Here is a 56,810-nt window from a genome sequence, read left to right on the forward strand (position 1 = left end):
AGATGAGTGATCAGCTCGTGCTTCGGCGAGCATCCGAAGAGCACGTTCGCGAAACTCGGCCGGGTAAGGGTTCGACATAGTTCAATCCTCCAAAAGGATCAGGCGGAACGAAACCCAGGGCGATTCAGACCTCCTGAACAAGCTGACCGGTTTCTCGTGGGATCCCCACCGTGATAGCTGGCACCTAAATTGGACCCTTTTGCGCGATTTCCTTGAAAGAGAGCATCGTTTGCCCCGGTATCGCGCTAATGATCCGTCCGAGCGAGAACTTGCCGCATGGGTTCACAAGCAGCGACACCTCTACCGCCGCGGTCAGCTACTCCCAGAGCGCCTCGCGGCGCTGCAGCAGTTGCCATTCCGGATCATCTAGCCTCCTCGCCCGCTGGAAGATGTCGTCCGAAACGGGAACTCGCGGGCCCGTCTGTTGTCTAGCGTCGAGGCATGCTGGATTTTCCATACGGGACGGCTGAACACTGTCGCTGCGCGAGACGATGCGTGAGGTGTTTGCTATCGCGACGGTCTTGCGTATCGTCCCTCGACGTGGTCGGCGTCCAAGGTGCGCTGCATGGACGTGTGTGCGAACTCGGCAAGATCGGGTACCTGCCCGGTCCAGAACATCAAGTCGGTAAGTGTCATCATCGTCTCGCCACGAAGGATCCGCTGGAACCGGTCGTAGCTGAGACCGCGGGGGAGCGGGGTCTCGGCACAGTATTTGAGCAGGTCGGTGTTCTGGTCGAGCAAGTATTCCCGGATCCGATTCGCGATCGCATGTTGCACCTCGGCCGCCTCCTGCTGTGGAGTCGCGATGTTGCCCGCGGTGAGGCGCGAAGTCGACTTGCCGAACTTCTTCCGGTTGTCGGCCAGGGAATGGGGTACGAACACGGCGCCGCCGGGTTTCGGAGATCGAGGCATTACCAGATCCTAACGAATATGCACCGCATGCAAGTCAAGATAATCCGCTCGACTAATCAAATAGACCCTCGGAGACCGTTATCCACCGTGCGGGTTCGATTCCGGCGAAAATGGGCCGCACACATGCCTGTTCGTGACCTCAACTATCCAGACCAACCCTTCCACCACTACCAAGACGCGCCGGAACCGCCCATCGCGAGCGGCTTCCGCGTCCCTGGCCGAACGGACCAACGCAACCTACGATGCTGCCGCGATGATTCTCCGCTTCGGCGAACCTGCCGAGGACCAGATGATCGCCGCCGCCCGCGCGACCCTCTACCCTCGCGTTCCGGTCGGTGAGGGCGCGCGAACCGCCATGAACGAGATTCGTGCCCGACTGGACGATGCCTCCGCGGCCAAGATGCGGGACTACGAACCCGCCTTACCGCCTGAGTACGTGAAGGTCATCCGTCCCTTCGTCGAAGATTCGGTCGCTCTCGCCCTGCCCCTGACCTCCTACTCCGTCGAGACGTTGCTGCGTCCCGTCATGCATTTCGTGTACTGGGCGGTGTTCGTAGTCGGGTGCGACCTCGACGCCCTCGTCGTCTTCGACCGCGAGCTGATCCAGAACTACGTGACCGAGGCGCTCCCGACGAACCTTGCGGCAGGAACCAAGCGGAACTACCGCGCCTGGATCACCCGCATCGCCGAGGTCGTCAACCCCGAGAAGAACCCCCGCAACCCGACGCCCCTGAACCAGAAGGACATGGAGGCCCCGTACACCGAGGACGAGATTGTGGCTCTCGACCGCTGGGCTGCCGGCCAGCCCACCGCCTACAAGCGACAGGGCGCAGCCGTCCTCATCGCGCTTGGCGCCGGAGCCGGACTGAGTGCGGTGGAGATCGCGAATCTCCGCCGCGAGTCCGTCACCGTGCACGACAACGGAACGGTAGAGATCCAGGTAGTCGTCAAAAACGAGTGGAAGCGACGAGTGATCGTCACCGCCGAATTCGAAGAGATCGTCGCCACGGCAGTCGAAGCACTATCCGGGAACCCGATGGTCTTCCTTTGGAAGCGCAACCGAACAGAGAACGATGTCGTCAGCGCCTTCGTCGGCAAGTGCTCCAATCCGAAGGGCACACCCGCGGTGCAAGGCAGACGGCTGCGAAACACCTGGTTCGTCACCCAGATGACCAATCGAGTCGACGTTCTGACGCTCATGGAGGCGGCGGGCCTTCAGTCGCTCGAATCGATCTCCCGACTCGCCAAGTTCGTCCCGCGGCCCAGCGGAGAGGACCGCGACGCACAGTTGCGGGGTGGGCTGTGAGCCGCCCAACGAACCTCAGCAAATACGTGGAAGCGGAGGCGTGGATGACTGAAACCTTCGGAGCTCGGATGAAGGATTACATCAGGGCACAGCAGGCGAATCCGCTCAGCGTCGCGGTCGTGGACGTAGATCGCGTCTTGAAGCTCTCCGGTGCACGTCAACTCCTGCTCCAGTGGCGGGCCGAGGACGCAAAGTCCACGGCCGGCCGGCCGGCAATCCACTCCGCCGACGCAGCTCTTGCCCTCATCCTTCTGCAGATCAGCCTCAATCGTCCGACACTTATCAAGCAGCTTCGCCGCACCTTTCTCGAACTCAGCCCCCGACAGCGATCCGCGATAGGCCTCAGCCACCACGACGGCCGAGACGAATGCATGTACGACCGCATCTGGGCTTCGATCCAACGCCTCATCAAACTCGTCGACGAGTTCCCGGGCCGCAAAGACAAGATCCTCACCGAAGCCGAGTTCGTGGCCAACCTGGAACAACGCAACCCGGAGAAGTGCCGGGAGAACCGCGAACGCATGTTTATTCTCGGCAATGCCCTCGTTGAGGGCTCGCGGAAGCTGCTTCCGCAGGAACTCCGCGATCGGTCGGAAGGAAACTTCGCCATCGACGCCACCTTCGTTGCGCTCGGCGGGAAGGCCGGTAACCCGTCATCAACAAACCTCGAAGGAGGCCGGTGGAGCATTAACTCAGACGGAGGCTTCTACCGACGCGACGGTGACCATGGCGCCGTGACGTACGCGGACGCGAAGGTGTTGAACAAGTCAAACCCCGGCGAGAAGGTCAAAGGCACGAAGCGGGCCAAGTCCTTTTGGGGTGTGGAGATCGAGATCGCGAGGATGACCAAGAACCACCTCGATACGGTTGCGCGTTTCCCACTCCTCACAACTGCGCTCAGCTACCACATCCCGGGCAAGATCGTGGGCGAAGGACTCCGCATGGTCGAATCACTCAACGAGCGAGGCCACAAGATCAACCTGATCATCGTCGACCGTGCCTACTCCAACGGCAAGTACAGCGAGTACGCCGTGCCTGTGCGACTCCTCGGCGGAAAGAATGTCTTCGACTACAAGCTCAACGAACTCGGCAAACAAGGATTCGACCCGAGGGGTTTCGTCCTCGTCTCCGGATCTTGGTTCCTCGACACTTTGCCCCAGGTCCTCATCGACGCCGACCGCGTCTTCGTCACCGCGCAAAACATCTGGAAAGCCATCGACTCGCCTACCAAGGCTGACATTCTGGTATTCAAACGTGCCTCGACTCTTTACCAACAACAACTCGCACGCCGCGCCAGGTCGAGGCTGCTCGCTAAGGGGCACATGGACCAGGACTGGACCCGCCGATACCTGATCCCGATCGACTCACCCGACTACGCGAAATGGAGGGCCAAGTCCGGTACCCACAAGGGGAAGACCGTCATGATGAAGCGTCCCGTCGGCAAGGAGGCCGACGAAGCAAACGCGGGCGGACTGAAGCGCGAACAGTACTTCCACTACGGCACGGACGAATGGCGCAGCGCCTACGGAATGCGCAACGTCGTCGAATCTGCCAACCGCAACCTCAAACGAACGCAGTTCGAAAACATAGCCGACCCCGACCTCCGCGCGATCCACGGCAACACATTCACCTACATCGTGGTCGCCCTCGCAGCCGTCGTCGAGAACATGCGTCAAATCCTCACCTTCTACAAAGGAGAGCTCGCCGTCTTTACAATGACCGCAAAGAACGATGACATCGCCCGCACCTTCTGGCAAAGCGACGGTCCCGCACCCCACGCTGACGAGACGACCCAACCCCCAGGCTAGGCCTCACCCGCGTCACCCAACTCCTGCATCCGTTCTACCGAAGAATTCGGCCTGCCAGAAATCATTCTGGCGGGCCGATCTTGCGTTAACCGGCTGTTCCGCCATAGGCCGATCGGGCAGAAGTGTTCCGTGAGGGCACAAAAAATGGGCCGGACAACTGTTGACCAGTTGTCGCGACCCATTTTCCAAACACATCCAGGGCAATACCCTGAAGGTGTCTCTGTGCGCGAAGGGGGACTTGAACCCCCACGCCCTAACGGGCACCAGCACCTCAAGCTGGCGCGTCTACCATTTCCGCCATCCGCGCGCTTTCGATTCCTCTTTTCAGAAGCACCGAGGTATGACACTAGCATGCGCGCGGGGCACGCTTCGAACAACGGCGCGCGGTCGCGAGACGATACCGTTGAGGCATGCTGACTGAGACTTCCGACGACCAGCTCGACGCAACCGCCCGCATCGCCCGCGACCTGATCCGATTCGATACGACCAACTACGGCGGCGGCAAATCCAACGGCGAGACGGATGCCGCGGAGTACGTTTCGGCCTACCTCACCGGTCTCGGGCTCACCCCCGAGATGTTCGAGTCCGAACCCGGGCGGGTGAGCGTGGTCGCCCGCGTCGAGGGATCCGACAGCTCGAAACCGGCCCTCGTGGTGCACGGCCACACGGATGTCGTGCCGGCCCAGCCGGATAACTGGTCGGTGGACCCCTTCGGCGGCGTCATCAAAGACGGCATGCTCTGGGGCCGCGGCGCCGTCGACATGAAGAACATGGACGCGATGATGCTCACCGCACTCGAGGACATCCTCGGCGCAGGCAAGCAGCCCTCGCGCGACCTCGTGATCGCGTTCTTCGCCGATGAGGAGGCCGGGGGAGTGCTCGGTTCCGGCTACCTGGTGAAGAACCATCCGGAGCTCTTCGCGGGCGCTACCGAGGCGATCAGCGAGGTCGGCGGTTACTCGGTGACCCTCAACGGCACCCGCGCCTACCTGTTGCAGACCGGGGAGAAGGCCCTGGTCTGGGTCAAACTCATTGCGCGCGGCACCGCCTCGCACGGATCGCACGTGATGCGCGACAATGCCGTGACGAAGCTCGCTGAGGCCGTCGCCACCGTCGGCCGTCGCGAATGGCCGGTGCGTCTCACCGAGACGACGACCGAACTGCTCGGAGAACTCGCCCGCATCCTCGAGGTCGACCCGCAGAAGGTGGGGCCGGATGAGATCGCCCTGGCCACCGGCACGACGAGTCGATTCATCCAGGCCTCGCTTCGCACCACGACCAACCCGACCGCCCTGACCGCCGGCTACAAGCACAACGTCATCCCGGACACCGCCGAAGCGCTGATCGACATCCGAACACTGCCGGGCGAAGAGGATGCCGTGCTCGCCGAACTCGCGGAGCTGGTCGGCCCCGACATCGAGATCGTCGTGCTCCACCGCGACATCGGGCTGGAGACCGCCTTCTCCGGGCCGCTCGTCGAGGCGATGACCTCGGCGCTCGGCACCCACGACCCGGGCGCTCCGGTGCTGCCGTATATGCTCTCTGGCGGCACGGACAACAAGGCACTCTCGCTGCTCGGCATCAAGGGCTACGGCTTCGCGCCACTCAAGCTCCCCCCTGAGCTCGACTTTCCCGCCATGTTCCACGGCGTTGACGAGCGTGTGCCGCTCGACGCGTTAGTGTTTGGCAGGCGCGTCCTCGGGGACCTGCTTCTCGACTACTGATTGGACCCGCCCGTGGGCTTGCTCAACGCCATCATCCTCGGCATCGTCCAGGGCCTCACCGAGTTCCTGCCGATCTCCTCGAACGCCCATTTGCGACTCGTCGGCCTGCTGCTCGGCACGGGAGCCGACCCGGGCGCGGCCTTCACCGCGATCATCCAGCTCGGCACCGAGCTCGCAGTCGTCGTGTATTTCGGCGCGGATCTCTGGCGCATCATCTCGCGCTGGTTCCTCGCGCTGTTCGGTCGCATCCCGCGCAATGACCCGGACGCCAAGATGGGCTGGTTCATCATCCTCGGATCGGTGCCGATCGTGGTGCTCGGCCTGATCTTCCAGAAGACCATCGAGACCACCCTTCGCTCGCTGTGGATCATCGCCGTCACCCTCATCGTGTTCGGCATCCTGCTCGGCGTCGCGGATTATGTCGGGGCGAAGAAGCGCCGGTTACGAGACCTCACCGTGCCGCACGCCGTGATCTACGGGGGAGCTCAGTCGCTCGCTCTCATCCCCGGCGTCTCGCGCTCGGGCGGCACCATCACCGCTGGGCTCTTCCTGGGGTATGAACGCGCGGCGGCCGCCCGGTATTCGTTCCTCCTCGCCATCCCCGCCGTCTTCGGAAGCGGCCTGTTCGAGCTCTACAAGACGATCAAGTCACCGGGATCCGAGGTGTTCACGGCAGGGGAGACCGCCGCGGCGACTGTTGTCGCCTTCGTCGTCGGCCTGGTCGTGATCGCATTCTTCATGAGCTACATCTCGAAGCGCTCGTTCCTGCCGTTCGTGATCTACCGCATCCTGCTCGGCGGCACGCTCGTGGTGCTTCTGACCACCGGTGTCGTTAAGCCGGTGTGATTCGGGTCCCCGGCCCCTCCTGCGGAGTACAGTGATCGCATGATGGCCGACACCCGAGAAGGCCGACTCGTCGACACTTTCGTCACCCTGGCCGACACGCTTGTGGTCGGCTACGACGTCGTCGACCTGCTTCATACCCTCGTGGATGCCTGCGCCAACCTGCTTTCGGCCTCAGCCGCCGGCATCATGCTCGCGGATGCCACCGGGCAACTCGCGCTCGTCGCCTCCACCAGTGAGAAAAGCCGCCTCGTCGAGCTGATGCAACTCAGCGCCGGAAATGGGCCGTGCGTCGAATGCTTCTCGACCGGGCTCGTCTACGTGCTCCCGGACATCGAGTCGGTGAAGGGTGCCTGGCCGGAGTTCTACGAGGAGGCGGTCGCCCAGGGCTTTCATGCCGTGCATGCGGTGCCGCTTCGCCTTCGTGGAGAAGTGCTCGGAACTCTCAACCTCTTCCTCGACCGCACCGGCTCGCTGACCGCGGACGATGCCTCGGTGGCCCAGGGGCTGGCGGATGTCGCAACGATCGGAATCCTTCAGGAACGAGCCGCCCGCGAGAGCGAGCTCACCCAGCGCCAGCTGCAGTCTGCCCTGAACAGCCGCGTCGTGATCGAGCAAGCGAAAGGGGTGATCGCGCAGCTCCACGGCGTCGATATGGACACTGCCTTCGCTACCCTCCGCCAGTACGCCCGCGGCAACAACCTCAGCCTGCGTGACGTCGCCGCCGGAGTGGTCGGCAAGTCCCTCTCACTCTGATCGAAGCGGGCCTAGCAATCCGCCAGAGACCGGTCTACCGTGAGATCCGTTGCTCCAGACCCCCAGACCTCGGCCCAGTGACCTGACCCGGTGATCCGTCCTGCGCACAAGCGCAGGGTCGCCTCGCCATCGGAGGTAGACCATGCTCGGGCATTTCGACGAGAGCCCCGGTTCCAGTCCGGCGGCGGTCACCGACATCACCACGGCCGAGCCGATGGTCGCGCACGCGCCAGCGGACCGTGGTGAGAGCACGGGATCGCGATCCGGCGCGGTCCCCACGTCGCATGCCCGCGCATTCACCTCAGAGGACCTTCTGGACTACGAAGAATGGACGACCTCCGGAGGGTTCAGCTAAAGACCTCGGTAACTGCCGTTCACCGGCTCGCTTAGGCTGGATTCGTGCAATCCTGGACCCGACCGGCCGTGCCCGCTCTGCCCGGAGCCGGGATCGTTCCCCGCATCTTCGATGCAGCATCGCAGGCACTCGTCGAGGCGCATCCGCACCAATCCACTCCCACGCTCGCGAGCATCTACGTCTGCGGGATCACGCCGTACGACGCCACCCACCTGGGCCATGCCGCCACCTACCTGGCCTTCGACACACTCATCCGGGTGTGGATGGATGCCGGTTTCGAGGTGCGCTACGTGCAGAACACCACGGACATCGACGATCCGCTGCTCGAGCGGGCCGCACGCGACGGCGTGGACTGGCGAGACCTCGCGGCCTCCCAGATCGAACTGTTCCGCGGCGACATGGAGAAGCTCGGCATCATCCCTCCCGACGAGTACGTCGCGGTCACCGAGGTGATCGCGGATGTCGCGGACGCCGTGAAGATCCTCGTGCAGAACGGCTCCGCCTACAGCGTGACGAGCCCGGATGCCGCCGATGACCTCTACTTCGACAGCAGTTTCGCCGTCCCCGCCTGGCACCTCGGTCAGGAGAGCGCACTCGACCGACCGAGGATGCTCGAGCTCAGTGCGGAACGCGGGGGAGACCCGCAGCGCCCCGGTAAACGCGACCCGCTCGATCCGCTGCTCTGGCGTTCGGAGAGGGCCGGCGAACCGGCCTGGGACTCGTCCCTCGGGCGCGGGCGCCCCGGATGGCACATCGAGTGTTCCGTGATCGCGCTGGAGCACCTTCCGACCCCGCTCACCGTCAACGGGGGAGGCCGGGACCTCGTCTTCCCCCATCACGAATTCAGCGCCGGACATGCCGCCGCCCTCACCGGGCATCCGCTCGCCGGGATCTACGCCCACGCCGGCATGGTCGCGTACCAGGGCGAGAAGATGAGCAAATCCCTGGGCAACCTCGTGCTCGTCTCCCGCCTCGTCGCCGGCGGCGCCGACCCGCGGTCGATCCGGCTCGCCCTGCTCTCCGAACGGTACCGCAGCGACTGGGAATGGACGGATGCCCATCTGCGCATCGCCGACGATCGGCTCGCGTCGTGGACAGCCTGGGCAGCATCACCGACCGAGGACGCCGACGACGAGTTCCTCACGGAGCTTCGGGAGCGCCTCGCCGACGATCTCGATACCGCCGGGGCGATCGCCGCGATCGATGCCCGCATCTGTGGCGGGACTGCAGCCTCGAAGACGGCGGTCAGCGCCATCGACGCACTCCTCGGCATCCGCCTCTGACTTCACGCGGTCGTCGCGCGACGGCCCGCGGGGCGTCGTGTCTCTCCGGAGTGGGCCTTCCGCCGACACCGATCGGGGCCGCGGGCGACTGTGGGTGCTACTCGCGCGGTCCGCGATCGTCCGGGGGCAACGGCGGTCCGGCCGGACCGCCGGAACCACGCCCATCCGCCTTGCCGTCGCGGCGCCGCAGGTACTTCTCGAACTCCTGCGCGATCGCCTCCCCACTCGCTTCGGGGGAGTCGACGGTGTCCCTCGCCTGCTCGAGCTGAGCGATGTACGTCGCCATCTCGTCGTCCTCGCTGGCGAGCACGTCGATCCCGTTCTCCCAGGCCGCGGATTCGTCTACAAGCTCACCTCGCGGAATCACCACATCGATCATCTCCTCGAGCTTGTCGATGATCGCGAGGGTTGCTTTCGGCGAGGGCGCGTTGTGCACGTAGTGCGGCACGGAGGCCCAGATCGACACCGTGGGGATACCCGCCTTCTCGGCGGCTTCGCCGAGCACCGAGAGAATGCCGACCGGGCCCTCGTACGAACTCTTCTCCACGGCGAGCTCGGTGCGCAGTTGCGCATTCTCACTGCTCACGAAGACCGAGATCGGCCGGGTGTGCGGCACGTCCGCGAGCATCGCTCCGAGGAAGACGACACCGGTGATCCGGTTCTCCGCGATGGTCGCCATGATCTCCGCGGTGAAGCTCTTCCAGTTGCGCGAGGGTTCCGTGCCGAGCAGCAGGTAGATGTTGGAGGCGTTGTCGCCTATCGCCCCGGGGACCTCCGCCGACCCCGGCGAGCGCTGCGCGCGCACGCCGGTGGGACCGTAGGTGACCACGGAGGGCCACACGAGGAGGCGATTGCCGTCGTCGTCCTGGGCGACCGTCGGGCGATTGAACTGGTAGTCGAAGTAGCGCTCCGCGTCGATCTCCGCGATCGGATACAGGTCGAGAAGATCCTTGAGCATCGAGACGGCACCGCTCGCGGCTTCCCCCGCATCGTTCCAGCCCTCGAAGGCGACGACCAACAGTCGCCCACTCAACATTCCCACGTTTGGCACTCGCTACCCTCTGGAGTCACGTTTCGGCGGACGGCCGACTGTGGCCTACGTGACTTCCCTCCGTCAAGGATAGAACCCCCTTCCCTCTAAACTTGAGTCCCGTGACTGATCTCCTCCCCGCCGCCGTCCTCTGGGACATGGATGGCACCCTCGTAGACACCGAGCCCTACTGGCTCGCCGCCGAGGCGGAGCTCGTCGCATCCTTCGGCGGCACCTGGACCCAGGAGGACGGCCTCACGCTCGTCGGCTCCGGCCTCTGGCACACGGCGGCCGTGTTGCAGCACCGTGGCGTCGAGCTCACCGAAGACCAGATCGTCGACCGTCTCACCGACCGCGTGATGGAGCAGATCGAGTCAGAGGTGCCCTGGCGGCCGGGGGCTCTCGAGCTTCTCGCCGAGCTGCGGGATGCCCGGATCCCCACCGCCCTCGTGACGATGTCCATTCGGCGCATGGCCGAGCATGTCTCGTCGTTCCTGCCCTTCATCGCCTTCGACCACATCGTGGCCGGGGATTCGGTCACCCACAGCAAGCCGCATCCGGAGCCCTACCTGCGCGGCGCCGAGTTGCTCGGAGTCGACGCGGTCGGATGCATCGCCATCGAGGACTCGACCACCGGACTCGCCTCCGCGGTGGCCGCCGGGGCTGTCGCGATCGGTGTGCCGCTGCATTCCCCGCTCGAGCATGGCCGCGGCTACACGATCTGGCCCACACTGACCGGCCGGGGTGTCACCGACCTCTCGGAACTTCTCCACTCGACAAGAACGGATTCCGCATGACCGCCGTTCGCCGCCAGAGCGGTCCCTTCCGCGCGGGAGACCGTGTACAGCTCACCGGGCCGAAGGGCCGCCTCAACACCATCACCCTCGAGGCCGGCAAGGTCTTCCATACCCACCGCGGCATGGTCGATCACGATGCCCTGATCGGCCTGGCGGATGCCTCGGTCGTCACCGCGACCAACGGCGACGAGTACCTCGCGCTCCGGCCGCTGCTCAACGACTTCGTCATGTCGATGCCTCGCGGCGCCGCGATCATCTACCCGAAGGATGCGGCGCAGATCCTGAGCCTCGGCGACATCTTTCCCGGAGCGACGGTCGTCGAGGCCGGCGTCGGATCGGGTGCGCTCAGCCTCTGGCTGCTCCGCGGCATCGGACCGACCGGCTCACTCACCTCGTTCGAGCGTCGCGAGGAGTTCGCGGATGTCGCCCGCGGCAATGTGGTCTCGTTCCTCGGGGCGGAGCCGCAGAACTGGACGGTGACCGTCGGCGACCTCGTCGAATCGTTGCCCACCGCCGTGGAGAACGGCTCGGTCGACCGGGTGGTGCTCGACATGCTCGCGCCCTGGGAGTGTCTCGGGGTCGTCGCTGACGCGCTCGCACCCGGAGGCGTGCTGCTCTGCTACATCGCCACCGTCACCCAGCTCTCGCGGGTCGCAGAGGCCGTGCGCGGAACGGGACTCTTCACCGATCCCGATTCGTCCGAGACGATGGTGCGCGGATGGCATGTGGAGGGCCTTGCCGTGCGCCCCGACCACCGCATGGTCGCCCACACGGGCTTCCTGCTCACCGCACGCCGCCTTGCGCCCGACACCGTGCTTCCGCAGCTCAAGCGCCGGCTCTCCAAGTCGGATTACACCGATGAGGATGTCGAAGCCTGGACCCCCGGGGCGTTGGGCGAGCGCTCGGTCACCGACAAGCGCCTGCGCAAGACCGCCCGGGCGGCCCAGACCACTGCCGGTCACGCGATTGCCGCGGCCGATACCGCGAGCACCCCGCCCGCGGACGAGTCGCCCGCAGAGTCACTCTAGAATTGTCAGGTTCCACGATCGTGATCGAAACGAGGATTCGTGCGTAAGACCACAGCGCTGATTGCTGCCATCGCCCTGCTCGGCTCGCTGACGGCGTGCGCAAGCGGCACCGGCTCCAGCATCGCGGGGTGCGATCCGGTCGTGACCGCGGGCGCCGCATCCTCCGTGATCACGGCCCCGGGCAAGTTGGGCACCGCGCCGAAGGTGGAATTCCCCACCCCGCTGTACACGAAGACCACCCAGGCATCCACGCTCATCTCCGGCAAGGGCGCCCCGATCGTCGCCGGTCAGCCCGTGATCCTCGACGTGACGATCGTCAACGCCGCGGATGGCACGGAGCTGCAGAAGACCAGCTACAACAGCACCGGCGGCAGCCTCATCACCGCGGGGAAGTCCACCTTCCCGGCGGTCAGTGAGGGCCTCGAGTGCGCTCAGGTCGGATCCCGCGTCGCCATCATCGGCTCGGCCAAAGACAGTCACAACGGCGTTGCGGATGCCGCGAACGGCATCGGCAAGGACGACTCCTTCATCTATGTCGTCGACGTGAAGGGCGCCTTCCTGCCGAAGGCGAACGGCGCCGACCAGATCCCCACCAATGGAATGCCGGCGGTCGTACTCACCGCGGACGGCACGCCGGGCATCAGCGTTCCCGACCGCCCCGCACCGAAGACCACGACGGTCAACGTGCTGAAGGCGGGCTCTGGCGCGAAGGTGAAGAAGGACCAGTTCATCGTCGTGCAGTACACCGGCATCGGCTGGGGCACCAAGACGGTCTTCGATTCCACCTGGACGGCGCACCAGGCGTCGGTGATCCAGGTCGGTTCGGCTGCCGTCTCTTCCGGTCTGAGCAATGCCCTGATCGGCAAGCGCGTCGGTTCACAGGTGCTCGCCGTGCTTCCGCCGAAAGCGGCGGCGGTATCGGACGGCTCCGGCAAAGCGCCCGCAGACGACGCATCCGTCTACGTCGTGGACATCCTCGGCATCGCCGGGTAAGTTACCTCCCGACCGGTGCGCCGGTCTCATCCGGACACAGGCCGAGTGTCTTCCGAATTCATTCGAAACCAGGGTCCCCGTGCCAGCTGCAAGCGTCTCCAGAATCCCCGTCGAGGAGCGGCTGTTCAGTCTCGTTCTAGCGCTCCTCGCGACCGAGACCGGTCTCACCAAGAACGAAGTGCTGTCGACCGTGCAGGGGTACCGGCAGCGGTACCGTGCCGGTGGTGACAACGCCAACCTCGAGCGCCAGTTCGAACGCGACAAAGACGACATCCGCGACCTCGGGGTTCCGCTCGAGACCGTGGATTCTCCCGGCCAGGCCGGCAACAATCAGAACCTGCGCTACCGCATCCCGCGGGGCAGTTACGAGCTCCCGAGCGACATCACCTTCTCGGCGGAGGAGACCACCCTGCTCAACCTCGCCGCGATGGTGTGGCGAGAGGGATCCCTCTCCGGGGAGTCCCGCCGGGCCGTGATCAAGCTCAAGGGTCTCGGACTCGTGTCGGACGAGCCGGTACTGGGCTATGCACCGCGTCTTCGGGTGCGGGATGCCGCATTCGAGCCGCTCCGCGCCGCTCTCGAGCGCAATGCGATTGTGCGATTCGCATACCTGAAGCCCGGCGAAGCCGAGGCGCGGGTGCGGGAGCTCGCCCCACTCGCCCTCGTGCAGCACCAGGGTCGCTGGCACCTTCATGCGCTCGAGCCGGGCACCGAGATCACCAAGACCTTCCTGCTGCGGCGGATCGTGAGCCAGGTCACCACCACCGGTGCACTCTTCCCCGCTCCGAGCGGCGACCAGACCGCTCGGGCCCTCGAAGAGCTCGATGAGGTGTGGGAGGCTCACACCGCCGATGTCGACGTCCTCGCCGATTCGGATGCCGCCACGCGCCTGCTCAAACGCCGCGGCACCGTTCGGCTGCCCTCCGGTGCCCTGCGACTGCACTACTCCGACGCCAACATCTTCGCCGACGAACTGGCCGGCTACGGCCCCGAAGCGCTCGTGCTTTCACCACCCGACCTCCGCGAGGCGGTTCGCGACCGCCTGCTGCAGACTGTCGAGGAGCACACGTCCCGTGGGACCGGCACAGAAGGGAACACCCGTGGCTGACCGATCCGCACCGCTGCAGGCACAGGACAAACTGGCCTTCCTGCTCTCCCTCGTGCCGTTCCTCATGGAGCACGAGCGCATCAGCGTGCAGGATGCCGCGGACCATTTCGGCGTGAAGCCGCAACAGGTGCGGGAGGCGGTCCAACTCATCGCCGTCTCCGGTATCCCCGGCGAGACGGGGCAGTACCAGCACGGAGACCTGTTCGACCTCGCCTGGGACGACTTCGAGGAGAACGACCAGATCGTGCTCACGAACCTCGTGGCCATCGACGACGCACCCCGCTTCTCCGGCCGGGAGGCCGCGGCGCTCATCGCGGGGCTGCAGTACCTGTCCGCGCTGCCGGAGAATGCCGATCGCAGTGCGATCGCCACGCTCATGGCCAAGCTCTCGCGCGGGGCATCCGCCCTCCCCAGCCAGTTCGCGGTCGAGGGATCGGAGTCCGACGAGACACTCGCCCTCATCCGCGACTCGGTCGCCTCCGGCGTCCAGGTGGAGTTCGACTACATCAACTCGCGCGGTGAGCACGAGCGTCGACGGGTCGACCCGCTCCGCATTGAATCGATGGATGCCGACTGGTACCTGCGGGGATGGTGCCACCTTCGCGAAGCGGTGCGCACCTTCCGGATCGACCGCATCGGCAATCCCACGGTGACCTCCGAGCCGATCACGACCCACGCCTCCGACGTGCACCTGCCCGACACGCTCTTCGAGGGCTCGGCGGACGACCTCGTGGTGACCATCGATGTCGCCCCGTCGGCGGCGCCCCTGCTTGCCGACTACCTCACCGACGGCACCGGAAGCACCCTCGTCGACGGTCGCAACCGCACGGCACTCCGGGTGTCGCACTATCACGGACTCAAAAGACTGGTCGGGGGACTCCCGGGTATGGTCACCGTCGTCGAACCGCCGGATGCCCGGCGGGCTGTCGCCGACTGGGCGGCGGCCGGGGCCGCGCGCTATGGCGAGCAGATCCCGGGAGCCGACTGATGCCCTGGTGGTCGTGGATCGTCATCTGGACCTGTCTCGTGCTGGCGCTCATCGCGGTGCTCGTCGTCTCCGGCTGGCGCCTTTTTCGAAAAGCGGTCGCGGTCTTCGATGAGCTCGGCGCGCTCGGCGGCAAAATGGAGCTGCTGGATGCCGCGATCACCGAGTTCGACGAGAAGCAGGCGCAGTTCGCCCTCTTGCAGAGATACTCCGACGTGCAGGCACAGCGGCGGAGGGTGCGCGACGAATCGTTGGCCAGAGGAGAAGCCCGACGCGCCGCCCGTCTCGACCGCGGTCGTGCCCTCACGCATTTCGACGCGAATTCCCGCCGGTGGTTCCAAGCCGAATGACAGCCGCAGAGTTCGGATAGGCGGTAAACTTACTCAACTCGATTTTCTCGACTCTTAAGGATCGCGCACATGTTAAGTGGATTCACCGGTTGGCACGCCCTGGTACTACTGGTCATCGTGGTGCTTCTGTTCGGTGCGACCAAGCTCCCGGGCCTCGCCAAGAGCGTCGGACAGTCGATGAAGATCTTCAAGAACGAAGTTAAGTCCGAGGAGAAGCCCGCACCGCCGGCCGACTCTGCGCACCTCAACGAGACCTCCAGCGAGGTCCGCGCGCAAACCGACTCGACCAACCCCTCCGCCAAGCCCTAGCGAGAGCTCATTACCGCCACCATGCCTTCCCGCAAGAAGCGGGGCGCAGGCAGTGAAGGCCGGATGTCTCTCGGCCAGCACCTCGTCGAGCTCCGCAAGCGACTCTTCATCTCGGCGATCGCGATCGTCGTGTTCTCGATCGGCGGATTCGCTGTCGCCGACTGGGTGCTCAAAGCCATCCGCTCTCCCATAGAGCTGATCGCCAAGACGCACGGCAACACGACGCTGAACTACTCGACCATCGGTGCGGCCTTCGATGTGCACATCCAGATCGCCATCACGGTCGGAGTCATCGCCTCGAGCCCCGTGTGGCTGTACCAGGTGTTCGCCTTCATCGTGCCCGGCCTCACCACGAAAGAGAAGCGCTACACCTTCGGCTTCTTCTTCTCCGCAGTTCCCCTGTTCTTCGCCGGCTGCGCCGCCGGCTGGTGGGTCTTCCCCCACATCGTCGACGTGCTCAATTCGTTCGTTCCCAGCCAGGATGCGGCCATCACCGAAGCGAAGGACTACCTCGGTTTCGTGACCAAACTCATCCTCGCGGTGGGGATCGCGTTCGTGCTTCCGGTGTTCCTGGTGCTGCTCAACTTCCTCGGCATCATCTCCGGGGTCAGCATCTTCCGCAGCTGGCGCTGGGCGATTCTCGCCATCTTCGTCTTCTGCGCGCTCGCGACCCCGTCGGCGGACGTGGCATCCATGTTCCTGCTGTCCGTGCCGATGATCGTGCTCTACCTGATCGCCGGGACGATCGCGTGGTGGCGCGACCGGGTCATCGCCAAACGCGCGGACAGCCTGGCCGGAGACCTCGGCGGCACGGCCGCCGCATGACCGAGCTGAGCCCGGCGGAACGCTTCGCCGCGTCTCGCGAACGTCGCGGAAACCCGCGGGTCGAGACGTTCCGTGGCAACCAGTCCTTCGATCTCGACCCCTTCCAGCTCGCCTCCTGCGTGGCACTGGAACGTGGAGACAGCGTCCTCGTCGCCGCACCCACCGGGGCCGGCAAGACGATCGTGGCCGAATTCGCGGTGTTCCTCGCGATGCAGGAACCCCGGGCGAAGGTGTTCTACACGGCGCCGATGAAGGCGCTGTCGAATCAGAAGTTCCAGGAGTTCGTCGCCGAATACGGGGCAGACCAGGTGGGACTCCTCACCGGCGACACGAACATCAACTCCGGCGCGCGCATCGTGGTCATGACCACCGAGGTGCTGCGCAACATGCTCTACGCCGACTCGGATCTGTTGAAGGACCTCGCGTTCGTGGTGATGGACGAGGTCCACTACCTCGCCGACCGGTTCCGCGGTGCCGTCTGGGAGGAGGTCATCATCCACCTCCCGCAGACCGTGAGACTGGTCTCCCTCAGCGCAACGGTGTCGAACGCCGAGGAGTTCGGGGACTGGCTTCAGGCGGTGCGCGGCGAGACCGCGGTGATCGTCTCGGAAGAGCGTCCGGTGCCTCTCGACCAGCACGTGATCATGCGCACCAAGCTCATCGACCTGTTTGCGACGACCAAGGTCGGGCCGGGGGATCCGCCCGGCACTCCGACGCACCGGGTGAATCCTGAGCTCGTGCAGATGGCCCGGTACGGGGGGCGCACCATCAGTTCGCGCCAGATGCAGGATGTCGGACGGCGACACTCCCGCGGGGGACGCCCCGACGAGCTCAAGATGGACCGCGCCGGCGTCGTGAAGATGCTCGGGGAACGCAACCTGCTTCCGGCCATCTTCTTCATCTTCAGCCGGGTCGGATGCGACCAGGCGGTCAAGCAGGTTCTGCGCGCTGGAGTTCGGCTCACCACCCAGCTCGAACGCGAGGAGATCGCGGACATCGTCGAGGAGCGCTGCCGCACCATCCTCGACGAAGACCTCGCCGTGCTGGGCTACTACGAGTGGCTCGATGGGCTGCAACGCGGAGTCGCCGCCCACCACGCCGGCATGCTGCCCGCGTTCAAAGAGGTCGTCGAGGAGCTGTTCCAGAAGAAGCTCGTGAAGGCCGTCTTCGCCACCGAGACCCTCGCCCTCGGCATCAACATGCCCGCTCGCACCGTCGTGCTCGAAAAGCTCGAGAAGTTCAACGGCGAGGCGCGCGTGCCGATCACACCGGGGGAGTACACGCAGCTCACCGGGCGTGCCGGTCGGCGCGGCATCGACGTGGAGGGACATTCGGTGATCCAGTGGCAGGAGGGCCTCGATCCCCAGGCCGTCGCTTCGCTCGCCTCCCGCCGCACCTACCCCCTGAATTCCAGCTTCTCGCCCACCTACAACATGGCCGTGAACCTCATCGAACAGTTCAGTCGCGAACGCGCCCGCGACATCCTCGAGTCGTCATTCGCGCAGTTCCAGGCCGACCGCGCCGTGGTGGACCTGGCCCGCAAGGTGCGGTCGCAGGAGGAATCGTTGCGCGGGTACGAGGAGGCCATGAAGTGCCACCTCGGAGACTTCCGGGAGTATTCGGGCATTCGTCGCGAACTCACCGATCTCGAACGCAAGGGCTCGATTCGCGCCGACCTGCAGAGTCGCGGCGAACGTGACAAGCGGCAGAACCAGCTCGCCGCCCTGCGCAAACGACTCAAGCAGCATCCGTGCCACACCTGCAACGATCGTGAGGAACACGCCCGCTGGGCGGAGCGGTGGTGGAAGCTGAAGAAGCAGGCGGACGAGCTGAGCCGCCAGATCCGCACCCGCACCGGTGCCGTCGCGCGCATCTTCGACCGTGTGACCGATGTACTACTGGAGCTCGGGTACCTTCTGCGCGCCGAGAACGGCGAGGTGACCGCATCCGTTCATGGGCGCACCCTGCGGAGAATCTACGGAGAGCGCGACCTGCTGGTCGCGGAGTGCCTGCGGCGCGGCGTCTGGAACGACCTGGATCCGGCGGGGCTCGCCGCCATGGCCGCCGCACTGGTCTACGAACCGAGGCGCGACGAGGGCCAGACCTCCGATCGCTACCTGCCGAGGGGCGCCTTCCGCCCCGCCTTCGAGAAGACCACCGACCTGTGGTCCAAACTCGACGACATCGAGCGCGACCACAAGCTTCCCGGCAGCAACCCGCTGTCCACCGGCCTGTCGCTCGCGATGAACCGCTGGGCGCAGGGGGTCTCCCTCGATTCCGTTCTTCTCGAATCGGAACTCGCGGCGGGCGACTTCGTACGCATGACCAAGCAGACGATCGACCTCCTCGACCAGCTTTCGGTGGTTGCCGACGGAGCCGTCGGGCGCACGGCGCGCCAGGCTCTCGAATCGATTCGCCGCGGCATCGTGGCCTACTCCTCGGTCGCCTGAGCTCCGGTCGTGGAGTGCAGCTGGCCGCGGGCACGGTGACAGCCATTTAGGCTTGACGGGTGCGTTCGAGCCTCCCACCCCGCCGAGGGGCTGTCCCCGGATGGCTGTCGCGCCCCCTTCCCCTCACCGCTGCCCTTCTGGTCGCGGCGCTGTCCGGCTTCACCAACGCGGCGGCGTTCCCCGGGCTCGGCTGGTGGCCCCTCATTTTCGTCGGCACGGCCCTGATGTTCTGGTCCCTCGTGGGTCGCCGGGTGCGGTCGGCGCTGTTGGTGGGATTCGTAGGCGGCTTCGCATTCTTCGGCAATCACATCCTCTGGCTCACCGTCTATCTCGGACCGGTGCCGTGGCTTGCGCTCGCGGGGCTCGAGGCGGTCTTCTTCGCTCTGGGGTGCGTGCTCATGGCCCTGGCCTGGCGGCACGTGCCCCGGGTGTGGTCGGGGCACGGCGCGCAGCTGATCGGCCTCCCTGCGGTGCTGGCCGGCCTCTGGGTGCTGCGTGAGGCGATCACCAGCGTCTGGCCCTACGGCGGCTTCTCCTGGGGCCGACTCGCGTTCTCCCAGTCCGATAGCACCTTCGCCCCGCTCGTGGCTTGGCTCGGAATCTCCGGCGTGAGCTTCGTCATCGCCTTCCTTTCCGCGGTGCTGCTCCAGGCGGTGCGAACGGGACGGGTGCGCTGGACCACCAGGGGGATGATCGCCGCAACCGCGTTTCTCATCGCTGCGCTGTTCCCCGCCTGGCCCGTGCTCTCGTCCGGCAGTATTCGCGTGGCCGCAGTTCAGGGCAACTCCAACTCCGGCCTCTTTGCACAGATCCAGCCGGGTGACAGCCTGGACGACCACCTGCAGGCCACAGTGCCCATCCTCGGCAAGAAGGTGGATGTCATCGTCTGGCCGGAGAACGCCTCCGATATCGACCCGCTCAGGAACGAGCAGGCGGCGCAGACCCTCGACTTCGTCTCGAAAGAGATGAAGGCTCCGCTAGTCACCGGTACCGTGACGGAGAACGCGAAGGGCCAGACCTTCAACAGTTTGCTGCTCTGGGAGAACGGCAAGGGTTCGGTCGCGCAGTACGACAAGATCCATCCCGTGCCCTTCGCCGAATACCTGCCCAATCGCTCGTTCTGGTACCCGCTCGCCCCGAGCCTGTTCGACCTGGTGCCGCGCGACTACACCTTCGGCACGCGCTCGAATGTCTTCGACATCAACGGGGCGATGGCGGGGCTGGCCATCTGCTTCGACATCGTGGACGACGGCCTCATCCACTGGATGGTCGACGGGGGAGCGGAGTTCATCATCGCCCCGACCAACAACGCCGACTTCGGACACTCCGATGAGAGCGTGCAACAGGTCGCGATCGCCCGGTTGCGCGCGATCGAGACCGGTCGTAGCGTCGTCAATGACTCCACGGTGGGTGTGAGCGCGATGTTCGCACCCGATGGTCGCGAGATCGCCACCCTGCCGACCTTCACGCGCGGGGCCCTGGTGGAGACGGTGCCGCTCAGCACAACGGTGACTCCTGCCATGTTCGCCGGGCGCCAGATCGAGTGGATCGTCTCCGGCTTCGGGCTCGCCAGCCTGGTGGTGGGCCTGCTGCTCGCACCCCGCCGGCGTGGCGCCGAGAACCTCAGAGGACGTCGTGGCTGAGACCCTGATCATCCTGCCGACGTACAACGAGATCGAGAGCCTGGAGACCGTGCTCGGCCGCATCCGCCAGGCGGTGCCCCAGGCCGACGTGCTGGTCGTGGACGACGCGAGTCCGGATGGCACGGGACGGCTGGCCGATCGACTCGCCTCCGCCGATCCGGGGATCTCCGTGCTCCATCGACTCGCCAAGCAAGGCCTCGGCCAGGCCTACCTCGCCGGCTTCGCCCATGCCCTCGACCACGGCTACCGGTTCGTCGTCGAGATGGATGCGGACGGCTCCCACGATCCGTCCGCCCTTCCGGCCATGATCGATCTGGCGGCCGGCGGCGCGGATCTGGTGATCGGCTCCCGCTGGGTTCACGGGGGTTCAGTGCGCAACTGGCCCTGGATCCGCCGGGTGATCTCGCGCGCGGGCAACGCCTACTCGCGCGCGGTGCTCCGCTCGGGCATCCACGACATCACCGCGGGATTCCGCGTGTATCGTGCCGATGCCCTCCTCTCCCTCGACCTGTCCTCGATCTCGTCCCAGGGGTACTGCTTCCAGGTGGAGCTGGCCTGGCGACTGGAGCGTGCGGGTCGGCGCGTGGTCGAGCATCCGATCGTCTTCATCGAGCGGGCGGCGGGCCGATCCAAGATGCACTTCGGCATCGTGGTCGAGGCGCTGCTGCGGGTCACGCTCTGGGGTGTCTTCGGACCGAGCAGGCTGAAGCGCGGGCAGCCGCCGTCAGAAAAATAGCCGATCACCGCGCGAGCGGCGACCGGCTAGGTCTCTCGGATCGAACGCTAGGCGCCGATCTTGTGCTGTCCCTTGCGAGCCCGAAGGAAGTCGAGACGCTCCTGGAGCAGTTCTTCGAGTTCCGCACGTGTGCGGCGCTCGAGAAGCATGTCCCAGTGGGTGCGGGGGATCTTCGCGTCGGAGGGTTCGGGTTCAACCTGAACCCCGTCTTCGCCGAGAAGTCGACCTTCCTGACCGCTCTTCGGGGACTCCCACACTGTGGGGATCTCCGCGTCAGACGAGAAGGTCACCTCGAAGGTGGAGCCGTCGGCGGCTTGGTACGTACTCTTTTTCCGCGGGGAGAAGGTAACGCCTTCTTCGCTCTGGAGACTCTGGGATCCGAGTCTCATTCCGCGCAAACTGCGATCCGCCATTGTGTGGTCCTCTCTCGCGATGCAATCACCAGTTATAAACCCACAAGCTGGGCGTAACCTTTCCGTTACGCGGCGATCCCAGCAAACTCACAGTCTACTCCCTGCCGCCCGAGCGTGCTTTCAGATGGGGCCGGAGCGTGCGGTGAGAAGAGGCAGGGCGAGATCCGCCCGGTCCGTGATCAGGCCGTCCACGCCGAGATCCAACAGTCGTCGCATGTCATCGGGCTCGTTCACCGTCCAGACCTGCACCTCGACCCCCGCGCGCTTCAGGAGGCGTACCGTGCGCGCCGTGACCACGTGGATGCCCCGCAGGCGCTCGGGCACCTGCACGGCCTGCACATCGCGCAGCAGTCGGCGGGCCAGCGGCACCAGGCCGAGCTTGACCGCGAACAGGGCACCGGCGAAGGGCAGCGCGGATGCCGAGGTCGCGACCCCCGGCAGGGCGCGAACCGCGCGCAACCGCCGCGCATTGTCGAACGACGTCACGAGTACCCGATCCGTCGCGCTGGCCGACAGGATGGCGTCCACCGCCGGGCGGACGACCGCATCGGACTTGAGGTCGATGTTGAATCGCGCCTCGGGAAAGGCCAGGAGCGCCTCTTCCAGGCTCGGGTACGTCTGGCCGCTCCCGAGGTCCACTTCCTGCAGCTCGGCGAACTCCAGTTCCTCCACGCGCCTCGCGATGCCGGCGGTGCGGGCGAGGTCGGCATCATGGCTGATGACGGCGATACCGTCGGCCGAGGCGTGCACGTCGGTTTCGAGGTGGGTGACACCGATCGCGAGGGCGGAGAGGAAGGCGAGAAGAGTGTTCTCCGGAGCATCCGTCGCCAGTCCCCGGTGCGCAAGCACTCGGGGGAGCGGGCCGACGAAGAACCCCTCGCCGAGCTCGGTTGCGCGTCTTTCGGCCACGGCCGCCTCGCTTCACTTCGGTTGTGCGCGGGAATCGAACGACTTGCACCGTTTTGCGGGTTCCTAGCGTCCGCAGCCCGCAAAAGGGTGCAACTCAGCCACGATGCGGGGCATCACCCCGCGCGACTCGGCGCGCTACGCGGCGGGAGGGGTCGGGGGAGCGGGCGGCACGACCGAAGCTGTTGGAGGCGCTGCTGCGGGAGGCGCTGCTGCGGGAGGCGCCGCTGCGGGAGGCGTCGTTGCTGGAGCCGTCGGTGCCGACTGGCCCGGCGCCATGCCCGCAAGGCTCGACCCGAAACCGGCTGTGATGCTCTTGATCGCCTCGGTGAGCTCCGAGGGGATGATCCAGAGCTTGTTGGATTGTCCCTCGGCGATCTTGGGAAGCATCTGCAGGTACTGGTAGGCCAGCAGCTTGGAGTCGGGGTCACCGGCGTGAATGGCGCCGAATACCGTGGTGATGGCCTGCCCTTCGCCCTCGGCGCGCAGCACCTGGGCCTTCGCCCAGCCCTCGGCCTCGAGGATCGCGGCCTGCCGGGATCCCTCGGCCTGCAGGATGGCTGCCTGCTTCGTGCCCTCGGCGGTCAGGATCTGCGCCCGGCGGTCTCGCTCGGCACGCATCTGCTTCTCCATCGAGTCCTGGATGGAGAGCGGGGGGTCGATCGCCTTCAGCTCGACGCGACCGACGCGCACCCCCCACTTGCCGGTGGCCTCGTCGAGCACGATGCGCAGCTGCCCGTTGATGTTGTCGCGGCTGGTGAGGGCTTCCTCGAGGTTGAGGCTACCGACGACGTTACGAAGGGTGGTGGTCGTCAGCTGCTCGACCGCTCCGAGGTAGTTGGCGATCTCATAGGTCGCGGCGCGGGCATCCGTCACCTGGAAGTACACAACGGTGTCGATCGACACCACCAGGTTGTCCTCGGTGATGACGGGCTGCGGCGGGAAGGAGACGACCTGCTCGCGCATATCGATGAGCGGTCGCACCCGGTCGATGAACGGCACGAGGATGTTGAGCCCCGGCATGAGCGTCTTGTGGTACTTGCCGAGTCGCTCGACGACTCCTGCCCTGGCCTGGGGGATGATCTTCACCGCCCGGAAGAGGATGGTCAAGACGAAGATCGCGACGATGATGATCACGATCACGAGGATGATCTGGCCGAACAGGTCGGAGGTCACAGTGCTGTCCCTTCTGCGGGGACCACTATCGCGGTCGCCCCTTCGATCGCCGTCACGACGACGCGTTCACCGGCATCAACCGGTCGATCTGTGGTGGCCTGCGAAAGGCGGGCCGTCCAGGTCTCGCCGTTCGCGAGCTTCACGTGACCCTGTCCATCCACGAACGGTGTAGTGACCATTCCGCCGGAACCGATCAGCGCCGCCACGTTCGTCGGCGTCTGGTCGGACGTGCGGCCGAGCGCGCGTTTCAGGGCGGGCCGGGCAACGAACAGCAAGAGCAGCGCCAGGACCCCGGCGATGAGGATCTGCGCCCAGAACGGCGCACCGAGAAGGTCAGCCACGAGACCCCCCACGCACCCGCCGGCGAGCATGAGGAAGGTGAAATCGACGGTGAGCACCTCGACGATGACGAAAACAAGAAGAAGGCCGACCCAGAAGATCCAGGCGTACATCGTGACAAAATCGACGATCATCCCGTTGCACCCCTTGCGACTCGTGTGCTTCGAAACTACCACCAGCACCCGGAAAACCGCCTGATCTTGCTATTGTCGTCACCCGTGGCTCCGCGCCACGACCGACCTCGGAACCCAGGAGTATTCCCATGACAAATCCCCTCGCCCCCGGTTCGCTCGACGGCCTTCGTGCCCTCGTGACCGGCTCCTCCCGCGGCATCGGCGCAGACACTGTCAGTTTCTTCGCCGAAGCCGGCGCGAGCGTCGTGATCAACTACCGCAACAAGGAAGCGCGCGCGAACAAGCTCGTCGACAAGATCGTCGCGGCCGGCGGATCCGCGGTCGCCATCGGCGCGGATCTCACCGATCCCTCCTCGGTCGCCGCCATGTTCGACACGATCCAGAGCGAGATGGGCGGACTCGACATCCTCGTGATGAATGCCTCCGGAGGCATGGAGTCCGGCATGGCGGAGGACTATGCCATTCAGCTCAATCGGGACGCCCAGGTGCACCTGCTGAATGCGGCCATCCCGCTGCTGGGTCCGGGGTCCCGCGTGGTCTTCGTGACCAGTCACCAGGCCCATTTCATCCATTCGACCCCCATGATGCCGGAATACCTCCCGGTGGCACTCAGCAAGCGCGCGGGCGAGGACGCTCTTCTCGAGATGATCCCGGCGCTGGATGCCGCGGGCATCGGTTTCGTCGTCGTATCCGGTGACATGATCGAGGGCACCATCACCGCGACGCTGCTCGAGCGGGCGAATCCGGGGGCGATCAGTTCGCGAAAGGACTCGGCCGGCCGGCTGTACAACGTGAGCGAGTTCGCCGCGGAGATCGCCGCCGCCGCGGTCGAGCCGATCCCCGCCGACCACACCAGGCTCGTCGGCGACGTCAGCGACTTCGGCACCGCCTGATCGTCAGCCGAGGCCGCGGAGGCAACGGTGGCTAGCATGGGAGGTGATGAAGCCTTCAGATCTTCCCCTGTTGTCCAGTGTCTCCCGCCCCACGATCCATCCGGATGGCACGCGTGCCGTCACCGCCGTCTCGCGGCCCGATCTCGATGCGGATCGCGCAGTCGGCCAGTTGTGGAGCGTGATGCTCGACGGCTCCGGAGCTCGTCGGATCACGCGCGGCGTCAGTGACTCGAGCCCGCGTTTCTCGCCGGACGGGAGCCTGCTCGCCTTCGTGCGATCGCCGGGGGAGGGTTCCGGCCAGCTGCACATCATGGCCGCCGACGGCGGCGAGCCCCTCCAGGTGACCGACCAGAAGCTCGGTATCGACGCCTGGCGCTGGTCACCGGACTCCCGCACCATCGCTTTCACTGCAGCGGTGGCGGAAGAGGGTCGGTACGGCACGGTCACGAACCTCGGCCCGAGCGCCGAACCCCCGCGACGCATCACCACGCTCAAGTACCGCTCGAATGGATTCGGCTACACGACCGATCGCCGTCGCCACGTCTTCCTCGTCGAGGTTCCCCGCGTGGATGGCGAACCGCCCTACGCGACCGCTCCCTCGGCGCAGAATCCGAAGCCCGACATCTCCGCCGGCGTTCCCGAGCCGAGACGACTGACCGACGGTGACTTCGACCACGGAGCTCTCGCATTCTCACCCGACGGATCGAAGATCGCCGTCGTGTCGGCTCGCCACGCCGAGCGCGACCTCGACCTCGCCAACGACATCTTCGAGATCGACCTCACGACCCCGGCGGACGAGGTTCCGACAACCATCCAGGTCACCGGTCGGCACCGTCGTTGCGGCATTTCTAGCGTCGAATACGGTCCCGGTGGCGAACTGTGGTTCACCGGGGGTGACCTGGGCGAGAACGGCGTCGACTTCGTCGGCCGCGGCGAGCAGTTGTGGGTGTCGGATGCTCGGGGGGAGTCGGCGCGGCAGCTCACCGATCCCGCCACCACCGACCTCGACGGCGAACTCCTGGTCACCGGGGAGGGAGCTCTCGTGCACGCTCTCGACCGCGGCAGGGTCCACCTGCTTCGCATCTCCTCAGACGGCACGGTGTCGCCGATCGTCACCGGGGACCTCGAGGTGCACGGCACAGATGCTGTCGAAGACGTGATCGTCGTCAGCTACACGGCGCCCGCGTCGATGGGCGAGCTCGGTCTCGTCACCCCGGGCGGGTTGCGTCCGCTCACCGACTTCTCCGCGTCGCTGCGCAACGTCGGCGTGACCCCGCTGGAGGAACTCTCCGTCACCGCGCGCGACGGAGGCGAGGTTCACGGCTGGGTGCTGACGCCGATCGACAAGGAGGAGCCGCATCCTGTGCTCCTGGTGATCCACGGCGGTCCATTCACGCAGTGGGGAGTCTCCTTCTTCGACGAAGCTCAGGTCTATGTCGACGCGGGTTATGCCGTCGTCATGTGCAACCCCCGCGGTTCGGCCGGCTACGGCGAGGCCCACGGTCGCGCCATCCGCCAGCGCATGGGCACGGTAGATTTCACCGACGTCATCGACTTTCTGGAGGGTGCCCTCGCGCGTCACCCCATGCTCGACGGGGCGCGGGTCGGAGTGATGGGCGGCTCCTACGGCGGCTACCTGACGGCGTGGACGATCGCCAATGACCACCGTTTCGCCGGAGCCATCGTGGAGCGGGGTTATCTCGACCCCGAGGCCTTCGTCGGAACCTCGGATATCGGCTCCTTCTTCAGCGACGAATACACGGGAACAGACCCGCAGCTCATGCGACAGCAGAGCCCCCAGGCACTGGTCGGGCAGGTGACCACTCCGACCCTGGTGATCCATTCCGAAGAGGATCTGCGGTGCCCCCTCAGCCAGGGAGAACGCTTCTACGCCGCCCTGAAGCGCAACGGGGTCGACACCGAACTCCTGATCTTCCCGGGCGAGAACCACGAGCTGAGCCGGAGCGGGAGCCCACGGCATCGGCTCCAGCGCTTCGACGCGGTGCTCGAGTGGTGGGCGCGCTACCTGCCTTCTGTGGCGAACCCGGGGACCTGAGTGCACAATCGACATCGCCTCACTTCTCGCATCCTGGTCTTCGATGAGCGGGATCGCATCCTGCTCTACCTGACCGTCGGATCGGTGCCGGCCGAGCAGACGCGCTGGATCACTCCCGGCGGGGGAGTGGAGGCAGGGGAGAGCCATGCCGAGGGTGCCCGCCGCGAGTTGTTCGAAGAGACGGGGCTCGACATCCCCGACCTCGGAACGCCGGTGTGGACGCAGGACTTCGTGCCGGATTACGCCGGCGGAGACCACGACACGGGCCACGCCGAGTACTACGTGCTGCGCACCACGGAATTCGAGCCGTCGCGAGAGAATTGGACCGCGGAGGAGCAGCTCGACGTGCTCGAGACGCGCTGGTGGACACTGGCCGAACTCGCCGACACGACCGAGCCGTTTCGTCCTCCGGAACTGCTCGACCTCATCCGCAGCCAGCTGCCGCCCCACTGAAAGGCTCCCCATGACCGAAGATACCGCCGGGCTCATCGCCGAGATCGAGGCGCAAGAAGAGCGACTGGTGTTCACCCGTTTCAGCAACGCGGATGCCTGGGAGCTCGGATGCATCCTGGTCGAACTCGGCACGGAACGCGATCATCCGATCACCATCGATATCCGCCGCGGCGACCAGCAGCTCTTCCATGCCGCGTTGGCCGGCACCGCCGCCGACAACGACCAGTGGATCGAGCGCAAGGTGCGCACGGTGCGCCGATTCGGAAACAGCTCGTTCCTCGTCGGACTCCGCCACCGCGCGACCGGCGCGCCGTTCGAAGCGCGGGAATGGAACGACACGTTTCTGTACGCGGCACACGGGGGATCGTTCCCGATCAACATCCGCGACTCCGGGCTCATCGGCACCGTGACCGTTTCGGGGCTCGCCCAGCTGGCAGATCACCGTCTCGTGGTGGAGGCGATCGAGCGTCTGCTCGACCTCGGCGAGCAGTAGCGACGGGCTTTCCCGTTATGTCAAGTAACGGAGCCGGCGGCTAGGACTGCAGGAATCCGGTGATCAGCGTCGGAGAGAACGCCACGACGATGCCGATGATCGCAGAGACCGCGACCAGCGCGGCCATCACGGTCAGGATTGCGATGCCGACATAGAGGACCAGCGAAAAGAACGATGACATGGTTCAAGTATCGCTGATCCGGCGACGGCGTCCGGGCACAGAGACCGGGGTTTTGGAGCGCGAGAATCGCTGATAATGCACATTATGTCAAGTAGCACGCGTTAAGCTCGCGAGAACAGCCGCAGGCTCCAGATCGGGTCACTCCCCCGAGGTCGGCAGAAGCGTCAAGGAGCGGGCTCTGATGGGGGGCTGAGTTGGCCTTCGCCCCGCGCCCGATCCGAACCGACCGCGCTCGTGTCTGCTGAGGCCAGATCCCGACTGCCTGTCTGACCAAGACTTACTCTCACGACACCGCACATTCAGGGCGACTGCGCGGTGTCGAAATCGTCGCTTGGCCACCCGACGGTACTTTCCCTCATCTCAGACCGCGATGAGACCCGACCCGATATTCGCGACCGCATGAACGAGGGTTCCGGGGAGAAAGCTTCCCGACTTATAGCGCAGCCAGCCCAGCACCCAGCCCGTAATGAACTGCACAGGGATGATCGGCCACAGCTGAGCGTTCACCAGCAAAAGCACCAGGTGGGGCGCAAGAAAGATTATCGCCTGGAGCACGTTGCCCCGGCCGAATCCGAGGCGCCGAAGCAGGACTCCCCCGATGAGGCCACGGAATAGAATCTCTTCACCCAGCGTCTGGAGAATGACATTCACGGCGACCAAGTCCGAAGTCACATGGGCCACGGACATGCCGGGCGTCGAGAGTGCGCCGGTGGGAATCAGGGCGATGGCCGCATAGCCAAGCAGACCGAGAGGGATCAGTAGCGCCAACGCCCACACATATGACCGACCTGACCTCAGGGTGAGGCCGAGGCGCCTCGCGGCCTCGCGCGGCCCGAGCCTCCTGCGCCGTCCCTGGACCAGGAAATAGATGACCGAGGGTAGGGAATAGAGGATGAACTCAGTCATAGGTTCCTCCAGTGGCGGGGCGTGGAGTACTCACGATAAGTAAGAAACTAGTTCCTGTACCCACGCGGTGCATAGGAACATCTGTCTCGACTCCGCGAGCCGTTACATTCCCTGCGCCGAGGCATGCGGACACCGGGACCCCGGGATGCCCGACCGGGGACTGCGGATTTCATCGCCGTGGACGCCTCGGTCTTCAGGACAGGAAACAGGGCGGCGTCGACCGCCGCTCGACGCAGTCACGGCGCAGCCTCCCCGCGTGCTGAGCGACTACCGGTGCGCCCGCACGGACATGCGCCGCACCTCCAGAGTGACGTTGCCGGCTAGGCGTTGACACTCGCCTCCAACAACCCCTCGAGCCGCGCGTAGCTCGTCTCCATGCCATCGGTCATTCCTGTGGCGAGCACCGCATCCCGCATCTCGGCGTTCACGTAGGTGATGACGAGCGAGAGCAGCGTGCCGCCCTGCACGGAGGTGAGGGTGAGCTCGTTGAGCGTGGCCGGGAAGTCCATACCGATCATCGCCTCGGTGGTGACCGCGCGGTGTGGTGGCTCGCTCTCGAGCAACTCGCCGGTGAAGCCGAAACCCTCGCCACCACCGTCGGGCTCCCACACGTATCGGTAGCTGTCGCCGACGTTCGCCGCGATCTCGCACACCGGCATCGTCCACCCGTCGGGGCCGAGCAGCCACCGCTTCATGAGGTCGGCGTCATTGTGGGCATTCCAGACCTGATCGACGGTGCCCCGGATGACGCGGGCCACCCGCACCTGCGTGTCGCTGAGGATCTGTGCCTCCGCGGCACGGCTAGCGGCGAACTCGGCGAGGTCGGCGAGCACGGCCTCGATCTGGGACATCGCTTCGCGGGTGCCTTCGAGCACCCCCATCGAGAGGAGCTGCTCGAGCTGCTCGAGGGAGTCGACGCGGGAGACAGTGGTGAGCCGCGATCCGGTCGGCGTCTGCTCGAACGCGAAACTCGCGTGGGTGGCCGGGAGGCCCGTGTTCGGAGCGCCCGATTCATCCGCGAACCAGTCGACGACCTCGAATGAGCGGAGAGCATCCACCTGCGTCCACTCCCAGCAGCCCCAGTGCTCGTCGCCCGCGGGGCCGGTCATCCGGTACACACTGCGCCCGCCGACGGCGACGTCATGACGGAGGAAGGTCGCCGGGTAGGTGGGCGGACCCCAGAAGCGCTCGAGCTGGCGGGGATCCATGTACGCATCCCAGAGCCGGGTGATCGGCGCCGTGAAGTCCGCGATGACGGTAATGGTGAGCTGGTCGAGATCCTTCTCGACGGAGGTGACGGGCATGATGCGCCTTTCTAGTGATTGTCTTCGTCGAGCAGAGCGTCGAGCTGGTCGATTCGCGAGCGCCAGAGTTGCTCGAACTGGTCGAGCAGGCGCTGTGCCTGACGGATACGCGCGAGGTCGCCCCGCACCATCCGCTCCCGGCCTCGCCGTTGCTTCGTCACGAGCTCCGCCTCCTCCAGCACGGCGACGTGCTTCTGCACGGCCGCGAACGACATGGCGTACGCGTCAGCGAGCTGCGAGACCGAGACTTCCTCGACCAGGGTGCGGCGGACGATGTCGCGCCGCGTCGCATCGGCGAGTGCCCGGAAGATCCGGTTCACCTCGTCGTCGCTGAGTTCCTGTTGTACAACCATTTGGTTGTAGATTACATCGCGTCGCCGACTGGCGCAAGAGTCTTTGTCGGCGCCAGGACCGTGACAGCGCCAGGACCGTATCGGCGCCAGGACCGTATCGGGAACCCGGTCGCAGGCGGTACCGCGATACCGAGACCCCAGTCCGCAGACTTCGCAGCGACGAGCGCCGGCCTTTGGGACAACCGGCAACGTGACAACGGTCGACGGCCGACAGGGGCCGCCCCTACCGCGCAGGCGAAGCCTCGCTAGGCGAGGCCATGCTGGGCGAGGCGGTGCAGCTGCCCGCGGTGTACGTCGCTCACCCATTCCCATCCGGGCTGAGCCGACGGTCCGACCCGCGGGTCGGCGGGCTCTGCGCCGTCGCGCAAAGCCTGAAGGTAGGCCCGGTCCCGATCGATCCGGGCGCGAATCTGCTCGCCGCCACCGACCGATCCGTGGCCCGGAACGATGACGACCGCATCACGAGCTTCGGCTTCGATCAGCAGAAGCGAAGCCAGGTAGTCCCCGATCGGGTCGGAAGGGCCGTTCAGGTCCAGCATCGGAATCAGCACATCGGAGAGCATGTCACCGGCGACCAGCACTCCGGCTTCGTCGACCACGAGCGCGGCGTGGCCCGGGGCATGAGCGCGGTGTTCGATGATCCGCACCCGCGGGCCTTCCCAGGGAATCTGCATCGCGTCGGCTGGCAGCCCCGTGATGTTGCCGAGCAGTTCCAGTGGCACGTGCTCGGGGATGCCGGCGGCCTGAGCCACTGCTTGCACCCCGCCAGACAACCGATCCTCGGCCGTGGCCGCACACCCCGCGGTACCGTAGCGGGTCGCCGTGCCGAGCGCGGAATGCCAGAGCAGATGATCCCAGTGCGGATGCGTGGAGAAACCCACCGCGACGACCTTGCCCAACTCAGACAGGTCGTTGGCGAGGCAGAGCAGTTCGCCCTCGAAGACCCCCGCGTCGATGACCAGCACGCCGGCCGCACCCTGAACGACGACCGTGTTGCTCTGGCAGAACCCGCTGTCGTGCACGAAGACGGCCTCCGCAATCCGTGTGAGCACGGCCGTCTAACCTTCGCACCGTATCGAGTAGCGGTGCATCGTGACCCCCTGTTCGAACGAGCGCTGCTCGAGCAGATCGAGCTCGATCGGACGGTCGTAGTCGTCGAACAACGGCCTGCCGAAGCCGAGGATCGCGGGATGGGTGAAGAGCAGCAACTCGTCGAGCAGCCCCGCCCGCAGTAATTGCGTGGCGAGATTGGCGCCCCCCACTCCGATGGCACCCTCGGTCTCCGCCCGAAGCGCGGCGAGTTGCTCGATCGCGTGGTCTCCCCCGATGACCCGGGTGTTGAAGTCAGCACGACTGCGGGTTCGGGAGACGAGGACCTTCGGTGTGTCCGTCCAGATCTCGCCGTACTCCCGAAGGAAGTCCGGCAGCGTTTCATCCGTGCGGGCGCGTGGCCAATACTCCTCCATGGTCTCGAATATGACCCGACCCTGCACCATCACGGCGAGCTCCCGCGCCCGCGCATTGAACTCGCGGTGCAGTTCTTCGCCGATGCGCAGCCACTCCCCCGCACCGTCGTCGCCCGGAACCTGCTCGATCCGCAGATCGAGGGACACGTTCATCCAATATACGAAGCGGCCCACCAGCGTCTCCTCAGAATAGTGGTTGCGTTCTGCAACCACTATATTGAGAACGACGCGACTGTCAAGCAATCTCTTGTGAGGAGGAATCGTGGAACCGCGCTCCGGATGCCCGATCAATGCCGCCGTCGAGGTTCTCGGGGATCGCTGGTCGCTCCTGGTACTGCGCGACGTGATCTTCGGAGACCGCCGCCACTTCCGGGCGCTTCTCACCGGATCGATCGAAGGCATCGCGTCGAACATCCTCGCCGACCGACTCGTGCGGCTCGTGGAGGCAGGGATCCTCACCCGCGGCACGGCCGCCCGGGGCCAGCGCGCCCGCTACAGCCTCACGGAAGCCGGCATCCAGACACTCCCCGTGATCGCTGCCCTGGGCAACTGGGGCCTCGATTGGCAGCCCGGCAGCGAAGAGCTGCGGATTCGGCAACGGGTCATGAGAGAGGGAGGTCCGGCGTTCATCGACGAACTGATGGACGAATTGCGCACCCGTCACCTCGATGCCCCAGCGGCACCGACCGTCGGCCCGGGCCCGCTCGAACGCCTCGATGCCGCCTTCGCCGCGGCCACAGCGAGTCAAAACGGGAGTGAGCAACAGGCTCCGACCCGACAAGAGCGTCACTAGAATGGCGCGCATGAAAACGGATGATGCGACCCTCCGACGCGTCTACGCCATGCCCTTCGCCACCGTGTACCCGCTCTACGTGAACAAGGTCGAGCGAAAAGGCCGAACGACTGCCGAACTCAACGAGGTCATCACGTGGTTGACCGGTTTCGACGACGACGAAGTCGACAAACACATCGTCGCCGGCACGTCGTATGAAGACTTCTTCGCCGATGCCCACCTCAATGCGAATGCCTCGCTGATCACCGGAGTCGTCTGCGGTGTTCGCGTCGAAGACGTCGAGGACCCCGTGATGCAGAAGGTGCGCTACCTCGACAAACTGGTCGACGAATTGGCCAACGGAAGGCCGCTGGCGAAGATCCTGCGGTCCTGACGGGCGAGCGCAGCATCGGCCCGAATCGGCACCATTCTCCCGGACTGTCGGTGCTCGCCGCAGCACCGTGCCGATCCGGTTCGACCCGGCGCTCAGGCCCGGCGCTCAGGCCCGGCGCTCAGGCCTGGCGCTCAGGCCCGGCGATCAGGCCTGGCGCTCAGGACCCGAGGGCTCGTCCCACCACGACAGCACCCGGGTCGCGAAGAAAGTGAGCCATGGCGACGGCTCGTCGACGTCGACGTCGACGTCGAACCACACCCTCCCCGGGTGCCTGCGCTGCTGCAGCCAGGTGCCGTCCGGCCGGCGGGCGTTCCGCACCGTTTCGATCGCGTCGGCGAGGCGGGGGTCGGGAGCGGTGCCGTCGAACAACGAGCCCGAACGAAAGTAGTCCACGGCATTGAGGGCGCTGTAAAAGGAACGAAACGGATAGGCGAGCCGCGTCATCTGAGGGCCGAGGATCTCCCCGCGGGAGAGCGAAAACAGCAGCCTGCGCCGCAGCAGGTATTCCTCTCCCCTACGCCGGGCCGCGCTCAGTTCGTCAGTCCTCCCGGTCACCGACTCGTAATAGAGGATGCCCTTCAGACTGTTCAGCGTGGAGTCGAATGACGACCGGGTCGAACCTTCCACCCATTCGCAGTTCCATCCCCCATCTGCCATGTGGTGCTCCGGAAACCACCCCGCGAGGGCGGAGACATCCGCACCGAGCCAGGCGCCGTTCGCGAGGGTCGAGGCGTTGATACAGCAGTCCACTTCTCCCTCCCAGTACGGTCGGTCGTTGTATTCCCATCGGCTGTGAGCCGCGAGTGCGGCGGCCGTGCCCTCGAGGACCGCGGCATCAAGTCCCCAGTCCCGCAGGGAATTGAGGGACCAGGTCGTCGCCGTCCACGGCTGCCCCGCGCCCTCCGCCGCCTCCGGAGAGTCGAAATCGAAGCCCTGAGGGAAGAACGCTCCCCCGGCCCACTGCCCGTCCGGATCCTGGTGGGCGAGCAACTCGGCTCCAAACCCCTCTGTCGCAATGCGGTCTCGCGTGGACTCCCAGACCTCCCGCGGTGATTCGAGCAGGTCGCGCTCGACCTGCCAGCGCAATGCGACATCCGTGTCGAGGAGAAACGCGCGCAATGAAGCGGTCAGCGGTGGCGGCACCGTTCCATCATGGAGCGGCCCCCTCACTGTCGCAACCGATCCCGGGCGGGCTGCCTCGAGTTCGGCGTCCCAGCGGGCTCCATGACCCCGTGCCCGCCCAGCGCCCCTAGGCTTGCCGCGAGATGAACGAGACTGCGGAAACTCCCCCGGCACAGCACGTCGCCGACAGCCACGACCTGATTCGTGTTCACGGAGCGCGCGTGAACAACCTCAAGAACGTCAGCATCGACATCCCGAAACGGCGACTGACCGTGTTCACGGGGGTCTCCGGCTCCGGCAAGAGCTCCCTGGTCTTCGGCACGATCGCCGCGGACTCGCAGCGCATGATCAACGAGACCTACAGCGCTTTCCTCCAGGGCTTCATGCCGACTCTGGCACGGCCGGATGTCGACCGACTCGAGGGCCTGACCACCGCGATCATCGTCGACCAGGAACGAATGGGGGCGAACTCGCGCTCCACGGTCGGTACCGCGACCGACGCCAACGCGATGCTGCGTGTCGTGTTCAGCCGCATCGGGATGCCTCATCTCGGCTCCCCCCAGGCCTTCGCGTTCAACGTGCCCTCGGTGAGCGGATCGGGCGCCGTCACCATGGACAAGGCCGGCCGCACCGTAAAGGAGAGACGCAGTTTCACCGTCACGGGAGGTATGTGCCCGCGGTGTGAGGGCATGGGGCGGGTCAGCGACATCGATCTGACCCAGCTCTATGACGACTCCAAGTCCCTCGCCGAGGGCGCGATGACCATTCCCGGCTACACCGCGGATGGCTGGGGCGTACGCATCTTCACCGGTTCCGGGTTCCTCGATCCGAACAAGCCGATCCGTGACTATTCGAAGAGGGAGCTCGACGACTTTTTGTACCACGAACCGACGAAGGTGAAGGTCGGCGACATCAACATGACCTACGAGGGACTCATCCCCAAGGTGCAGAAGTCCTTCCTCTCCAAGGATCGCGAGGCCATGCAGCCACACATCCGCGCCTTCGTGGATCGGGCCGTCACCTTCGCGACCTGCCCCGACTGCGGTGGCACGCGGCTCAACGAGGGCGCCCGTTCCTCGCGGGTCGCCGGCCTCAACATCGCCGAGGCCTGCGCCATGCAGATCAGCGATCTCGTCGAATGGGTGCGGGCCATTCGGGATCCGACCGTCGCTCCCCTGCTGGCCGCACTCACCCAGACTCTCGACTCCTTCGTGTCGATCGGCCTCGGCTACCTGTCTCTCGATCGGCCGGCCGGCTCGCTCTCCGGCGGCGAAGCCCAGCGCACGAAGATGATCCGGCACCTCGGCTCCTCGCTCACCGACGTCACCTATGTCTTCGATGAACCGACGATCGGCCTGCATCCCCACGACATCGAGCACATGAATGCCCTATTGCTCCAGCTGCGAGACAAGGGCAACACGGTGTTGGTCGTCGAGCATAAGCCGGAGACGATTGCGATCGCCGACCATGTCGTCGATCTCGGTCCCGGTGCGGGAACCGCGGGCGGAGTCATCTGCTTCGAAGGCTCTGTCGAGGCGCTCAGATCGAGCGATACGCTGACCGGCCGGCATCTCGACGACCGGCGCTCCCTCAAACGGGAGGTGAGGTCACCGTCCGGCGCACTGCAGGTTCGCGGCGCGACGGCACACAACCTGCGGCAGGTCGATGTCGACATTCCGCTCGGCGTGCTCGTGGTCATCACCGGGGTGGCCGGCTCGGGCAAGAGCTCACTCGTTCATGGGTCACTCCCCGTGCGGGATGGCGTGGTGTCCATCGACCAGGGCGCGATCAAGGGCTCCCGTCGCAGCAATCCGGCGACCTACACCGGGCTGCTCGACCCGATCCGCAGCGCTTTCGCAAAGGCCAACGGGGTCAAGCCCGCGCTGTTCAGTGCCAATTCGGAGGGTGCGTGCCCCAATTGCAACGGCGCCGGCGTCATCTTCACCGATCTCGGGATGATGGCGAGCGTCGCCTCCACCTGCGAGGTGTGCGAGGGCAAACGGTTCCAGGCTTCGGTGCTGGACTATCACCTCGCCGGGCGCGACATCAGCGAGGTACTCGCGATGTCGTTGGCCGAGGCCGAAGAGTTCTTCGCCAGCGGTGAGGCTCGAACACCGGCGGCGCACGCCATCCTTCATCGCCTCGTCGACGTGGGGCTGGGATATCTCAGCCTCGGCCAGCCACTCACCACTCTGTCCGGTGGCGAACGGCAGCGACTCAAGCTCGCCATCCACATGGCCGAGAAGGGTGACGTCTACGTGCTCGACGAGCCGACCACCGGTCTACACCTCGCCGATGTCGAGCAGCTGCTCGCCCTTCTGGACCGCCTGGTGGATTCGGGCAAATCGGTCATCGTCGTCGAGCACCATCAGGCGGTCATGGCCCACGCCGACTGGATCATCGATCTGGGTCCGGGAGCCGGCCACGATGGCGGGCTCATCGTGTTCGAGGGCACCCCCGCGGCAATCGTCGCCGAGCGATCCACCCTCACCGGCAAGCACCTCGCGGCCTACGTGGAGAGCTAGCCGTTCGCGCGGCGAGAGGAGGCCGCGTCCCTCCCGCTCTCGAGCATGCCGTCAGGGGATCCACACCGTCTCGGTGGAGACGCTGATGCTCGATACCTCGCCGGTCATCGATGCCCAGAGCTTGATGTCGTCGCCGGGCTGCTTCTGATACGGCTTGCCATTGCGGTCATGGCAGTCGAATCCGACCTCCACCTCGAACGAGACCCCGATGCCGTAGGTGTGGCCGCCCTGAAGTTGCAGTCGCACAGAGAGATCATCGAAGGCGTGGTGGTCGCTGCGTATCGCGGTTCCTCCTTGCCCGCTCTCGCGATACTGGAAGAGCACCCGAGAACCGAACGGTCTCAGCAACTCCCATTGCCCGGTCACCGGGCTGATTTCCCAGCCCGCGATGTAGACGGTGCCGCGGTAGGAGAAGTTGGCGAAACCGGCGGACGAACCGACGAGATACCACCAGCGGCTCTCGGCCACCAGATCGACGTCGGCACTGACTGGCACCGTCGAGAGCGAGTTCGTCGGCACGATCCGCACGCCGACACCCGCAGCACCGGTGTGGCTCGGGTTCAACCCCGACACGTTGGTCCAGCTGAACAGGTACCCGGTCTTCTCTGACGCGCTGCTGGCGGTCGGCTGCGGATCGGTCCACCGGTAGCGATAGCGGTGATCGGCGGGCGGTGCGGTGATCCAGTACTTCGCCGGATCTGCCTCCGCGGGAATGTAGAGGTTCGGCGGCCAAGCCAGCGTGAAGATCGGTCGGTCGATGATGTATCGACCGAGGAGGGCGTCCCGGTAGGTCAGCAGCGGATCGGTGGCTCCGTGGCCGTCGAGGGCATGACGCTCGAGCTCTCGATGCACCGTATCCAGAGCACCGTGACCCGACATCCCCAGCGAGCCTGCCGGTCCGCCGGCATCATCGTGGATCACAGACGTGGGAGATTCTTCGCTGGCAGCCGACATGGTCGCGCCTTCTTCCTCTTACTGGAGTGAATGCGAACAATTGCTGGCAGCAGCGTAGCGCTCAGAGTCGTCCGCGGCTAGGCATAATGTGGCCTGATAGTCCGTCGATTCGGAGGTCTGCGAGCAACGCCCGGCCAGGCGCCGACAGCGCGGACCAGCGGGCTCGGGCCGCTTCAGTCCGTGGGTTCCCAGAGCTCGATGGCAAGGCCTTCGGGATCGTGGATGCGGGCGAATCGCCCGTAGTCGGGACTGTCCCACTCTGGTCGACGTTCGACCACGATGCCGGATGCTTCGAGCGTGGAAACCAGCGCGTCCAGTTCGGTCACACGGAGGTTGAGCATGAACGACTGGTCGGCCGCGAAATAGTCGGTGTCCGACGCGAAAGGGGCGAAGACGGTCGCTCCGGCATCCTGCTTCCAGACTCCATGCTCCCCCAACCCGATGCCGAGGTGCTCGCGGTACCACGCGGACCGCGCCTCCGGATCACGGCTGCGGAAGAACAGTCCCCCGATTCCCGTCACGGCCACGGCGACCCTCCCTGAATTCGGACGGGCGACATGGACCGCGCCCTCACTGAGTCCGGGCAGATCGCAGGTCGCGATTGGCCGCGAGACTACCACCGGTGACCGTGGCCCACCAGTCGCGCACTCCCCCGCGATCAGGCGTCGAAGCTGACTTCGCTGGTTCGCGTGACGGCGGCAGTGCGTCCGGGAGCGCCCTGGAAACCCCAGTAGAGATTCGTGTGAGCGATGACCTGCTCTGGCGGAGGCGCGCCCCATCCGCTCTGGTCGTTCGTGGTGTGAGCATCGCTCACGAGAGTGACGTCGTAGCCGCGTGTGAACGCGCCGTGGATCGTGGATCGGATGCACGCGTCAGTCTCCGCCCCCGCGACCACCAGCCGCCCGGCCCCGACTTCGGCCAGCACCCGCTCGAGCTCGGTTCCCTCGAAGGAGTCACCGTAGTTCTTCTGCGCGACGGGCTCGGATTCACGCCGGACGAGCTCCGGAACGTACTTCCAGCCCTCGCTGCCGTATTCCAGGCCATCGTCAGAGTGCTGCACCCACACGACGGCAACACCCTCGTCGCGAGCCTTGCCGACGAGGGTGTTGATGTTGGCGATAATGGCGTCGCGCTCATGAGCTGCGGCAACGACGTCATTCTGAACGTCGATCACCACCAGCGCCGTGTTGGGCCGATTCGCAAGTGTCGTCATGACTGTCCCCTCTCCGGGCGGTGAAGAACGCCCTCGAGAACACGCTATGCCGATCAGCCGACATCCGCGCAGGGATTATGCGGCGGGCCACACCGGCAGGACGACACGCTTCCAGGTCGCGTTCGTGACCACCGCGAAGGATCCGTACCAGGCGAGCCCCGCGGCGATGATTCCGATCCATCCACCCAGCTGCGTGATCCCCGCGATGCCGGTGAACGCACCGACCGTGAGCGCGATGAAGGTGACGGTGACCGCGACGAAGGTGGCGAAGAGCACCGCGTTCGTCTTCTGCGATGCAACCGTCATGAGGGCGGAGAAGATCGTCCAGGCGAGCAGGAACGCCCCGACTCCGGCCGCACCGGCGGCCTTTTCGACCTCGGGGTTGGTGAGCAACCACCAGAAGGCGAGCCAGAAGGCGCCGTAGGAGGTGAAGGCGGTCGCACCGAAGGTGTTGCCCTTCACGAACTCCCACATGCCGGCGGCGACCTGAGCGAGGCCTCCGTAGAAGAGAGCGATCCCGAGCACCGCAGCGCCGGCTCCCCCGATGATTCCGGAGTTCGCCAGGCTCAGCACGAAGGTCGTGAGGGCGAACGCTCCGAGGCCGAGGCCGGCCGGATCCGCGATGACTCGCGCCTCCGCAACGACCGGAGCGATCGCGTGGCGGTCGAATTCCCGGGAGGCGGACTGCTGGTGATCGATGATGGTGGTCAAGGGACACTCCTTTGTGTGGCGTACATCGTGCTGGCCGGACCGGCGGATGCCGTCCCGGTGGTGAGGGGGGGGTTATTGCGCGGGAACACGCTCTGATCGCACCGATTGCGCACGCAACGATGCTTTGACCACCTTGCCGGTCGCCGTGCGGGGAAGCGTGTCGACGAAGACGACGGAGTCCGGCACCTTGAATCTCGCCAGCGTCAATCGTGCGTGGGTGGAGATCTCCTCCGCGGTGGCGAAATGCCCCTCGTGCAGCAGAACGTAGGCCTCCGGCCGCTCGCCCCAGGTCTCATGTGCGAACCCCACCACCGCGACATCCGCCACGCTGGGGTGCGAGGCTATCGAGTTCTCGATCTCGATGGAGGAGATGTTCTCACCCCCGGAGATGATGATGTCTTTTGCGCGGTCCTTGACCTCGATATAGCCGTCGGGATGCATCACTCCCAGGTCACCGGTGTGAAACCATCCGCCGGCGAAGGCCGTGGCGGTGGCCGCGGCGTCCCTGTAGTAGCCGACCATCACGTTGTTGCCGCGCAACACGATCTCCCCGATGGTGCTGCCATCTCTGGGCACATCCGCCATCTCCGTGTCGACGACGCGCGGGGTCTCCGCCTGCACCATCGAGACTCCCTGGCGGGCGATCTGCGTCGCCCGCGCGGTGGGCGGCAGGGAGTCCCACGCCTTCTGGTATTCGCAGATGGTGAATGGCCCATAGGCCTCGGTGAGCCCGTACACGTGGGTCACTCGCGCACCGAGCCGCTCGAGACGTTCGATGATGGTGGGTGACGGCGGCGCGCCGGCCGTCGTGATGCGCAGCGGGTGCTCGAGCGGATGGGCCTCCTCGGCATTGGCGATCACGTTGCAGACCGTCGGCGCCCCACACAGGTTCGTAACCCCGAGTTCATCGATGGCCGACCAGATGGACGCCGGCCGAACCGCGCGCAGGCAGACATGCGTGCCGCTTGCCGCTGTGACCGCCCACGGTGTGCACCACCCGTTGCAGTGGAACAGCGGCAGGGTCCAGAGGTACACCGATTGGTTGTCGAGTCCGTTGTGGAAGACCTCGCCCATCGCGTTGAGGTACGCGCCGCGATGGCTGTACATGACCCCCTTCGGCTTGCCGGTGGTGCCGGAGGTGTAGTTGATCGAGATGACGGCGCGCTCGTCGTCGATCTCCCAGCGCACCGGGGTCTTGTTGGCCGCCGTTGCGGAACCGAAGGCGCGATAGGACTCCTGGCCGATGCTGACGCCGCTCTCCGCGCATCCGAATTCCGGGTCGGGGATCTCCACGATGGCGCGCAACGTGGAACACTGCTCGCGGGAGTCCCCGATGGCCGAAGCGAACTCGGCATCGTAGAAGAGAAGGCTCGCCCCGGAATGCTCGATCACGTACCGTACCTCCGAGGGCGCGAGACGGGGATTGAGGGCGATGAGGATGCCACCGGCCAGCGGCACCGCGAACTGCGCGATGAGCATCTCGGGCGTGTTCGGCGACAGGAACACCACGCGATCCCCCGGGATGATCCGGGAGCGGATGGCGCGGGCGAGCGCTTCGGCAGCGGCAGCGAATTCCGCGTAGGTGTAGACCCGTGCGCCGTAGACGATGGCGGTCTTGTCGGGGAATACCTCGGCGGAGCGCTTGAGGAATCGCAGCGGGGTGAGCGGCGAGTCGTTCGCAGAATCGAGAGGGGATGAGGTCCTCGGCATGGCATTTCTCCCTTGAAATGGTCATCGTGATCGATTCGGGAGTCGGCGACTCCGGCCTGTTACGATGCAGGCTAAGGGAACATCGAAGGGCCCGACTACCGCCTAAAGGAGGTAGGGAAATGACCGCTGCATCACCGGGATCCGAGTCGTCTCACGACCTCGACCTGCTTCAGCGGAGTCTTCGCGCCCTCTCCTCCAGCATCGACCTGCCGATTACCTTCGGGGGGCTGGCCACCCGGGACGGAGCCCCACTCACCTCCTTCGTCGGCACTCTCGGGCAGAGCATCCATGGGCTCGTCGTCGAACCGACGCAGGGACTCGGCGGTCGCGCGCTCGCCGAGCGCCGGCCCGTCACCGCCACCCATTATCGGCAGGCGACGACCATCACGCACCGCTACGACCGCGAGGTATCCGCCGAAGGGATCGTCTCCTTACTCGCGGTGCCCATCGTGGTCGACGGCTCCGTGAGGGCCGTGATCTACGGCGGCCACCGGCAGCCGACGCAGTTCGGTGACACCGTTCTCCAGGGCGCACTTCGCGCCGCGCGCGACCTGGCCTGGGAGTACTCCGTGCACGACGAGGTGGAGCGCCGGCTCGCGGCACTGGAGAGCGAGAGCGGTCTGCCCGGCCAGCGGAGCGTCGATCCGGTGGAACGCCAGGAACATCGCGCGCTGTTCGCGGAACTCCGGGAGATCGGCCGCGAGATCGACGACCCGGTTCTCGCCGGCCGACTCGATCGGGCATCCCGCGGCCTTGGCATGAGGGAGACACCGCGCGCGCCGAGCTCTCCCCCGCTGTCCCCTCGTGAGCTGGATGTCCTCTCCCAGGTCGCCCTGGGCAAGCAGAACGGCACGGTCGCCCGTCAACTCGGCCTCACCGAGAGCACCGTGAAGAGCTACCTCTCATCAGCCATGCGCAAGCTCGAGGCCGGAAGTCGCTACGAAGCGGTGGTCGCGGCCCGCCGGGCCGGGCTCCTGCCCTAGCCGAGTACCTCGGTGCGGCGATAACACTCGACGATCAGGTCACCGCGGATCTCCCCCAGCTTCTCGACGAGTCTCTCGATGGTTTTCGCCGAGATTCCGGGGGCGGTGAGATCGAAGGGCCCGATGGGCCTCAGCTTTCCGCACCGGATGCGCACGACCTCCCAGCCCGCCGCGCGCAGGAGTCGATCCTTGCGCCGATCGGTCTCTTCGCGCCGGCCGACATGCTCGAGGCCGTCCCTTCCCGTCGTGTCGTATTCGATTGCCACCCGCAGTTCGGCAAGCACGATGTCTGGCCACACCTCGTGACGCGTGAAGAACGGCCGGGCGACCCGCACCGCGTTCAGCCCGAAATCCAGGTCCAGTCGCTCGGCCAGGCGGTGGCGCAGCTCGCCCTCGGCGGCCGAAGCCGGCTTCGGTGCGAGCGAGCTGACGAAGGCTTCGCCCACCTCGCCGACACCGGGCGCCGGCCGTGCGACCCGGGCGGTTGCGGCAGGAGACCGGGGGCGCACCGGTGCTAGGCTGCGGGAGGGCGACGGTGCCCGACGTTTCGTCGCTCCCGCCGCGCACTCGGGGCACCAGGTCGAACGCCGCCTCGACTGGCCGGGTCGCTGCCGTTGCTCGTCAGGGGTCGCCACGAATCGATGGCCGACATCGCACTGCCAGACGAGATACACCTCGGCGGCCGGCGGCACCTGGGTCAGGGTGATTCCCGAATTCAGGTCGGGATGATACTGGCGCACCAAGACCGGGTAACGCTCCCAGTCGCTGCGATAGCACCCGACCGGATACGGCACCTCGAGAGCCTTCGACCACTGGCGTCTCGCCCACCACAGTTCGACCGGTTCCGCCATGGCAACAGGATGCCCGACCCGTCCGACACTGCGGGCCGATGCCGCCGGAGTACAGGCGTCCGCTCTAGGAGAGGATGTCCTTCGTCGTGAATCGCCCGAAGGCGAGAGCGCCGAAGACGAGGATATACCCGGCCTGGAGAATGGCGTTGTTGCCGAATGAATCCCACGAGATCGGCTGGCGCAACAGGTCGGCGAAACCCAGCCAGTAGTGGCTGAACAGCCACGGGTGCAGCCAGTCGAGCTGCGGAAGCGAGTCGAGCACCTGCGACACGACGGAGAGCACGATCGTCGTGGCCATGGCGCCCACCGGTACGTCGGTCATCGTGGAGATGAAGAGGCCGATCGCGGACAGCCCGAGCAGCGAGACCGTGATGTACGCGGCGATCAACAACGACCGCACGATCGAGTCGCCGACCTCGATGCTGTCACCCGAGAGCAGGGTCACCGGTCCGATCGGGAAAAGTGCGGCACCGATCACGGCTCCGGCGATGGCGACCGCGAGCGTCGCCGCGAGGCAGAAGACCGCGGTGGCGAGATACTTCACCAGGAGAAGTCGCACACGGCCCGCCGGGGCGATCAGCAGGTAGCGCAGGGTGCCCGCGCTGGCCTCCCCCGCTATCGTGTCGCCGGCCACTACCCCGACCGTGAGGGGCAGGAAGAGCGGCACTGAGACGAGAAGCCCGACGAAGCTGACGAAGAGACCGTTCTGGCTCACCTGGTCGAGAAATGCCGGGCCACGGCCGGACGATGAGCCAGAGGAGAGCTTCACCGCCACCGCGATCAACACGGGTATGAGGGCGAGGGAGGCGAGCATCGCCCACGTGCGTCGGCGGCGGAAGAGCACCGAGATCTCGGATGCCAGCAGCGGCAGCCCCACGGCAGGCCGCGAGCGAAGAGCGGTTCGATCAGCCTGCGACATCGAACCCCTCCCCCGTGAGATCGACGAAACGCTGCTCGAGGCTCGGGCGATCGATGGTGAACGAACGCACCCGCACCCCCGCCTCGACGAGGGTTGCGACCACCGCATCCGGAGCGGGTTCCTGGTCGCCGAAGGTAGCGACAAGCTCACCGGACTCCCCGCTCGGGCGAGCAACGGTCATCCCGAAGCGGGAGAGGACAGCTGCCGCGGCAGCCCGATCCGGAGTCTCCAGCCGCAGTCGCGCGCCGCCGACCCCACGCAATTCGGAGATCGTTCCCTGTGCGACGAGGCGACCGACGCTCATCACTGCGGCGTCGGTGCACACCTGCTCGATCTCCGCGAGGAGGTGGCTGGAGACGAACACGGTAGTCCCCTCGGCCGCGAGGGACCGGATGAGGCTTCGCACCTCACGAGTGCCCTGCGGATCCAGGCCATTGGTCGGCTCATCCAGCACGAGCAGCCGCCGCGGAGTCAACAGGGCATTGGCGATGCCGAGCCGCTGTTTCATGCCGAGGGAGTACGCCTTCACTTTCTTGCCCGCCGCGTGGGAGAGCCCCACCCGTTCGAGCGCGGTCTGCACCCGGGTGCGTCGGGTGGCGGATGTCGCGTGCCCGTCGGCGCTGTCGAGACGGTGGAGATTGGCTGCACCGGACAGATAGGGATAGAAGCCGGGCCCTTCGACGAGCGCGCCGACCTCGGGGAGCACCGTGCGCAGGTCGTCCGGCATTCGCTTGCCGAGCACCTCTATCTCGCCGCTGGTCGCCGAGGCGAGGCCGAGAAGCAGTCGGATGGTGGTGGTCTTACCCGATCCGTTGGGGCCGAGGAAGCCGAACACCGACCCGTCGGGCACGCTCAGGTTCACCCCGTCAACGGCGAGCTGCGATCCGAATCGTTTGGTCAGAGCCTCGGTGCGAATCGCGAACCCCGTCGCGACGGGGCTCACTTCGCGACGGCGGCAGCCTGGAGCTTCGCCACCGGCACCGAACCGGCGAACACGCGTCCGTCATCCGTCAGCAACACGTTGACAAGGCTGGTGTGGAACAGATGTCCACCCGCCACGGCGGTCGTCAGCTTGCCGAAGAGTGGGGAGGATGTCGCGCTCGCGGTGTCTTTACCGGCCGGCAGTGCCACGATGGAATCCCATCCGGTACCGGTGACCGTCGGCTTGGCGGCATCGCTGGTCGGCGTGCTGGGGCGCGCGGTTTCGGCCTTCGGTGCTTTCTCCGTGACCTTCGCACCGGCCGGCGGGGTGAACGCGAAGAGGCTGGCAGCGGGCGCGCTGAGATCGAGTGTGGAGAAGCCGACGCTGAAGGCCGGAGTCTTCTGCGAACGCGCAAAGACATCGACCGAGAGCGGAAGTCCCGTTTCGGAGTCCACTGCAATCGAGACCGAGCCGACCAGGGTGCCAGAGGCCTTCGGGGTCAGCACGAGGTCGTACGCGGTGCGGCCGGCGACGCGAAGGTCGGAGCCGAGCGACACCGAGGTGCTCGAGTCCACGGAGGCGAGGAGCTTGGCTGCGAGCTGATCAGGGGTGGCGACGTAGTCCTGGGTTGTCGACTTTGCCGCCGGAGCGGTGAGAGTCGAGTGCACCGCGGTCCTCTTCTTCGAGTCGTAGAGCCACACGTCGGAGCCACTGCGCACCAGGTCCCGTTCGGCCATGCTGTCGAGCACCTGGACCCGCTGTTTCGTCGAGCCGTCGATGAAGACACGAGCCGTGTGGGATCCGGTGAGCAGTTCGAGGGCTGAGCCCGCCGAGGCATCCGCTCCGGTGGTGGGCAACTGCGGCAGGCCGAGGCTCGAGGTCTGCGAGATCGTGCCGGACAGAGAGGTGACTTTCTCACCAGCGGCGAGGGCGAGCACCTGGGCGGGGGTCTTCGTAGGGAGGTTCACGGCGGCATTCGCCGAGAGAGGAACGGCGACGGCGGCCGATGCGATCAATACCGGGACCGCGACGGCGGGCATCCACTTCAACCAGGTGCGTGACATGCTGTCAAAAATACTCCGCGATACCTACAGTTCGCTGCATGATCGTGCCCAGGGTTTCGTACTCAGACTTCGGCGAGGCGGGGAAGAACCCGCTCCACCATGCGCTCCGTCCAGGCGACCGGATCGCTCCCGTGCGGGCTCATCGTGATCTGGTCCACACCGATCGCCGCGTACTCCGACATGCTGGAGAGGAATCCATCCACGTCCTCGAGCGGATCGGCACCCCCGATGATCGTCTTCTCGATGCTGGCGAGGTCGCGCTGTTCGGTCTCGCAGTGCCCGGCGAGCACCGCGATCTTGTGCTTCACGACCTCGTGGCTCACCGCGAAGAGGTTGCACGAGTCGGCGTAGCGCGCCACCAGTCGGAGGGTCTTCTGCTCGCCGCTGCCGCCGATCATGATCTGCGGGCGCGGTGCCTGGAGCGGGCGCGGGATGCAGATGGTCTCTGCCAGCTGGAAGTGGCGTCCGTCGTAATGCCCGTCGTCATCGCTCCACATCTGTCGGCAGATCTGGAGAGTCTCCTCGAGCTGCTCGAATCGATCGCGGAGCGACGGGAACGGCACACCGAGCCCGAGGTGCTCGCGCTCGTACCAGGCCGCGCCGATGCCGAGCACGGCACGCCCCTGCGACAACACGTCGAGAGTGGCGACCGTCTTGGCGAGAAGCCCGGGATGCCGATAGGTGACACCCGTGACCAAGAGGCCGAGTGACATCCTCTCGGTGATACCGGCGACGAAGCCCAGACCGGTGTAGCCCTCGAGCATCGGTTCTGCGGGTCCGCCCATCTGCTCCATCTGGAACCAGTGGTCCATGAGCGTGAACGCGGAGACCCCTCCCTGGTCAGCGGCTCTGGCGGTCGCGGCCAACACGGAGGCGATCGACTCCGGCTGGCCGGTAACGGTGAAGTTGGAGAAGTGGATGCCGAGTTTCATGGATCGAGCCTACGTTCGAAGCGCGAGGCATGACCGGTTCCGGCCCGATGCAACGCGGGACGGGATCCCCCACCCGCCCGAGGTGGTGAGCTATATTCGCCTCATGGACGAGTTGCGCCGGCTGAACGCGACGTCCGACTCCCTGGACGATCCGCTGGGCAATCCCGTCGATCCCGGTCGGGGAAGTCGACTGCGCGACCGTCGACTCGCCAGCCCCGAAGCCCGAAGTGTCGACCTGGCCGTGTCGGTGATCCTCACGGCGCTGCAGGTCGCAAGCAGCGCCTACCTGATCTTCCTCAACGTCTTCCTCCCCTTCGCGTTCGATGCGTGCGGATACCCACTCCCCAGCTGCGACTACACGCTCGGCACCGTCGCATCGTTCATCGTTCCGCTGGTCTCGGTTGCGGTTCTGCTCGCGACGATCGTCGTGATTGTCAGGAATCGCGCAAAATCTAGACTGTGTTGGTGGGTCCCCCTCGCCGGAATCGCTCTGACAGTCGTAGCGCTCCTGGTAGCCATCGGACTCATCAACATCGCTACCGGAGGGCCACCACTGTGACGGACGCACCCCGACGGATGGCGAACGACATGCGCTGCCCCTGCCTCAGCGGCGACAACTATGACGAGTGCTGCGCTCCCTTCCACCGTGGTGCCGCCTGGCCACCGACAGCCGAGCGACTCATGCGGTCTCGCTACTCGGCGTTCGCGGTCGGAGACCCCGACTACCTCCTGGCCAGCTGGCATCCGGATACGCGTCCGGCCTCCTTCGAGCTCGATGCGGGACTGCGCTGGTACCGTCTCGATATCGTCGCGCGAACAGCGGGCGGGCTCCTCGACACCGCAGGAACCGTGGACTTCCGTGCCTACTGGCGGGCAGCGGATGGCACGGCCGGAGTGCAGTCCGAGAACAGCCGCTTCGTGCGCGCGGACCGCCACTGGGTCTACCTCGGCGAAGCCTGACCGCTGATCCTGCGCGAGAGTTCGGCCGCGACCGTGCCGATCTGGTCGGCGAGCTCCGCCCAGCGTTCCACCGGAATCGCGTCTCGCGGGAACGATACGGCGATACCCGCGGCCGGCCAGCCGGCATGGTCTCGCACGGCCACCGCGACCGAGGCGATGCCCTCCGTCACGTCCCCATCTTCCGCCGCAAATCCACGTTCGCGCACGCTCTCGAGCAGTCGGGAGAGCTCGGAATAGCTGGACGGTCCCGTGTCGGAGTGGTGCGCGAAACTCTCACTCGAGGGGAAGAGAGCGCGAAGTTGAGACTTCGGGAGGGTTGCGAGCAGCGCCCGACCGCTCGCGGTGACGTGGCTCGGCAGCCTCACTCCGACATCCGTCACCAGGTGGGGACGCCGCGGCGCGCGCTCCTCGATGAGGTAGACGACGTCGCGACCATGAAGCACCGCCAGGTGCGCGCTCTCCCCGAGTCGATCGACGAGTGCCGAGAGGATGGGCCGGCCCAGCCGCGTGAGCGGTTCCTGGCGCATGAATCCCGAACTCAGCTCGAAGGCGGCGATGCCGATTCCGTAGCGCCGTGCCTCCGGAAAATGCAGCACGAAGCCATGCTCCTCGAGCACGCCGAGCAGGCGATAGACCGTCGAGCGCGGAAGGTCGAGGGCATGCGCGATGGTCGATGCGGCGACGGGCCCGCGCTGCGCCGACAGCAGACCGAGGATCCGGAGGGTGTGGTGCGCTGCCGGTGCGGACTGTGAGGGCCGGTCATCCATCGCGTCCCCCACCCGGTCGACTGTCCCGTATCTGAGACGGTGTTCAGCCTACCGTCGAGGAGCATCACGGCCCGAGAAGACCTGGTGGGTGGCGGCAGCGCCGATGCCACCGACTTCGAAACCCGGATCCCGGACGGTCCGGTAGCGCGCGGGGGGAAATCGTCCCCGGGGACCGCCGCGCAACGGCGATCCCCAGACCTGTGCTTTGACACCCGAACTGGGGGTAACGGGGTGGTCACAACCGGTGCTCCGCGCATGGATAATGAAGCCACGCGTCCCAACCCTGATACGGAATGCGCAACACAGCACGACGGGTCAGCCCCGACCCAATGACTCCTTGCCCGCGGAGTGCCATGATCCGGATCCTCATTGTCGACGACCATACGACGTTCACCGAGCTTCTGACGGAGGCTCTCGATCGAGAACCGGACCTCTTGACGGTCGGTTCGACCGACAGCGGCCGTCGCGCGATCGGCCTCTGCCGCGAGCTGAATCCCGACCTCGTCGTGCTGGATTACCACCTGCCCGACGTCAACGGCCTGAGTGTCGCTGCCTCGATCCTTGCCGAGTCCCCCGGCATCCGAATCGTCATGCTGACGGGCGATCCCACTCCCGAGGGGGTCCAGCACGCCGCCACGATCGGAGTGGGAGCTTTCCTGCCGAAGGACGGGTCCTTGGCCGGCATGTTGAACACTCTCCGCAACGTCCGGACCGGCGGCTTCATGGTGCACCCCTCGCTGGTCGCCCAGCTGTACGCGCGGTGGAACCAGCACGAGCGCCAGAACTCGACTCAGACGTTCACCCCTCGGGAGCTCGAGGTCCTGCGCCTGATGGCGGACGGGAACGACGTGAGGGCCAATGCCGTCATTCTGGGAATCTCGGAGAACACCTGCCGCGGCTACGTGAAGTCCATCCTCGCAAAGCTCGGGGTGCACACCCAGCTCGAGGCTGTCGTCAGCGCTACCCGACTCGGACTCGTCGGGGCACACTGACATGCCTCGCCCGCAGATTCGGGGGGCACCCAAGCCCCCGAATCCTGCGGCCCGCGCGTCCCGCCACGACGAAGACGCGGCCGTCGAGCGCTCCGAAGTGCGCGCCGCCGTCATCAGGTTCCTCCTGATCGGGCTGGTCACACTCGTGGTGATCTCCGTGCCGGTTGCGCTGTGGATCCGTGGCCAGGCCGAACGCTACACCCTGGCGGCGGCTGTCGAGCGAACACACGAAATCGCCGATTACGCGGTCGCCCCCCTCATCACCGACGAACTCCTCGCCGGCGACCCCACCGCCCGGCGCAGGCTCAATGACCGGCTGGCGCGCTGGGCGGCCGGCAACTACATCCAAAGAATGAAGGTCTGGGATCCCAGCGGGCTGATCCTGTATTCCGATCTACCGTCGCTGATCGGTCGAACCTATCCGCTCCCCGACTGGAGCTCGGACCTGATCGCTCGGGGCACGGAAAGAGCGTCGTTCGGCACCGAACAGCGACTCGACAACGAGCAGGATTCCGCTTTGGGAGCGCTTGTCGAGGTGAACGTGAGCGCGATCGGTGCCTCCGGCCAGCCCTTCATTTTCGAGACCTATTTCGACGATGAGGCCGTGAGCGCCCAACAGCTCGCACTCGCGCGGGAGATCATCCCCGCGTTCACCCTGTCGTTGCTGGCCCTGCAACTCGCCCAGCTTCTGCCCGCGATCCGTCTGGCCAAGCGCATCCAGGCCGGTCAGGCATCCCGGCGTCGCCTGTTGCAGCATGCGATTGTGGCCTCCGATCTCGAACGCGGGCGGATCGCCAGGGAACTCCATGATGAAGTCATTCAGGATCTCGCGGGACTCTCCTACACGTTCGAGGCGGAAGAAGCGCACGGGCCGCCGCGGGAACGCCCCCTTTTCGGCCGAGCGCGCACAATCCTGCAGCGCAATGTCGGCGCGCTACGGTCGATGACGACGGAACTGTATCCCCCCGACTTCGCGCGGCTGGGTCTCGCCGAAGCGCTGTCGAGGCTGACCGATCCTCTCATCGACCACGGAATCGAGACCTCCGTGTCCCTGCCCGAGCGGATCGACCTCGACCAGGATCGCGCCGCAATCCTCTACCGGGTGGCGAGAGAGTCCCTCGCCAACACGATCAAGCACGCCGAGGCCGGCAGCGTCTCGCTCACCGTGAATCAGGATGGCGAGTTCACCAGGCTGATCGTGCGCGACGACGGTCACGGCTTCGACCCCGAGCGTCCCTCCCCTGACGGTCATCTGGGACTCCGGATCATGCGGGATACCGTTCACGTCGCGGGAGGAACGCTCTCCATCACCTCCCGGCCCGGCGAGGGCACCATCGTCGTGGCCGCGCTCGATCGCGCGTAGCGTCGTCAGTACCGTCCAGGCCCGGCTGAGGCGGACCGGTTGCCGTTAGGGGATGTCGAAGGCGTCGATGTTGAGGGCGCTCGAGCTGCCGAGGCCGTGGGCGGTGCCGTCGAAGTAGACGGACCAGGTGCCGGCGTTGTAGTAGAGCACGTCCTCGTCTTGAACCGCTCCCAGTCCCGGGACCGTCGTGGTCGCGGCACTGAAGGACAGGTAGAAGTGAGTCGCGTCGACCCGGACGAAGCCATCGACATTCGCGTTGGCCGGCAGGTTGTAGGGCGCGGCGCTTGCGTCGATCACCCTGCTGTATGCGGTGCCGTTCCAGCTGTAGATGTCAGCGTCATCCGCGCTGCCCGTCACTCCGGGCGGCAGCGCGTTGCCCAGCACGGAGAAATACAGGGTCGAGCCCGAGACGCTGATCGCATCCACGTCCAGGTCGTTGTTCCCGCCAAGGCCGTGGGTGCTCCCGTCGAAGAACATCGACCACGAGGTGCCGTTGAAGAACAGTACGTCCTCATCCTCCACGTTCCCGATACCGGGGACGTTCACCTGACCGGTGAAGGAGAGGTAGAACTGGTTGGGGCCCACCTGGTCGAAACCGTCGACGTTGGCGGTGCCGGGCAGCTTGTACGGTGCGATGGTCGCGTCGATGGTCCGGCTGAACGCTGTGCGGTTCCAGTTGTAGATATCCGCGTCGTCGGCGGTGCCGCCCACACCCGGCACGACGCTGTTGCCGGATGTCGAAAACAACAATGCCGCCTGCACCTGGAGAAGGACGGAGGCACTCGCGCTCCAGTTGCCCGCGGCATCCCGTACCCGAACCATCAGGGTGTAGCCGCCCTCTTGCCAACTCCTGACGTCGATCGACGAGGACACCGTCCACGGGCCCGTCCCGGTCACCGTCATCGGTATCCCGTTGCCCGCGCCGGGGTCCGCACCCGTGAACCACTCCGCACGGGTCACCGTGGAGAAGGCATCCTCCGCCTGCGCCGCCACGCTCACGGATGCGGCTCCCGCCGTCGGGTTCGGAGACACCGCGACAGTGCCGAGCACCGGCTTGCTCTTGTCGACGAGCAGCGTCGTCATCTCCGTCACACCCCAGTTTCCCGCCGCATCCCGAGCATGCACAAAGAGCACGTGGTTACCGTCCGCGAGGGCGCTCACGGTAGCCGCGGGGATCATCGCCTCCAGGCTGGCGGTCGGTGCGCCAGCGGGCGCCGTGGGGACGACAGCCATCGCCGTGCCCGTCCCGTCGGCACCCCGGGTGTCCGTGAAGTACTCGGCCTGCGCGATGTTCGAGCCCCCACTCGAGACGTCATCACCGAGAGCACGCAGGGTGGCGTCGATCGACGCATTGGTGGGACTCGGTGTGATCGACGCAGACCGGGTAACCGGACCGGTGGTGTCTCCCACGGCGGGCGCTGTGATCGTCAGAGTTCCCGTCGCGGTTCTGCTGATCGCGCCGCTGCTGGCTGTGATGGTGAACGGATGACTGCCGGTGAGAATCTCGGACGTCGTGGTGACCAGCAGCTGCGAGGCGCTCGAGCCGGCAGGCAGGACGACCGGGGTGAACGTCCAGTCCGCCTCCGTCGCGCCCAGCCCGGACAGCGACAGCGAGATGGATCCGCTGAAGCCGAAGGCGCGGATGACCTGGACCGGAATGCTCAGGCTCCCTCCGGCGATCGACGTCGCGTCGGGCTGCGTGACAGCTACGCCGAAGTCCTGTTGCGCAAGAAGCCACTGGTACGCGGCCAGGACATTGACTCGTCCGTTGCCGTAGGCGGTATCGGGTCCCGCAACGCCGAGATCGACGGCGGTCGCCGTGAGTGCGGCCTGCGCCTGATCGGTGGAGAGTCCCGGGAGCGCGCCGAGCAGCAGCGCCAGCGCGCCGGACGCGCTCGGAGCCGCCATCGATGTGCCAGATGCCGTCTGGTACATGCCGTAGAGGTCGGCAGTGCGGATGTTGACGCCGGGCGCGACAACGTCAGGGAACACCCTGGTGCGCCCCCCGCACGTGGATGGCCCGCGACTGCTGGACGTGTCGATGACGTCCGCACCGGTGACAGCGCCGACGGCCACGGCCTCGGGGTAGTTGGCCGGACTGACGCTGGAGGAAACCCCCGAGCCGTAGTTTCCGGCGGCGAAGACGGGCAGGATACCGGCCGTGCGCAGCGCTTGGAGGTCGGGTTGGAACGAGAGGTCGCAGCCGGGCCCCGCGCCGATCGACCAGGATCCGTTCACGATCTGGGGCGCGTCTGCGGTAGTCGGATCGTGATCCGGGTCGAGTGCCCACTGGAATGCCTGATGGATCGCGGTGACGGTCGCCGCCCCCCTGTCGTTGAAGATCTTCGCCGCAATCCACGTTGCGCCGGGGGCCACCCCGATCGACGTGCCGCCTGCGTCACCGCCGAGGATCGCACCGGTCGTCGCGGTCCCGTGGCCGGAGAGATCGGTCGGGGTCACGGGATGCTCGCCGTAGGGGTCGAACCAGCCGCCTGCGCCTCCGCGCCATCTGCCCGCGAGGTCGGGATGAGTGATGTCGACACCGCTGTCCAGGCTCGCGACCACCACGCCCTGCCCGGTTAACCCGAGGTTCCACAGTGCCGGGGCGCTCACCGTGTTGAGGCCGGGTTCCGGCGCTCCGGAGGACGGAACCACCGCGACCGTATCGGGGGTGATGCTCGCCACCTCTGGGCGGGCCGCCAGCTCCTGGATCACGCCTGCGGTGGCGGTCACCGAGATTCCATTGACGACCCACAGGGGTGTGGTCCCTGCCACCTTTCCCTGGGCGGCCCGGGCGCGTAACAGCGCCCGGAGGGGAACCTGAGTGCTGTTCGCCGTGGCCGTCAACGCCTGGATCGTGCCGTTCAGTCGTTCCGCTCGGTTGGCCCCCTTGACGCGTTTCAGATTGGTCTGCTCCCGCAGGGTGACGATCACCGTGGTCATCTCGCCGCGAGGAAGGGTGGCCAGCATCGAGTGGACACCGGCGGATAGCCTGCCGATTCCCGACGGGGTGCTGGTCCGAGCCGACGCGGCCGGGGCGAGCCCCCCTACGAGAAGAGCGACTAACGCGGTCACGGCGAGGGTCTTCCTCATCGTCGGCTCCCTATCTTCTTCCCGTTGGGCTGAACTCCTGGAGCGACGCGGGCTCCACGGCGGGTTCCGGGCGCCGGCGGGCGGTCAGGAGGGCACCGAGGGCCACGGCCAGGAGCAGAACGGCCAGAGCGGACGTCACGAGCTGCAGCGGACGGACGGTTTCGGCATCCTCGGCAGGGACGGTCAGCCGGAGCCTGGTGACCGCCGTGGGCAGGCCGTCGCGTTCCAGCGACACGGAGGCTATCCACGCGCCGGGCCCGGGTTTCACCGTCTCTGCTTCATAGCGTCCCGGCTCGATGCGGTCGAACTGCACCTCGCGTGTGCCGGTCGGGCCGGCGAGGGCGACCGAGACGGCGCTGACGGGCGCCTCCTCCAGCTTCACGATCGAACGGGATCGGACGATCAAACGGCTCTCGCCCTGCCCGGCGGCCACCTCCTCGAGCGTGACGAAGAGCCCGTCGACGGTGGCAGTGTGCAACTCCGTCTGCCTCGTCGCTATGGCGATCTCCCGAGCCGTGGGAACCGAGGTGAGCACACCGGCGGCACCAACGGCAACAGCAAGCACGAACACCTCGGCGGCGACGACGGTGACGAATCGGCGCCGCGAAAGCGGAACCCATCCCGCCGGACGCCGGAGGACGCGACCCACCCGGGCCGCCAGAGGCGGATTGACGAGCATCGTGTTGATCGCCGCGAGCGCCAGCGCGACGATGACCAGGACGAGCTTCGCGGCGACGGCGCCGCCATAGACGGTCGCGGCCACGAAACTCAGGTCGGGGATGTGCAGACCGGCCTCGTAGATGCCCGTCGCCACCAAGACGGCCGTGGCGATAGCGGCCATCGGGCCGAAGCTTCGCCAGGCCGATCCCAGGATTCGGGCGCGCGCACCCGGGTGGATGCGCATCATGGGGATCAGGCAGAAGGCGAGTATCGCAAGGCCGCCGGCCCACACTCCCGCGGCGACGAGGTGGGAAGCGGATGCGACGACAGCCAACGCGGATCCGCTGGGCAGACTCGAGGCGTGACCGGCACACGCCTCCAGCCCGACGACAGGCGCGAGCGCCAGGGCTGCGATCATCAGCCGCCCTTCGGCTCGGGAGGTGCGAGTCGCCCAGTACACGGTGCCGGCCGCGATCGCGAGCGCGATCTCCCGGGCAAGCCACAGGTGGCCCCATTCGGTGCCGGTCAGGGTGGCCCAAGTGGTGCCGAACCACTCCCCGAGAGAGCTGCCTCCGCGTTGAGTGAGGAGAAAGGGGGCGACTGCGCCGGACACGACGGCCACGCCAAGAGCGAGCGCTCCGACGAGGAGAGAACGCCGACGGGGCGAGACGCCCATCTCGCCCATCGAGCCGAACACTCGACCGGAGACGACCACCGCGCCGATCGCGAGCATGATCGCCGACAGGTCGATCCAGCGGAGCAGCAGTCCGGAAGGATCGAAGATCCCTCCGGCGGAGGGAGCGATCACCGCGGGCCGCGTGCCGACGCCGAAGACCACCGAACCTTGGGTCGTGTGACCGTCATCGACTGCGAACACCTTCCAGTCCAGCGCATAGGTCGCCTTCGCGAGCGGTCGTGTGGAGATTCGGACGATGCCCTTGTCATCGGCTTGGGACACGGATACCTCCGTGGCCACCCGCGCACCGTCGGAGGTGTGGAGCTCGAAGCTGCTGGCCTGGGCGGAGACCGCCTCGGTGAACCAGAGGGTGAAGGTGGATCTGCCGACGGCGATCACGCCCTCGTTGGGCGGGTCGGATCGCTCGAGCTCACTGTGTGCCCACGCCGGCGTCGCCCCGAACAGAACCAGGACGAAGACGGCCATCAGGATCGCGGTCAGGCCGCTCGCCCTCCGCAACCAGACGCGGTTCATTGCTGGGCCACGATGTGCTCGATGCGGGAGTCCCCCATTACCAGCGTCAGTTTGGACCCGGCGTGGATGGCGTTGTGCGCGTTGGCGAACAGGAAGAAGTAGGTTCCGCCCAGGGTGATTTCCGACGCGTGATGGGGCCGGGAAATGACCATCGTCGCACCGGTATCCTCAACGACCACGATGGGAAGCAGCTTTTCGTCGTGGATCATCCGATCGGCCTTGTCGGGGTCCACCACCTGATAGCGGAACTCGACGAGTCCCCCTGCCGCTGTCAGGCCGATCAGGTTGACATCGATCCCGTAGCGGGCGGCCATGCCTTCGGCAGTCACCAGCGTGGTCCCCGCGCGAACGTCTGCCTTCTGCCCCGGCCACCAGCCCA

58 protein-coding genes and 1 tRNA gene (1 of these 59 running past the window's edge) are annotated in these 56,810 nt (G+C 66.2%); 31 read left to right on the plus strand and 28 right to left on the minus strand.

All coding sequences use genetic code 11. The features are described 5' to 3' along the window. Positions 1–142: 142 nt before the first annotated feature. Complete coding sequence (locus VLI63_RS16010; RefSeq protein ID WP_409158000.1) at positions 143–370, plus strand: helicase associated domain-containing protein; 228 nt, start codon at positions 143–145, stop codon at positions 368–370. A gap of 137 nt (positions 371–507) precedes the next feature. Here VLI63_RS16010 and VLI63_RS16015 read toward each other — a convergent pair whose 3' ends face one another. Continuing rightward, positions 508–912 (minus strand): hypothetical protein, encoded by a 405-nt coding sequence (locus VLI63_RS16015; protein WP_409157865.1) that lies wholly within the window; start codon positions 910–912, stop codon positions 508–510. A gap of 133 nt (positions 913–1,045) precedes the next feature. Here VLI63_RS16015 and VLI63_RS16020 point away from each other — a divergent pair, with 133 nt between their 5' ends. Continuing rightward, positions 1,046–2,218, plus strand: coding sequence for a hypothetical protein (locus tag VLI63_RS16020; RefSeq protein WP_409157866.1), 1,173 nt, complete (start codon positions 1,046–1,048; stop codon positions 2,216–2,218). Positions 2,219–2,262: 44 nt separating this feature from the next. Further along, positions 2,263–4,026: a hypothetical protein gene (locus VLI63_RS16025; protein ID WP_409157867.1), complete on the plus strand. Its 1,764-nt coding sequence runs from the start codon at positions 2,263–2,265 to the stop codon at positions 4,024–4,026. A gap of 223 nt (positions 4,027–4,249) precedes the next feature. Here VLI63_RS16025 and VLI63_RS16030 read toward each other — a convergent pair. Then, positions 4,250–4,333: transfer RNA gene (locus VLI63_RS16030), tRNA-Leu, on the minus strand. A 103-nt stretch (positions 4,334–4,436) separates the two neighbouring features. On the opposite strand from VLI63_RS16030, the gene VLI63_RS16035 reads away from it, so the two are divergent. From VLI63_RS16035 to mshC, 5 genes are all read left to right on the plus strand, one after another. Further along, the gene (locus VLI63_RS16035; protein ID WP_409157868.1) at positions 4,437–5,750 is read left to right on the plus strand and encodes a M20/M25/M40 family metallo-hydrolase; all 1,314 of its coding nucleotides are present in this window, start codon (positions 4,437–4,439) and stop codon (positions 5,748–5,750) included. A 12-nt stretch (positions 5,751–5,762) separates the two neighbouring features. Next, the gene (locus VLI63_RS16040) at positions 5,763–6,596 is read left to right on the plus strand and encodes an undecaprenyl-diphosphate phosphatase (RefSeq protein WP_409157869.1); all 834 of its coding nucleotides are present in this window, start codon (positions 5,763–5,765) and stop codon (positions 6,594–6,596) included. 39 nt (positions 6,597–6,635) lie between these two features. Next, positions 6,636–7,349 (plus strand): ANTAR domain-containing protein, encoded by a 714-nt coding sequence (locus tag VLI63_RS16045; RefSeq protein ID WP_409157870.1) that lies wholly within the window; start codon positions 6,636–6,638, stop codon positions 7,347–7,349. Positions 7,350–7,491: 142 nt separating this feature from the next. Then, positions 7,492–7,704 carry a hypothetical protein gene (locus VLI63_RS16050; RefSeq protein WP_409157871.1) on the plus strand — a complete coding sequence of 71 codons (213 nt, stop codon included), beginning with the start codon at positions 7,492–7,494 and terminating at the stop codon, positions 7,702–7,704. A 44-nt stretch (positions 7,705–7,748) separates the two neighbouring features. Continuing rightward, entirely contained in the window at positions 7,749–8,987 is a 1,239-nt protein-coding gene (gene mshC / locus VLI63_RS16055) for a cysteine--1-D-myo-inosityl 2-amino-2-deoxy-alpha-D-glucopyranoside ligase (RefSeq protein ID WP_409157872.1), read from the plus strand. A gap of 97 nt (positions 8,988–9,084) precedes the next feature. Here mshC and VLI63_RS16060 read toward each other — a convergent pair whose 3' ends face one another. Beyond that, positions 9,085–10,023: a proteasome assembly chaperone family protein gene (locus tag VLI63_RS16060; protein WP_409158001.1), complete on the minus strand. Its 939-nt coding sequence runs from the start codon at positions 10,021–10,023 to the stop codon at positions 9,085–9,087. Between the two features lie 116 nt (positions 10,024–10,139). On the opposite strand from VLI63_RS16060, the gene VLI63_RS16065 reads away from it, so the two are divergent. From VLI63_RS16065 to VLI63_RS16115, 11 genes are all read left to right on the plus strand, one after another. Continuing rightward, positions 10,140–10,814, plus strand: a complete 675-nt coding sequence (locus VLI63_RS16065; protein WP_409157873.1) for an HAD family hydrolase — start codon at positions 10,140–10,142, stop codon at positions 10,812–10,814. Further along, positions 10,811–11,842 carry a tRNA (adenine-N1)-methyltransferase gene (locus VLI63_RS16070; RefSeq protein ID WP_409157874.1) on the plus strand — a complete coding sequence of 344 codons (1,032 nt, stop codon included), beginning with the start codon at positions 10,811–10,813 and terminating at the stop codon, positions 11,840–11,842. The genes VLI63_RS16065 and VLI63_RS16070 overlap by 4 nt, the downstream gene beginning before the upstream one ends. A gap of 39 nt (positions 11,843–11,881) precedes the next feature. Further along, on the plus strand, positions 11,882–12,835 hold the full coding sequence (locus VLI63_RS16075) for an FKBP-type peptidyl-prolyl cis-trans isomerase (protein WP_409157875.1): 954 nt from the start codon (positions 11,882–11,884) through the stop codon (positions 12,833–12,835). Between the two features lie 79 nt (positions 12,836–12,914). Beyond that, the gene (locus VLI63_RS16080) at positions 12,915–13,943 is read left to right on the plus strand and encodes a helix-turn-helix transcriptional regulator (protein WP_409157876.1); all 1,029 of its coding nucleotides are present in this window, start codon (positions 12,915–12,917) and stop codon (positions 13,941–13,943) included. After that, positions 13,936–14,931, plus strand: coding sequence for a helix-turn-helix transcriptional regulator (locus tag VLI63_RS16085; protein ID WP_409157877.1), 996 nt, complete (start codon positions 13,936–13,938; stop codon positions 14,929–14,931). The genes VLI63_RS16080 and VLI63_RS16085 overlap by 8 nt, the downstream gene beginning before the upstream one ends. After that, on the plus strand, positions 14,931–15,278 hold the full coding sequence (locus VLI63_RS16090; protein WP_409157878.1) for a hypothetical protein: 348 nt from the start codon (positions 14,931–14,933) through the stop codon (positions 15,276–15,278). The genes VLI63_RS16085 and VLI63_RS16090 overlap by 1 nt, the downstream gene beginning before the upstream one ends. 69 nt (positions 15,279–15,347) lie before the next feature. Continuing rightward, positions 15,348–15,587: a twin-arginine translocase TatA/TatE family subunit gene (gene tatA, locus VLI63_RS16095; RefSeq protein WP_185203713.1), complete on the plus strand. Its 240-nt coding sequence runs from the start codon at positions 15,348–15,350 to the stop codon at positions 15,585–15,587. A 63-nt stretch (positions 15,588–15,650) separates the two neighbouring features. Beyond that, entirely contained in the window at positions 15,651–16,412 is a 762-nt protein-coding gene (gene tatC, locus VLI63_RS16100; RefSeq protein ID WP_185203712.1) for a twin-arginine translocase subunit TatC, read from the plus strand. Beyond that, positions 16,409–18,862 (plus strand): DEAD/DEAH box helicase, encoded by a 2,454-nt coding sequence (locus VLI63_RS16105; protein ID WP_409157879.1) that lies wholly within the window; start codon positions 16,409–16,411, stop codon positions 18,860–18,862. Before tatC ends, VLI63_RS16105 begins: the two co-directional genes overlap by 4 nt. 59 nt (positions 18,863–18,921) lie before the next feature. Beyond that, positions 18,922–20,505: an apolipoprotein N-acyltransferase gene (gene lnt, locus VLI63_RS16110; protein ID WP_409157880.1), complete on the plus strand. Its 1,584-nt coding sequence runs from the start codon at positions 18,922–18,924 to the stop codon at positions 20,503–20,505. After that, a complete protein-coding gene (locus VLI63_RS16115; RefSeq protein ID WP_409157881.1) occupies positions 20,498–21,241 on the plus strand; it encodes a polyprenol monophosphomannose synthase in 744 nt (247 codons plus the stop codon). Before lnt ends, VLI63_RS16115 begins: the two co-directional genes overlap by 8 nt. Before the next feature lie 47 nt (positions 21,242–21,288). On the opposite strand, the gene VLI63_RS16120 is transcribed toward VLI63_RS16115, so the two are convergent. The 4 genes from VLI63_RS16120 to VLI63_RS16135 all read right to left on the minus strand — a co-directional run bounded on the left by VLI63_RS16120 (position 21,289) and on the right by VLI63_RS16135 (position 24,209). Continuing rightward, entirely contained in the window at positions 21,289–21,654 is a 366-nt protein-coding gene (locus VLI63_RS16120; protein ID WP_185203708.1) for an RNA polymerase-binding protein RbpA, read from the minus strand. A 120-nt stretch (positions 21,655–21,774) separates the two neighbouring features. Beyond that, positions 21,775–22,563 (minus strand): glycerophosphodiester phosphodiesterase, encoded by a 789-nt coding sequence (locus VLI63_RS16125; protein ID WP_409157882.1) that lies wholly within the window; start codon positions 22,561–22,563, stop codon positions 21,775–21,777. 135 nt (positions 22,564–22,698) lie between these two features. Beyond that, positions 22,699–23,736 (minus strand): SPFH domain-containing protein, encoded by a 1,038-nt coding sequence (locus tag VLI63_RS16130; protein WP_409157883.1) that lies wholly within the window; start codon positions 23,734–23,736, stop codon positions 22,699–22,701. Continuing rightward, positions 23,733–24,209, minus strand: a complete 477-nt coding sequence (locus VLI63_RS16135; protein WP_409157884.1) for an NfeD family protein — start codon at positions 24,207–24,209, stop codon at positions 23,733–23,735. Before VLI63_RS16135 ends, VLI63_RS16130 begins: the two co-directional genes overlap by 4 nt. 128 nt (positions 24,210–24,337) lie before the next feature. Between VLI63_RS16135 and VLI63_RS16140 the strand changes: the two genes are divergently transcribed. From VLI63_RS16140 to VLI63_RS16155, 4 genes are read left to right on the plus strand one after another with little or no spacing between them, the layout of a single operon-like run. Continuing rightward, positions 24,338–25,102, plus strand: coding sequence for an SDR family oxidoreductase (locus tag VLI63_RS16140; RefSeq protein ID WP_409157885.1), 765 nt, complete (start codon positions 24,338–24,340; stop codon positions 25,100–25,102). Positions 25,103–25,148: 46 nt separating this feature from the next. Further along, positions 25,149–27,158, plus strand: coding sequence for a prolyl oligopeptidase family serine peptidase (locus VLI63_RS16145; protein ID WP_409157886.1), 2,010 nt, complete (start codon positions 25,149–25,151; stop codon positions 27,156–27,158). Continuing rightward, positions 27,159–27,611, plus strand: coding sequence for an NUDIX hydrolase (locus tag VLI63_RS16150; protein WP_409157887.1), 453 nt, complete (start codon positions 27,159–27,161; stop codon positions 27,609–27,611). It begins immediately after the preceding gene. 10 nt (positions 27,612–27,621) lie between these two features. Beyond that, the gene (locus VLI63_RS16155) at positions 27,622–28,104 is read left to right on the plus strand and encodes a heme-degrading domain-containing protein (protein WP_409157888.1); all 483 of its coding nucleotides are present in this window, start codon (positions 27,622–27,624) and stop codon (positions 28,102–28,104) included. Between the two features lie 40 nt (positions 28,105–28,144). Here VLI63_RS16155 and VLI63_RS16160 read toward each other — a convergent pair whose 3' ends face one another. From VLI63_RS16160 to VLI63_RS16185, 6 genes are all read right to left on the minus strand, one after another. Beyond that, complete coding sequence (locus VLI63_RS16160) at positions 28,145–28,285, minus strand: hypothetical protein (protein ID WP_409157889.1); 141 nt, start codon at positions 28,283–28,285, stop codon at positions 28,145–28,147. Positions 28,286–28,645: 360 nt separating this feature from the next. Then, entirely contained in the window at positions 28,646–29,191 is a 546-nt protein-coding gene (locus VLI63_RS16165; RefSeq protein WP_409157890.1) for a lysostaphin resistance A-like protein, read from the minus strand. Positions 29,192–29,511: 320 nt separating this feature from the next. Then, complete coding sequence (locus VLI63_RS16170) at positions 29,512–30,495, minus strand: SRPBCC family protein (protein WP_409157891.1); 984 nt, start codon at positions 30,493–30,495, stop codon at positions 29,512–29,514. 11 nt (positions 30,496–30,506) lie between these two features. Beyond that, the gene (locus VLI63_RS16175; protein ID WP_409157892.1) at positions 30,507–30,848 is read right to left on the minus strand and encodes an ArsR/SmtB family transcription factor; all 342 of its coding nucleotides are present in this window, start codon (positions 30,846–30,848) and stop codon (positions 30,507–30,509) included. A 245-nt stretch (positions 30,849–31,093) separates the two neighbouring features. After that, positions 31,094–31,900, minus strand: coding sequence for an MBL fold metallo-hydrolase (locus VLI63_RS16180; protein ID WP_409157893.1), 807 nt, complete (start codon positions 31,898–31,900; stop codon positions 31,094–31,096). 6 nt (positions 31,901–31,906) lie between these two features. Continuing rightward, positions 31,907–32,488 (minus strand): dihydrofolate reductase family protein, encoded by a 582-nt coding sequence (locus VLI63_RS16185; RefSeq protein ID WP_409157894.1) that lies wholly within the window; start codon positions 32,486–32,488, stop codon positions 31,907–31,909. A gap of 88 nt (positions 32,489–32,576) precedes the next feature. Here VLI63_RS16185 and VLI63_RS16190 point away from each other — a divergent pair, with 88 nt between their 5' ends. Next, positions 32,577–33,107, plus strand: a complete 531-nt coding sequence (locus VLI63_RS16190; protein ID WP_409157895.1) for a winged helix-turn-helix transcriptional regulator — start codon at positions 32,577–32,579, stop codon at positions 33,105–33,107. 10 nt (positions 33,108–33,117) lie between these two features. Continuing rightward, positions 33,118–33,480, plus strand: a complete 363-nt coding sequence (locus VLI63_RS16195; RefSeq protein WP_409157896.1) for a DUF2200 domain-containing protein — start codon at positions 33,118–33,120, stop codon at positions 33,478–33,480. Positions 33,481–33,624: 144 nt separating this feature from the next. On the opposite strand, the gene VLI63_RS16200 is transcribed toward VLI63_RS16195, so the two are convergent. Continuing rightward, positions 33,625–34,623 (minus strand): squalene cyclase, encoded by a 999-nt coding sequence (locus tag VLI63_RS16200; protein WP_409157897.1) that lies wholly within the window; start codon positions 34,621–34,623, stop codon positions 33,625–33,627. Positions 34,624–34,745: 122 nt separating this feature from the next. On the opposite strand from VLI63_RS16200, the gene VLI63_RS16205 reads away from it, so the two are divergent. Then, positions 34,746–37,127: an ATP-binding cassette domain-containing protein gene (locus VLI63_RS16205; RefSeq protein ID WP_409157898.1), complete on the plus strand. Its 2,382-nt coding sequence runs from the start codon at positions 34,746–34,748 to the stop codon at positions 37,125–37,127. 51 nt (positions 37,128–37,178) lie between these two features. Here the strand turns inward: VLI63_RS16205 and VLI63_RS16210 are convergent, their stop codons facing one another. The 5 genes from VLI63_RS16210 to VLI63_RS16230 all read right to left on the minus strand — a co-directional run bounded on the left by VLI63_RS16210 (position 37,179) and on the right by VLI63_RS16230 (position 41,715). Continuing rightward, on the minus strand, positions 37,179–38,081 hold the full coding sequence (locus VLI63_RS16210) for a hypothetical protein (RefSeq protein ID WP_409157899.1): 903 nt from the start codon (positions 38,079–38,081) through the stop codon (positions 37,179–37,181). Between the two features lie 173 nt (positions 38,082–38,254). Next, positions 38,255–38,608, minus strand: a complete 354-nt coding sequence (locus VLI63_RS16215) for a VOC family protein (protein WP_409157900.1) — start codon at positions 38,606–38,608, stop codon at positions 38,255–38,257. A 131-nt stretch (positions 38,609–38,739) separates the two neighbouring features. Continuing rightward, entirely contained in the window at positions 38,740–39,294 is a 555-nt protein-coding gene (locus tag VLI63_RS16220; protein WP_409157901.1) for a cysteine hydrolase family protein, read from the minus strand. Between the two features lie 75 nt (positions 39,295–39,369). Continuing rightward, a complete protein-coding gene (locus VLI63_RS16225; protein ID WP_409157902.1) occupies positions 39,370–40,005 on the minus strand; it encodes an acetate uptake transporter in 636 nt (211 codons plus the stop codon). Positions 40,006–40,077: 72 nt separating this feature from the next. Beyond that, positions 40,078–41,715, minus strand: a complete 1,638-nt coding sequence (locus tag VLI63_RS16230) for an AMP-binding protein (RefSeq protein ID WP_409157903.1) — start codon at positions 41,713–41,715, stop codon at positions 40,078–40,080. A gap of 119 nt (positions 41,716–41,834) precedes the next feature. On the opposite strand from VLI63_RS16230, the gene VLI63_RS16235 reads away from it, so the two are divergent. Beyond that, positions 41,835–42,698 carry a LuxR C-terminal-related transcriptional regulator gene (locus VLI63_RS16235; protein ID WP_409157904.1) on the plus strand — a complete coding sequence of 288 codons (864 nt, stop codon included), beginning with the start codon at positions 41,835–41,837 and terminating at the stop codon, positions 42,696–42,698. Here VLI63_RS16235 and VLI63_RS16240 read toward each other — a convergent pair. The 5 genes from VLI63_RS16240 to VLI63_RS16260 all read right to left on the minus strand — a co-directional run bounded on the left by VLI63_RS16240 (position 42,695) and on the right by VLI63_RS16260 (position 47,386). Continuing rightward, positions 42,695–43,549, minus strand: coding sequence for a zinc-ribbon domain-containing protein (locus tag VLI63_RS16240; protein WP_409157905.1), 855 nt, complete (start codon positions 43,547–43,549; stop codon positions 42,695–42,697). The genes VLI63_RS16235 and VLI63_RS16240 overlap by 4 nt on opposite strands. Positions 43,550–43,613: 64 nt before the next feature. Next, positions 43,614–44,468, minus strand: a complete 855-nt coding sequence (locus tag VLI63_RS16245) for an ABC transporter permease (RefSeq protein WP_409157906.1) — start codon at positions 44,466–44,468, stop codon at positions 43,614–43,616. Further along, the gene (locus VLI63_RS16250) at positions 44,455–45,411 is read right to left on the minus strand and encodes an ATP-binding cassette domain-containing protein (protein ID WP_409157907.1); all 957 of its coding nucleotides are present in this window, start codon (positions 45,409–45,411) and stop codon (positions 44,455–44,457) included. Before VLI63_RS16250 ends, VLI63_RS16245 begins: the two co-directional genes overlap by 14 nt. Continuing rightward, the gene (locus VLI63_RS16255) at positions 45,408–46,454 is read right to left on the minus strand and encodes a LolA family protein (RefSeq protein ID WP_409157908.1); all 1,047 of its coding nucleotides are present in this window, start codon (positions 46,452–46,454) and stop codon (positions 45,408–45,410) included. The genes VLI63_RS16250 and VLI63_RS16255 overlap by 4 nt, the downstream gene beginning before the upstream one ends. A gap of 62 nt (positions 46,455–46,516) precedes the next feature. After that, positions 46,517–47,386 carry an LLM class F420-dependent oxidoreductase gene (locus VLI63_RS16260; protein WP_409157909.1) on the minus strand — a complete coding sequence of 290 codons (870 nt, stop codon included), beginning with the start codon at positions 47,384–47,386 and terminating at the stop codon, positions 46,517–46,519. A gap of 103 nt (positions 47,387–47,489) precedes the next feature. Between VLI63_RS16260 and VLI63_RS16265 the strand changes: the two genes are divergently transcribed. Further along, positions 47,490–47,945 (plus strand): hypothetical protein, encoded by a 456-nt coding sequence (locus tag VLI63_RS16265; RefSeq protein ID WP_354576528.1) that lies wholly within the window; start codon positions 47,490–47,492, stop codon positions 47,943–47,945. 17 nt (positions 47,946–47,962) lie between these two features. Further along, complete coding sequence (locus VLI63_RS16270) at positions 47,963–48,346, plus strand: YchJ family metal-binding protein (protein ID WP_354576546.1); 384 nt, start codon at positions 47,963–47,965, stop codon at positions 48,344–48,346. Here VLI63_RS16270 and VLI63_RS16275 read toward each other — a convergent pair. Next, complete coding sequence (locus VLI63_RS16275) at positions 48,328–49,113, minus strand: IclR family transcriptional regulator (RefSeq protein ID WP_354576529.1); 786 nt, start codon at positions 49,111–49,113, stop codon at positions 48,328–48,330. The genes VLI63_RS16270 and VLI63_RS16275 overlap by 19 nt on opposite strands. A 353-nt stretch (positions 49,114–49,466) precedes the next feature. On the opposite strand from VLI63_RS16275, the gene VLI63_RS16280 reads away from it, so the two are divergent. Then, on the plus strand, positions 49,467–50,105 hold the full coding sequence (locus tag VLI63_RS16280) for a response regulator (RefSeq protein WP_409157910.1): 639 nt from the start codon (positions 49,467–49,469) through the stop codon (positions 50,103–50,105). Position 50,106: 1 nt separating this feature from the next. Further along, complete coding sequence (locus VLI63_RS16285) at positions 50,107–51,468, plus strand: ATP-binding protein (RefSeq protein WP_354576531.1); 1,362 nt, start codon at positions 50,107–50,109, stop codon at positions 51,466–51,468. Positions 51,469–51,513: 45 nt separating this feature from the next. Here VLI63_RS16285 and VLI63_RS16290 read toward each other — a convergent pair whose 3' ends face one another. The 3 genes in view from VLI63_RS16290 to VLI63_RS16300 are tightly spaced (at most 10 nt apart) and all read right to left on the minus strand, a layout consistent with a single transcriptional unit that may run on beyond the window. Beyond that, on the minus strand, positions 51,514–54,561 hold the full coding sequence (locus VLI63_RS16290) for a S8 family serine peptidase (RefSeq protein WP_409157911.1): 3,048 nt from the start codon (positions 54,559–54,561) through the stop codon (positions 51,514–51,516). A 10-nt stretch (positions 54,562–54,571) separates the two neighbouring features. After that, complete coding sequence (locus VLI63_RS16295; protein WP_409157912.1) at positions 54,572–56,431, minus strand: copper resistance protein CopC; 1,860 nt, start codon at positions 56,429–56,431, stop codon at positions 54,572–54,574. Further along, positions 56,428–56,810, minus strand: partial view of a hypothetical protein gene (locus VLI63_RS16300; RefSeq protein ID WP_409157913.1) — the 3' portion only. The gene runs 136 nt beyond the window's last position; 383 of the gene's 519 nt are visible here — the last part of the coding sequence; its start codon lies off the right edge, out of view; its stop codon occupies positions 56,428–56,430. Before VLI63_RS16300 ends, VLI63_RS16295 begins: the two co-directional genes overlap by 4 nt.

It is taken from the genome of Lacisediminihabitans sp. H27-G8 (assembly GCF_046156175.1).
GTDB lineage: Bacteria > Actinomycetota > Actinomycetes > Actinomycetales > Microbacteriaceae > Lacisediminihabitans.

Bases quoted from the DNA above. Each gene is read 5' to 3' on its own strand.
- VLI63_RS16170 (WP_409157891.1), bottom strand. From the start codon at position 30,495: ATGCCCGTCACCTCCGTCGAGAAGGATCTCGACCAGCTCACCATTACC.
- VLI63_RS16285 (WP_354576531.1), top strand. From the start codon at position 50,107: ATGCCTCGCCCGCAGATTCGGGGGGCACCCAAGCCCCCGAATCCTGCG.
- VLI63_RS16105 (WP_409157879.1), top strand. From the start codon at position 16,409: ATGACCGAGCTGAGCCCGGCGGAACGCTTCGCCGCGTCTCGCGAACGT.
- VLI63_RS16255 (WP_409157908.1), bottom strand. From the start codon at position 46,454: ATGTCACGCACCTGGTTGAAGTGGATGCCCGCCGTCGCGGTCCCGGTA.
- VLI63_RS16245 (WP_409157906.1), bottom strand. From the start codon at position 44,468: ATGTCGCAGGCTGATCGAACCGCTCTTCGCTCGCGGCCTGCCGTGGGG.
- VLI63_RS16290 (WP_409157911.1), bottom strand. From the start codon at position 54,561: ATGAGGAAGACCCTCGCCGTGACCGCGTTAGTCGCTCTTCTCGTAGGG.
- VLI63_RS16135 (WP_409157884.1), bottom strand. From the start codon at position 24,209: ATGATCGTCGATTTTGTCACGATGTACGCCTGGATCTTCTGGGTCGGC.
- VLI63_RS16070 (WP_409157874.1), top strand. From the start codon at position 10,811: ATGACCGCCGTTCGCCGCCAGAGCGGTCCCTTCCGCGCGGGAGACCGT.
- VLI63_RS16235 (WP_409157904.1), top strand. From the start codon at position 41,835: ATGACCGCTGCATCACCGGGATCCGAGTCGTCTCACGACCTCGACCTG.
- VLI63_RS16140 (WP_409157885.1), top strand. From the start codon at position 24,338: ATGACAAATCCCCTCGCCCCCGGTTCGCTCGACGGCCTTCGTGCCCTC.
- tatA (WP_185203713.1), top strand. From the start codon at position 15,348: ATGTTAAGTGGATTCACCGGTTGGCACGCCCTGGTACTACTGGTCATC.
- VLI63_RS16025 (WP_409157867.1), top strand. From the start codon at position 2,263: ATGACTGAAACCTTCGGAGCTCGGATGAAGGATTACATCAGGGCACAG.
- VLI63_RS16260 (WP_409157909.1), bottom strand. From the start codon at position 47,386: ATGAAACTCGGCATCCACTTCTCCAACTTCACCGTTACCGGCCAGCCG.
- VLI63_RS16175 (WP_409157892.1), bottom strand. From the start codon at position 30,848: ATGGTTGTACAACAGGAACTCAGCGACGACGAGGTGAACCGGATCTTC.
- VLI63_RS16275 (WP_354576529.1), bottom strand. From the start codon at position 49,113: ATGGATGACCGGCCCTCACAGTCCGCACCGGCAGCGCACCACACCCTC.
- VLI63_RS16160 (WP_409157889.1), bottom strand. From the start codon at position 28,285: ATGTCATCGTTCTTTTCGCTGGTCCTCTATGTCGGCATCGCAATCCTG.
- VLI63_RS16145 (WP_409157886.1), top strand. From the start codon at position 25,149: ATGAAGCCTTCAGATCTTCCCCTGTTGTCCAGTGTCTCCCGCCCCACG.
- VLI63_RS16205 (WP_409157898.1), top strand. From the start codon at position 34,746: ATGAACGAGACTGCGGAAACTCCCCCGGCACAGCACGTCGCCGACAGC.
- tatC (WP_185203712.1), top strand. From the start codon at position 15,651: ATGTCTCTCGGCCAGCACCTCGTCGAGCTCCGCAAGCGACTCTTCATC.
- VLI63_RS16230 (WP_409157903.1), bottom strand. From the start codon at position 41,715: ATGCCGAGGACCTCATCCCCTCTCGATTCTGCGAACGACTCGCCGCTC.
- VLI63_RS16220 (WP_409157901.1), bottom strand. From the start codon at position 39,294: ATGACGACACTTGCGAATCGGCCCAACACGGCGCTGGTGGTGATCGAC.
- VLI63_RS16210 (WP_409157899.1), bottom strand. From the start codon at position 38,081: ATGTCGGCTGCCAGCGAAGAATCTCCCACGTCTGTGATCCACGATGAT.
- VLI63_RS16090 (WP_409157878.1), top strand. From the start codon at position 14,931: ATGCCCTGGTGGTCGTGGATCGTCATCTGGACCTGTCTCGTGCTGGCG.
- VLI63_RS16265 (WP_354576528.1), top strand. From the start codon at position 47,490: ATGGACGAGTTGCGCCGGCTGAACGCGACGTCCGACTCCCTGGACGAT.
- VLI63_RS16045 (WP_409157870.1), top strand. From the start codon at position 6,636: ATGATGGCCGACACCCGAGAAGGCCGACTCGTCGACACTTTCGTCACC.
- VLI63_RS16060 (WP_409158001.1), bottom strand. From the start codon at position 10,023: ATGTTGAGTGGGCGACTGTTGGTCGTCGCCTTCGAGGGCTGGAACGAT.
- VLI63_RS16035 (WP_409157868.1), top strand. From the start codon at position 4,437: ATGCTGACTGAGACTTCCGACGACCAGCTCGACGCAACCGCCCGCATC.
- VLI63_RS16280 (WP_409157910.1), top strand. From the start codon at position 49,467: ATGATCCGGATCCTCATTGTCGACGACCATACGACGTTCACCGAGCTT.
- VLI63_RS16195 (WP_409157896.1), top strand. From the start codon at position 33,118: ATGAAAACGGATGATGCGACCCTCCGACGCGTCTACGCCATGCCCTTC.
- VLI63_RS16295 (WP_409157912.1), bottom strand. From the start codon at position 56,431: ATGAACCGCGTCTGGTTGCGGAGGGCGAGCGGCCTGACCGCGATCCTG.
- VLI63_RS16240 (WP_409157905.1), bottom strand. From the start codon at position 43,549: ATGGCGGAACCGGTCGAACTGTGGTGGGCGAGACGCCAGTGGTCGAAG.
- VLI63_RS16270 (WP_354576546.1), top strand. From the start codon at position 47,963: ATGGCGAACGACATGCGCTGCCCCTGCCTCAGCGGCGACAACTATGAC.
- VLI63_RS16015 (WP_409157865.1), bottom strand. From the start codon at position 912: ATGCCTCGATCTCCGAAACCCGGCGGCGCCGTGTTCGTACCCCATTCC.
- VLI63_RS16165 (WP_409157890.1), bottom strand. From the start codon at position 29,191: ATGACTGAGTTCATCCTCTATTCCCTACCCTCGGTCATCTATTTCCTG.
- VLI63_RS16050 (WP_409157871.1), top strand. From the start codon at position 7,492: ATGCTCGGGCATTTCGACGAGAGCCCCGGTTCCAGTCCGGCGGCGGTC.
- VLI63_RS16120 (WP_185203708.1), bottom strand. From the start codon at position 21,654: ATGGCGGATCGCAGTTTGCGCGGAATGAGACTCGGATCCCAGAGTCTC.
- VLI63_RS16155 (WP_409157888.1), top strand. From the start codon at position 27,622: ATGACCGAAGATACCGCCGGGCTCATCGCCGAGATCGAGGCGCAAGAA.